The following is a 42,401-nucleotide window of genomic DNA, read 5'->3' as shown; positions in this document are numbered from 1 at the left end:
AGAAGGAATAATTTGAATTGGTTGACACACCAAGAAATAAGTGCAGATCAGCACTCTAGCAGAAAACAAAGGATAAATCCGAAGTAATTAGCAGAATCAGAAATTGACCCCCGTAAAAAGAAAAAGGTCACAGCACCCACTGGCCGTGCGCCACTAGCCGTGCACCATACCCAGATTCCCCGAAGGAGTTCTGCGAACACATAAACAACATTAACCCAAAAGTGGCTGTAGGGGAAGGATTCTTCCACAGGAATGCCTGCGGCAGAACCTACTCGGAGCAAATCAATGATCTGCTGGAAATACGATGAAAAGAGAGTGAATAACCAGAGTAGCCTTGCTCACAAACAATAAAATAGGTAGGAATTCACTCTAGCAGAAAACAAAAGATCAATGCGAAGCAATTAGCAGAGTCAGATACTGACCCCCTAAAAAGAAAAAGGTCACAGCTACCACTAGCCGTGCGCCACTTGCCGTGCGCCACTGGTCGTGCACCACTAGCCGTGCGCCCTACCACATCCAGATTCCCCGAAGGAGTTCTGCGAACAAATAAACAACATTAACCCAAAAATGGCTGTAGGGGAAGGATTCTTCCACAGGAATGCCTGCGACAGAACCTACACGGAGCAAATTAATGATCTTCTGGAATTACGATAAAAGAGAGTGAATAACCAGAGTTGGCTTGCTCAGAAACAATAAAACAGGTAGGAATCTACTCTAGCGGAAAACAATGAATCAATCCGAAGCAATTAGCAGAGTCAGATACTGCCCCCATAAAAGAAAAAGGTCGTGGCACCCACTGGCCGTGCGCCCTACCACATCCAGATTCTCCGCAGGAGTTCTGCGAACAAATAAACAACATTAACCCAAAAATGGCTGTAGGGGAAGGATTCTTCCTCAGGAATGCCTGCGGCAGAACCTACACGGAGCAAATCAATGATCTACTGGAAATACAATGAATAGAGAGTGAATAACGAGAGCAGGCTTGCTCACAAACAATATAATAGGCAGGAATGTACTCTAGCGGAAAACAATGAATCAATCCGAAGCAATTAGCAGAGTCAGATACTGCCCCCATAAAAAGAAAAAGGTCGTGGCACCCCTACCACGACCAGATTCAAATAAACAACATTAACCCAAAAATGGCTGTAGGGGAAGGATTCGAACCTCCACGGAGCGGTTAGTCCCGATGATTCACGATAAACTAATGACTTAAATTATCGTGAAAGAAACCGGGATTTATCCCTTATCTCCACCCCCGAGACAGGAGGGCATGTCTGCCAATTTCATCACCCTACAGTGTTTACACAAACATCTTTTGTGCGTTTTGTTGAGACAAAATTAACATACTCTGATATTTTTTAAAATTTTAATAAGACATTTAATTAATTTTTACAAATTAGAACAAAATCGAGTTAGCGATTTATGATATTCACAATCAACCTTACTTTAAAGAACTCATTTTGAATTTCATCTAATACCCCATTCACTAAATCAGATGAATATTTCGTTAATCAGCCCTATTTTGAAATTATAATCTCCGATACAATACATTTTCAGAACAGACAAACAAACTCAAACCACCAATACATGAATGCAAATAATTAGAACTAAATACCAAAACTCGACAGGCAACAACAAAATGCCACTATGAACCACGCACCACAGGCCTTGCGCTACTGGTCGTGCACCCTACCATACCCAGATTCTCCACACGAATCCTACGGACAAAATAAACAACATTAACCCAAAAATGGCTGTAAGGGAAGAATTCTTCCACAGGAAAGCCTGCGGCAGAACCTACACGGAATGTGTATGATTTACTTGAAATACGATGACGAGAGTGTGAATAACGAGAGCAGGCTTGCTCACAAACTATAAAGCAAACAGAAATAAACTTTAGCGGGAGTCAAAGGATCAACACGAAGCAATTAGCAGAGTCAGATTCTGACCCCCATAAAAAGAAAAAGGTCACAGCACCCCTACTGTGACCAAATTCAAAATAAACAACATTAACCCAAAAATGGCTGTAAGGGAAGGACTCGAACCTCCACGGAGCTGTTAGACCCGATGATTTACGATAAATCAACGTATTGATTTATCGTAAACGGCACCAGGCTTTATCCAAAGACCTCCACCCCCGAGACAGGAGGGCATGTCTGCCAATTTCATCACCTTACAGTATGACCGCAAAAGCATCTCTCTTGCGTTTTTGTTAAGACAAAGATAACAGGATACTTTCAAACAATTACAATTTTCACAGCCATTCATCTGTATTTTTCAACAATAAATTATTTCACCCTCATTACATTGTAATTTTCATAATTAATGCCGTTTTTATGACTCTAGATTAGATTTCATTTAATGAAAACTTAATTTCAACCATCAAAAATTCTTCAAAATAACCCTTTCAACAAATTTTTCTTGCCGAAAAATGAAAAACACGAAACACTAACACGCAAACATCATTTGAATTCTTTTGAGCTATACCCGATCGCCATTCACCACTAGCCGTGCGCCACTAGCCGTGCGCCACTTGTCGTGCACCCTACCACACCCAGACTCTCCACAGGAGTCCTGCGGACAACAAACAACATTAACCCAAAAATGATGGCTGTAGGGGAAGGATTCTTCCACATGAATGCCCGCGGCAGAACCTACACGGAGAATGAATGATACACTTGAATACTATAAAAGGGAGATAATAATTGGAGCTAAAGACTAGCTCACGAACGATAAAACAGGAAGGGTAGCGGCGATAAAGGACAGTTAGGGCAAAGCCCCCTAAAAAGGAAAAAGGTCGTGGGCACCCACTAGTCGTGCACCACTAGCCATGCGCCCCTCCCTCATCCTCATTCTCCACAGGAGTCCTTCGGATAACAAACAATATTAACCCAAAAATGATGGCTGTAGGGGAAGGGTTCTTCCTCAGGAATGCCTGCGGCAGACCCTACACGGAGAATGAATGATTTACTTAAACACTATAAAAGGGAGATAATAAAATAATTGGAGCTGATGACTAGCTCACGTACGATAAAACAGGAAGGGTTGCACTCAGGCGGCAATTAAGCACAGTTAGAGAAAGCCCCTAAAAAGAAAAAGGTCATGACACCCACTAGCCGTGCGCCACTAGTCGTGCACCACTAGTCGTGCACCACTAGCCGTGCGCCCCACCACATCCAGATTCTCTACAGAAGTCCTGCGGATAACAAACAACATTAATCCAAATATGATGGCTTTAAGGGAAGGGTTCTTCCGCAGGAATGCCTGCAGCAAAACCTACACGGAATTTGAATGATTTACTTAAACACTATTAAAGGGAGATAATAATTGGAGCTGATGACTAGCTCACGTACGATAAAACAGGAAGGATGACAATCAAATGACAGTTAGATCAAAGCACCCCTAAAAAAGAAAAAGGTGGTGGCACCCACTTGCCGTGCGCCCTACCATGACCAGATTCTTCACAAGAGTCCTGCGGACAATAAACAACATTAACCCAAAAATGATGGCTGTAGGGGAAGGATTCTTCCACATGAATGCCCGCGGCAGAACCTACACGGAATTTGAATGATTTACTTAAACACTTTAAAAGGGAGACAATAATTGAGCTAAAGAATAGCTCAGGAACGATAAAACAGGAAGGGTTGCACTCAGGCGGCAATCAAACGACAATTAGATCAAAGCACCCCTAAAAAAGAAAAAGGTCGTGGCACCCCTACCACGACCAGATTCAATAAACAACATTAACCCAAAAATGATGGCTGTAGGGGAAGGATTCGAACCTCCACGGAGTAGTTAGACCTGATGATTTACGATAAACCAAAAATTGATTTATCGTAAACGGCACCAGGCTTTATCCAAAGACCTCCACCCCCGAGACAGGAGGGCATGTCTGCCAGTTTCATCACCCTACAGTGTGTAGCGCAAGCATCTCTTACGCGTTTTGATACCTCAAAGATAACAGAGCCTATATTTCTTTAAAAATATTTTAATAAATTTGCTAAATATTTAGATGGTGTGTAAAATTGTATACAGAATATTGAATATATAGAAAACAGCATTAGAGAGATGAGTAAAAATTACGAAATTGACAACGTTGACCTCAAAATCCTCAATTTATTAATGGAGGATGCGAAAATTCCATACACGGAAGTCGCTAAAAAGGTATTTGTTTCTGGTGGTACAGTTCACGTCCGCATGAAGAAACTCGAAGAAATGGGTGTAGTTAGAGGTACTACCCTCCAAATGGATTATTCCAAACTTGGATACGATGTAACGTGCTTCATGGGGATCTATTTACAAAAGTCCTCCCTATATGACAGTGTGGTGGAGCAGCTCAAGACGATCCCGGAAATCGTAAAGGTGCATTACACCACAGGAAACTATAACATCTTCATCAAGATCCATTGCAGAGACACCAAACACCTCAAGGATGTACTGCACGACAAAATCCAAAAGGTAGAAGGTATAGAACGAACAGAGACATTTATATCTCTTGAAGAAAGCCTCAACAGGCATTTGAAGTTTTAATCCCGACAAAACAGACGAAAAGAATGAACCATTGGGCGGTTATTCGGATTCTTATTTAGATCTAATCCAAATAAGTGTTTACTTTGCAAAACCTACCGTCCAAACGATGGTTAAGGTAGTAAAGAGAATCGAATAGCCTCTATGAGTAAAGACGATCAAATATTAGAAGAATTTACCTCAAAGGAGTACGAACACGGCTGGTCTGTAGACTTTGAAGCTGATGAAGCTCCTTTAGGGATCAATGAAGACATCATCCGGTTTATCTCTGCTAAAAAAGAAGAGCCGGAATGGTTGCTGGAATGGAGGCTGAAGGCCTACAAACGATGGACGGAAATGACCGAACCTCGTTGGCCCAACGTCACCTACCCAGCAGTGGATTACCAGGGTATCAAATACTACTCTGCTCCCAAACAAGATAAAAAGCCAAAGAGTCTGGATGAGGTGGACCCAGAGCTACTCAAAACTTTTGAGCGCCTCGGCATTTCCCTTCAGGAGCAAAAGCGCCTTACAGGGGTAGCAGTAGATGCCGTCATTGACTCGGTGTCTGTAGCTACCACCTTCAAAGAGACACTTTCTGAACTAGGCATTATCTTCTGTTCATTTAGTGAAGCGGTACAGGAGCATCCCGAGTTGATCAAAAAGTATCTCGGATCTGTGGTACCTGCTAGCGACAATTATTTTGCCGCCCTCAATTCAGCAGTCTTTTCAGATGGCTCATTTTGCTATATCCCTAAAGGGGTGAGATGCCCAATGGAGCTGTCTACATATTTCCGTATCAATGCAGCCAATACCGGCCAATTTGAGCGTACGCTTATCGTAGCTGAAGAGAGCTCTTACGTGTCATACTTGGAAGGCTGTACAGCCCCAATGCGTGACGAAAATCAACTTCATGCGGCTGTTGTAGAAATCTATGCTGCTAAAGATGCGGAAGTAAAATACTCTACAGTGCAAAACTGGTATCCAGGAGATAAAAACGGCAAAGGAGGCATTTATAACTTCGTGACCAAACGTGGTATCTGTGCTGGAGACAACTCCAAAATCAGCTGGACTCAGGTAGAAACAGGTTCCGCTGTAACCTGGAAATACCCTTCATGTATACTTAAAGGTGACAACTCCCAAGGTGAGTTTTACTCAGTAGCGGTTACTAACAACTACCAACAAGCGGATACAGGCACCAAGATGATTCACATTGGTAAAAACACCAAATCGCGAATCGTTTCGAAAGGTATCTCAGCTGGCAAGTCTCAAAATAGCTACCGTGGCCAGGTGCACATCATGAAGCGAGCCGAAAATGCTCGTAATTTCTCCCAGTGTGACTCTCTCCTGATGGGTGACAAATGTGGTGCACACACTTTCCCTTATATAGATGTAGAAAATAGCTCCGCTCAAATAGAACACGAAGCTACTACCTCCAAGATTGGGGAAGACCAAATCTTCTACTGTCAGCAGCGTGGCATAGACGAAGAAAGCGCTGTGGCACTTATCGTAAATGGCTTTGCCAAAGAAGTAATGAGCAAACTTCCGATGGAATTTGCTGTAGAAGCTCAGAAACTGTTAGCCCTGACGCTAGAGGGCAGTGTAGGATAATAATCATCAATTTTAATGCTTAAGATAGAAAATCTGCATGCCTCTGTAGAAGGCAAGGAAATATTAAAAGGAATCAACCTGGAAGTAAAACCAGGCGAAGTGCATGCTATCATGGGGCCAAATGGCTCTGGTAAAAGTACACTAGCATCCGTACTGGCTGGTCGTGAAGAGTACGAAATCACAGATGGCAGTGTATCATATCTAAACGAAGATCTTCTTGAGCTTGACCCTGAAGAACGCGCTCATAAAGGTGTCTTTTTGGCATTTCAATATCCTGTAGAGATTCCTGGAGTGTCTACAACAAACTTCCTGAAAACAGCGGTAAATCAGGTAAGAGAAGCTCGAGGACTAAAAGCACTTGACGCGGTTTCTTTTCTAAAAGAAATGAAAGAAAAGATGAAAATCGTTGATATAGATCAGGCGCTACTCAGCAGATCGTTAAATGAAGGATTTTCAGGAGGAGAAAAGAAACGTAACGAAATCTTCCAAATGGCCATGCTGGAGCCTAAGCTTTCCATACTGGATGAAACTGACTCTGGTCTGGATATCGATGCTCTCAAAATAGTAGCAGACGGTGTAAATAAGCTCAAATCAGCTGAAACAGCGTCTATTGTGGTGACGCACTACCAGCGCCTTTTGGATTACATCGTACCAGATTTCGTACATGTATTATACAACGGTAAAATCGTTAAGTCTGGAGACAAATCCCTGGCACTAGAGCTGGAAGAAAAAGGCTACGATTGGATCAAGGAAGAAGCACCTGCCGTTTAAAATCAACCCTGATAGCACACTATGAGTGAAGTAATAAGTTTAGAAAATAGCATCACTTCTCGGTTTGACAGCTGGGTGAAACAGCACTTTGCTGAAGGTAGCGCATTGGCTGCGGCCAAAAAAGCTGGAGTTCAAAGCTTCCAATCACTGGGCCTACCGGGCAAGAAAAGTGAAGCCTACAAATACACTCCGGTTACGAAGCTGATCAGCAAAAATTTTGATTTCGATCAGGAAGCAGTGATTGCGACCTGGTCTAAAGATTCATGTCAGCAAGAGTTTTATCCGGTAGAAGATGCCAATCATTTGGTTTTTGTCAATGGACAATTCATTGAAGAGTATTCGGTAATCAAAAGCTCATCGCAAGAGCTTACTATCAAGCTGTTAGATGAGCAAGCTACCACAGAGCACCCCGAAATACTCGAGCACCTGGGAAAAACCAATGGGATCTCTCAAGACCCATTTGCTGCATTGAATCTCGGCTTTTTCAATCAGGGGTTGTTCTTGAAAAATGCGAAAAATTCAGATGCTCAGGATACGTTCATCTACCAATTCTTAGACGCTTCTAGCTCCTCTCCTATCGCGTACCCACGTATCCTTATTGTGGGAGAGTCTGGCAGTAGAATGAAAGTATATGAAAAAACTTTCATCAAAGGGGAAGCGAAAACACTGAATATTTCAGTTGTAGAAGCTGTCGTAAAATCCAACGCTGAAGTAAGGTTTACCAAACTTCAAAACTACACGAATGAAGCTTTTGCCGTAGAGGGCATATATGCATCACAAGAGAAGGATAGCAGGTTTTATACCAATACCTTCTCCTTTAAAGGAGCTATGGTGCGCAACAACATCTACATCAACATAGATGATGAAAACTGCGAAGGCCACATGAACGGGCTCTATCAGCTTAGTGGTAAATCGCATGTAGACAACAATACATCTGTAGATCATCGTATGCCTCATTCCTTTAGCAATGAGCTTTACAAGGGTATTTTGGACGAAAGTGCCAAAGGAGTGTTCAATGGTAAAATCTACGTGCGACCTGACGCTCAAAAGACCAACGCTTTTCAATCTAACAACAACATATTACTTTCAGACACTGCCACAGTAAACACCAAGCCACAGCTTGAAATCTGGGCAGATGATGTGCAGTGTTCGCATGGATGTACTACTGGGCAACTAGACGAAGAAGCGATCTTTTACCTGCGTGCCAGAGGCATCAAAGAAAAAAGAGCTAAAGCACTAATGCTCAACGCTTTTGCTAATGAAACTTTGCAAGAACTCAAAAACGACCTTGTAAAAGAAGAGATCGAAGATATAATCACGAACAAACTCGGATAAATGCAAGTAGCCACAGGCATTTCGGTAGCTGAAATCAGAAAGCAATTTCCGATTCTGCATCAGGAAGTAAATGGCAAACCGCTCATTTACTTTGACAATGCGGCCACATCACAAACACCTCAGTCTGTGATCGATGCCCTGGTGCACTACTACCAAAGAGATAATGCCAACATTCATCGGGGCATTCATACCCTTGCCGAACGGGCAACTACAGCGTTTGAAGCTACCCGAAAGGCAGCGCAGGGATTTATAAATGCCCGTGAAGTAGAAGAAATCGTCTTCACCAAGGGTACTAGCGAGGGCATCAATCTGGTAGCTCAGGCCTATGGTCGTAAGTTGATCTCCGAGGGAGACGAAATTATCATCACAGGAATGGAGCACCATTCCAATATCGTCCCCTGGCAGATGCTATGCCAGCAAACCGGAGCCAAACTCAAGGTTATTCCTGTAGCCGAAAATGGTGAAATCAAGCTGGAGGATTTCGAGGCATTGCTTACCGAAAAAACACGGTTTGTATCTGTGGTATATATCAGTAACTCGCTGGGTACAGTCAATCCTGTAGAAGAAATCATCAGCAAAGCACATGCCGTAGGTGCCAAAGTACTAATAGATGCAGCTCAGGCAGCACCTCATCATCCGCTAGACGTGCAAAAGCTCGATTGCGACTTTCTTGCATTGTCGGGTCACAAAATGTATGGTCCTACGGGAGTAGGCGTTCTCTACGGAAAACGCGAAGTTCTCGAGGCAATGGACCCCTATCAGGGTGGTGGAGAGATGATTCGTGATGTCAGCTTCGATGGCACCACCTATAACGACATTCCGTACAAATTTGAGGCTGGTACTCCAAACATAGCAGATGTCGTTGCATTCAAAGCGGCCATCGAATTTGTGGAAGGAATCGGCTATGATTTCCTTCACCAGCATGAAATGACCTTACTGGAACGTGGAAAGGAAAAGCTCTATGGTATTGATGGTTTTCAACCCATAGGAACAGCGGAAAACAAAGCCAGTGTGATCTCTTTTTTGGTAGATGGTGTCCACCCGTTCGATTTGGGTATGTGGCTAGATGCCAAAGGCATTGCAGTGCGAACTGGCCACCATTGCACTCAGCCGCTGATGGATCATTTCAATATTGACGGAACGGTCAGGGCCTCATTTGCTGTTTACAACACCGTAGAGGAAATAGATACCTTTGCGGAGGCATTAACAGAAATTGTAAAGAAATTCAGAAAATGAGCACCATAGCCGAAAAACAAAAAGAAATTGTAGAGGAGTTTTCCATGCTCGATGGAGATATGGAAATGACCATCAACTACATCATGGAGCTGGGTGAGCAACTTCCTGAAATGACTGAAGATCAGCGTTCTGAAGAAAACATCGTAAAAGGGTGTCAAAGTAAAGTTTGGCTCACTGCCGCTGATGAAGGCGGAAAGGTGAAATTTATCGCCGATAGTAATACGGCAATTACCAAAGGGCTGGTAAGCCTGCTGGTTCGAGTCCTTTCTGATGAACAGGCAGAGGATATTCTGAAAGAAGAAATCACCTTCCCTCAGCAAATAGGAATGAATCGATTCATTGGCACCCAAAGATCCAATGGATTTGCTGCGATGATCAAGCAAATGAAACTATACGCACTTGCATTGAGTTCTAAAACCGAAACAAGCGCATAATTATGGCTGAAGAGAAGAACACATCGAATGATCTGGAGCTGAAAGAGGCTGTAGTGAGAGCGATCAAAAACGTATATGATCCTGAGATTCCTGTAGACGTTTACGAACTGGGACTGATTTACGAAATCAACATATTCCCGGTAAACAACGTACACGTGCTGATGACCCTAACGTCTCCAGCATGCCCCTCTGCTGAGGAAATCCCTGGGGAAATAGAAAAGAACATCCGCGAGCTGAAGGAGGTAAATGACGTAACCGTAGAAGTGACCTTTGACCCTCCGTATGCTACCGACATGATGTCCGAATCAGCCAAGCTTGAGCTAGGTTTTATGTAAAAAAATCGATTACTGAAATAACTTTCAAATAGATATGTATCCAGAAGAATTAGTAGCCCCCATGCGATCAGAACTCACTCAGGTAGGATTTGAGGAGTTTAAATCAGCAGCGGACGTAGAAAACCACCTGAAAGATCACAAAGGTACTACCCTACTTGTGATCAACTCTGTATGTGGCTGTGCAGCAGGCACCTGCCGCCCAGGAGTGAGCAGCGCATTGAATCTAAGCAGCAAAAAGCCTGATCACCTCGCAACGGTATTTGCTGGTGTAGACAAGGAAGCTACTGCAAAAGCAAGAGAGTTTACTATGCCATTTCCTCCATCTTCCCCATCTATTGCATTGTTCAAAGATGGTGAACTGGTACACTTTGTAGAGCGTCACCACATTGAAGGAAGATCTGCAGAAATGATTGCTAACCACCTTGTAGAGGTGTTTAAGGAGTTTTGCTAGAAAACACCCGCTGAGCAATGCTCAGCGGGCCTTTTTATTTGCCGCTCACCGCAAAATATCTCATCGCCACATAAAAGCCCTGGAGTCTTTTCGCTGCATTCATTAGTTTCATCTCATGCGAAACATCTGTTTACTCCTGCTCATTTTACCTTCCTGCACACCAAGCTCAATTGAAGCCCCTCGAGTCTTGCAGCATAACCTTAACGGCCAATGGAAAGCAACAGCCTTTGACGGATTTTTGCATGAAACATGGCGAACTCTTCCCAATGGCCAATTGGAGCAGGAAGGATTCTACATAGCCAATGGAGACACGCTCTACAAAGCCGTTACCAGATTGTTTACGGTCAACCAGGAACTAATCTTATTAAGTGTAATCAAGGACAGTAGCCCTAAAGTTTTTAAGGCTACAAGCATAGCGAAAGACCGCATTGTATTCGAAAACACAGACTATCGTAACCCATCTAAAGTTATTTATACAATAGAATCTCCAACAAACTACCAACGGTCCATTTTAGGCATAGAACCTAATGGGGATAGTGCACATTATCAGTTCGACTTTGTGAAAATCAAGTAAAAAATGGTGCCTGTACATGTACTTCGGTACCTGCATCGGGCTCAGACCGTATATGCAAATCACCCTGTATTGAAGCTGCACGCTCTCGCATGTTACGCATACCCTGCCCCCCATAGCTCAGATGATCAGAGGCCATGCCTACGCCATTATCGCTAAATTTCAGTTCGACCATGCCTTCTGCAAACGTCACATCCACACACAGCTGGGTGGCCTGAGCATGCTTAATCACATTGTTGATCACCTCTTGTGAGATGCGATACAATACAAACTCTGTCTTCGGATTCAACTTTTGTACCTCCCCTTCTACATACAATTTTGTCTTGATAGCTCCAATGTTCTGGATAGTTTCCAAATCAATGGTCAAACTATTGATGAGGGAGAAATTAGAAATATTTTCTTCATTCAGCGAACTTGAGATATCGCGCAATTTATCTATAGCTTGCCCAAGCAATTCCATAGAACTTTTCACTTTCTCACTATCCTTGCTGGCATCTTTCAGTCCAAACGTAGATAAGTTTAACCTCGCCAAAAACAATGTTTGCCCTACGTCATCGTGTATTTCTTGAGATAAGGCATACAGTGCAGTTTTCTTCTTTTCTTCTGCCAACAGTATGTTCTTTTCTGCAAGCTTCTTGAAGGCCGTATTTTTCCCATTTTCAAACACCAATGCCACCACAAAAATGATCACCACCAACCCTACGAATGTATTAGCAATAAAGAAAGTCTCGTAGGATCGATCATACTCCATGGGCCACTCATACCCATTGGAGGTCATGATAGCCGCTACTATCAATATCAACGAATTCAGACTGGTCCATACAATACCTGAAGGTTTGCCAGCCATCAGCAATGCCACGATGGGTTGAGAAACCAGCCACACGATCACGGGCGAATAAAACCCTCCGGAGTAATAGGCACACCCCAATACACCAAAGGCCCCAATGGCTATGTAAAGGTTGGAAACCCAAATCAGAGGCATTTTCCACTTGATAGTAGGAAGCTGTAGAAGGTGTAAAAATCCGGTAATGGCCATGACTTTGACGCCAGGATCAAAGCCGATATTGGTAGATAGGCTGATATAGTTGAGATCAAACAGGCTGGTTACGAATACAAAGTAAACTACGATTTTATACTGCCGATGCTCTTCAGCATTTTCCTGTCTTTCTTCTGGTATAAAATAATTGACAAATCGCTTAATCATGTTCAACTGGTTTGGTTGGCTATAGGTATCTATGGTGTCCTAGCAATCGCAAAACCCAACTGACGGGAAGTGCATACCAGGGAATCCGTGGCTTTTTCCAGGGCAGCCCCCTTTTGTACCTTCTATGATCTATCCACTTGTAGTACAGCAGCCAGTTGGGCTCTTCCAGCTTCCAAAGTGAACAGGGGGCATCAGTGTGTCCGGCTACCTCTAGCAGGGCATTTACTGCCATACGAGCCGCTTCATTAGCCGCCTCCATGGTAGCCAGGTTGGTGTCAGTTTGTACATAATCTGACGCTAAAAACAGATTTGGAATGTCTGTATGGACAGCAGGTCTCAATGCCCAGGACCCAGGCTCATTTACTAGAAGAGGTTCTTCATTTTCCACAGCACTACTGGACCCTAGTTTGATCTTTTTGGCAAACCGCATATCATTGCACAGCTGATCACCTTTTAATATCCCTTCATCAAAAACCAAAGCCTCATCCACGTACACACCAAACACATTTTCGGCTTTAAGCAGCTCGTCCTGATGATTTACATTCTGGCAAAGCTGATACCACACCTCTTGAATCACTTCGCATTTAGTGCATTCTTTAGCTGGTTTTTTGATCAACCAGCCCGGTGTATCCCAGTCCGAAACATCAATGGAAATGACACCTCTCACTGATCCATCGCCATATTGTGGCCAGTTGAAGCCTGGCCAAAATTGGGCTTGAGATATGGCCGTGAGTGCCCAGGGAGAGTCAGACATGATTATGTGCCCTTCGTTAATTGGCACATCTTCATGCAGAAAAAACTGGATGCCGTTCATCCATGCTACGTGCCCCGCTAGTATGGACAAGTTATCAAACACAGGGTCAAGTTTGGCCAGCCCTGAAGTATTGGCAAGCACTGCTGCGCGCTCTACAGGTAAGGCACAGATATAATAATCTGCTGAGTGCAAAGTAGGATTACCCTGTTGCTCCACCACAACTTCTGAAATTTTATCTCCTTCCACTTTGAGCTCCACCACTTCGCTATCTTTCACATAAGTCACCCCTATGTTTTCCAGGTAATTGTACCAGGGAGCAAGCCACTTTTCATTGGTAGGGCCATCCAGTATTCGGTCATTTGGTTCATCCTTACGCGCTGCGCTAAAAAGCATCTGCAAAAGGATGTTGCCATTCGTAAACGTGTTGGCTTTCCGTGCTTTTGCAGCCACCAGCGTGCGTGTCAGTCCATCTACAAACAGTTTTTGATAATCTTCGCTTATAGGTCCGCTTCGCAGAAGTCCCACCAGCCTATATGCTCGTACTCACCAAAGCGGCGGGCACGTGATGAAGTCATCAGCTGCCATAGCTTACTTAGTATCACTTTGGACTCGCCCGGTTTAAGACCTGTATCTGTATTAAATATGGCGTCTATGATCAACCTGATATCTTCAGGTCCATCAGGAAATCCGGTAGGAAGCTGAATAGGCTCTTTTCCCACTCGGGTCAGCATCATTTTTGGGGCCTCTACCAGGTTATCTGCAGTGTTTTTCTTGTGATCAGCATCGTCTGTCATGGGTATACGCTCCATGGTGTCGATGATGTGCCTATAAAACCCGGGAAAAAACCGAAAGCCATGTTCGCCTGGCAAGTGCTTATGATTCGGACTTGTGAAGGCCTTTACTGGAATTGAGCGCGCCTTTCCGCCGGGCAGTTCTGGTTGCTTTTCGAATACGGTAACCTTGTATCCTCGTTCGGCGAGCTCATGAGCAGCACTCATTCCAGCTACACCACCTCCAAGGATGATTACTGAAGACTTCATATACCGTTGTACTGGTTAGTTGGTTGATGATTTACGAACTCAAAAAGGTAATATGAAATGGCTGATTTCACCGCATCAGCAATTGAAAATGTAGAGAATCTAACCTGAATTGGACATGTGCACTTAGTACGATCCTCCCTAAAAAACGAAACCCCTACTCCTGGGGAGTAAGGGCTCTCTCTGTTCACACTTCTCTATACATTTTTAGGTTTTACCAGGTCAGTTGGTCACTACGGTTTCTGTTCGTGTTGTCTGATCCACCGTCATAATTCTAATCTCTACTCGCCTATTGGCTGCTTTTTCGTCTTCCGTTTGAATAGCCGGTTGCTCTTCGCCGTAGGTGCTCGTCTCCATATCAGCTGTCATGCCCATTTGCTGGAGGTATTCCATTACCTTTTTGGCACGCTTTAGAGCAAGTTTTTGGTTGTAGCTTTTTTGTCCTACCAGATCAGTATGCCCGGCTATTGCAAGCTTGAATCCTGAGAATGCTTTTAATTTTTTAGCAAATGCTATCAGCGTATCTTTAGCATCTTCTTTCAACTGATAATCATCAAAGCCAAAGTATACTACTGGTGGCCGTATGTCTAAAACAGATGGTTTAGGTGATTCCTTCTTTTGCACTTTCACTACATCCTCATGGTGTACTTTCATCGTCAGCATCTCCATGTCATTTTCCGGACCCATAGAGCCGGGATCTGTTTGGTAGTCATTTTTCATCGCCACTGGGATTTCAGATGGAGGCATCACAGCATCATCACCTTCCAAATTGACTTTGAAGTGAAACACATTGTCAGTTTGATCTCGTAATAGCACTTTCACCTGTTGCTCATGACTAAAAATCTCCTTTCCCATGTAGGTTACAGTCAATCCAAACATTGTTTCGATAGGTAGTAGCAGATCATACCTCCCAAGCTGGTCCGTGACTACCGAATATTGTTCGTCTCCTACTGTTACGGTCAGTTTAGCCCCACTTAGCGCTTGAAGCGTCTCATCATCTACTACCTGCCCTACTACACGTACTTTATTAAAAAGAAAAATCCTGTAGATATCCATGTTGCCATAGCCTCCGGCTCTCCCTGATGAGATGTATGCCACCTTGCCAAATGCATTGAAATAGGTATCGTCTGAAGGCGAATTGATCGGGAAGCCAAGGTTTACAGGTTGCTTCCACTTTCCCGAAGCTTTATCGTATTGTGATTTGAATACATCATAGCCTCCCATGCTATTGTGTCCTTTAGAGCTAAAGTACAAGGTACCATCTCCTGCCATAAAGGGAGCGTCATCATTAAAAGGCGTATTGAGTTCTTTGAGCTCTTGAGGATCCATCCAATTACCATTCGGCCCCTTTGCTCTCATGTACAGGTCCAAATCTCCATTATCTGAAAAATAATTGGTAGCAAAAAAGACAGTGTCCATGGCGTCATTGAAAAAACAATGTGTTTCCGCACTACCTAGTGCGTTTACTTCCGTCACTGGTACTGGAGAGGACCATTTCCCGTCCTTTTGAGTGCTAATAAAAAGGTCTTCATCACGGTACGTGATCATTTTTGTATCATCAGCAAATAACTGAACCGTAGCATCATGATGTCGTCTTCCCGAATGGGTTCTAAATTTCTTAGGCGCCTGCCACTGACCTGCATCATCCATGGTAGTTTGGTAGACTTCTTCATAAGCCATGCCATCAGTAGCCAGTCCATCCGCTCCCTTGTGCCGAACAGTATAAACCACAGATTGCTGATCTTTGGTCATAATTCCACTGTACTCATGCCCCAGATCATTGATTTGAGGTCCTAGATTTTGTACGACTACTTCTTCCTGATTATCAAAAAAGCCATCAAATGAGGATAACTGGTTGTTCATCCTTGTGATTATTTCTTCTCTTAAGGCATCCTTTTTGAGTTTAGCCAGGGCTTCCACAGCTTTTTCATGTTGGTGATTCTCCAAGTATGCCAGTGAAAGATAATAGGGCGCTTCAGGGTCTACTCCGATGCCTGCGCTTTCCAGGCTTTGGAGGGCTTCTTCCTGCCGGTAAAGCTTGAGCAATGCTATCCCTTTGTAATACGAAAGCTCTGGACTTCCATCTCCATCTGCCTCCATAGCTTCAGCAAGCTCCAAGGCCTGGTCATAAAAACCTTTATCGATGTATTTTTTCACTTTGCCAGGAGAGCTGGCAAAGCTCGTGACTGTTGTCACCAAGATGAGGGCGAAACAGAATATTGATCGTTTCATAAAGTGGTGTTCTGATGGTGTGTGAAACAAAAATGACCGTAATAGTCTCAAAATCGACTTTTAATTAGTTGAAACGACCTATTTACAGGTTGAGAGCATGTATGGCATCTTTAAACAAACTGATGCGTGTTTGGTATTCCGGTTCAGACACCACAAGTTTGGGTCCATCAATTTTATATTATGCTATCTAAAATGATCATGATTGGCAGTGCTATTCTACTAGCACTCGCTGGAATATCACTCTCTTTTTTACCGCAGGAGATTTCCACCTATCTGTCTGGAAGCTCACACCCCGTATTTTCGTTAGCCCTGCAGCTACTCGGAGCCCTGTACTTAGGCATGGCCATGCTCAACTGGATGAATAAAAACAAACTACTTGGTGGCATCTATGGCCGCCCTATTACCATGGCCAATTTTATACACTTTCTGGTGGGAGGATTGTCTTTGGTGAAAGCGACCTCTGTGGCAAACCAACCTGCTTTTATAATAACAACAATAATATACAGCACATTTGCGGTGGGGTTTGGCTACTTATGGCTAAATACACCCAAGTCTGTCAAGTAACCGCATCATTTTTTCGTATTACCTCCATCTGAGGCATCGCATTATCGGAGTGCCTCATGGGGAGTTCTATGGTAAATTCTGTACCCTTACCCTCTTCAGTATGGACAGATATCTTTCCGTGGTGCTTAGAGATAATGCCATAAACGATGTATAAGCCAAGCCCCATGCCTTTGCCTACATCTTTGGTAGTAAAAAATGGATCGTAGAGTTTGGCCATGAGATCTAGAGGAATTCCCACACCGGTATCACGAATTTTCAGTATTACTTCCTGCCCTTCTGCATACGCGTCTATTCGGATAGTACCCTCCTCTGGAATGGCATCTATCGCATTGCTTATCAGATTGATAATCACCTGATTAATGCGTCCGGGCATGCATTCGATGATCAACTTTTCCGGATAGTTCTTTACAATTTCAATTCGACCCTTATATGCACTTCGTAGTATTTTTAGAGCATCCTCTATACAGTATATGCAGTTGTAGAGTTTAAAAGTACCACCATCTTCGTGTACGTAGTTTCTAAGCGACTGGATGATACTTGAAGTTTTCTCTACACCCACTTTTATTGTGTTTTCCAACTCCAGTATACTCGCTAGCTCCTCCTCCGAAAATTTGGAATCCTCCCTGGCTATCTGCTTGTCTACAAGGTCTGTAAGCAACCTGGTAGCACCTGCTATATAGTTTATGGGATTGTTGATTTCGTGGGCAATTCCCGCTGTAAAGACACCAATTGAAGCCATTTTCTCTGAGACTATCAGTTTATCTCTCGTTACATTCAGCTCCTCCACGATTTTTTCAAGCTCATTGCGTTGATTCATCAGCTTTTGGTTCGTCCCCTGGAGGATTTCATTGGAGTTTGCCAGCTCCTTATTTAGGTTTTCAATTTCTGAGGTACGCTCCTCTACCATGCGCTGAAGGAGTCTTCGCTTCCTGGAAAGGCTTTTGGTGCGGTACTGGTAAATGCCTACTAAAACTCCCAGTAGCATGATAGCCACACCTATCCTAAAGAGGATGTTGTCATACCAGGCAGGCAGTATTCGTATGTTTAGCTTTTGTACATTATCTCCCCACTCTCCAAAGCTATTGGACGCTTTCACATAAAAAGTGTATAACCCCGGGTCGAGATTGGTGTAAGTGGCGCGGCGCTCATTGCCTACATAGCGCCAGTTATCTTCCATACCAGCTAGTCTATAGGCGTAGTTTATCTTTCCTGGCGTGTGATAATTGATAGCTGCAAACTGGATGGAAAATGCTGACTCGTGTGGTTCCAGCACCACCTGTGTCCCCTGGCGAATTTTCTGATCCAGCAAGGGCACCCTGCTCATTTCCTGATCGTCCAATTGAAACCCTGTAATAACTACTGTAGGTGATGGCTCAGTATCAATGATTTTTTCCGGATCAAATAAATTGAACCCCTCAATACCACCAAAAAACAAGCGGCCGTCTTCGAGTTTCAGTGCTGTGTTGTAACTAAACTCGTCACCCTGTAACCCATCTCGGCTGTCAAAGTAGATATAGTTTTCTGTGGAGGGGTCAAAACGTAAAATTCCCTGATTAGTAGATATCCACAAATATCCCTGGTCATCTTCCAGCACATCATTGATGATGCCTGAAAAATATGGTCCCAGGTGATGGTACCGTTCAAAAGTGAACGTCTCGTAATCAAGCCTATTCAAGCCTCCACTAGTACCTACCCAAAGGTTTCCTTTTGAATCTTCGTAAATCTCACGAACGAAATTGTGCGATATAGAAGTGCTGTCTTCTGACTTGTGAACAAAGCGTTGAAAGGTACCTTCCTCTCTGTTCATCAGATTTAGTCCTCCACTCTCCTCTTCATTACCTACCCAAAAATTTCCACGACTGTCCTCAAAAATCACACTAATTAGATTCGACGCTATAGTACTAGTATCCAATGGTTTATGAATGAAATGGCGATAGCTGTTCGCCTTAGGATCAAATTGCACTAGCCCCCCTCTTAGTGTACCTACCCACAATTCATCATTGCTATCCCTGTAAAGATTCCAAATATGCGTAGACGACAGCTCTGCATTGGGAGGAATCACAGGGTAGTTTACATTGAGGCCGGCCTCCGGCTGGAAATAGTTTAGTCCTCCTGTATAGCAGCCAATCCATAAATTTCCATTCTCTGTCTCCAGAATAGATTTCACAATATTGCTACTTATGCTGTTGGGATTGTTAGGCTCATGCCTGTACACCGAAAACTGCCCCGTACCCAAATCAAAAAAGTTAACACCATCTGCATTGGTCCCTATCCATATGCCATTTCTATGCTTACTCAACACGGCTGATTTCACCCCTCCATAGCTAAGGCTATTGGCAAACGGGTCATGTGAATAGGTATGAAACAAACTTTTTCTGCGATGGTAATCGTGTACACCCCGCTCATAAGTCCCTATCCATAGAATATTACCTTTCGCTTCATAGAGCGTATAGATAGCATTGGAGGATAGTGATTTAGGGCTGTATATATTCTTTTTATTGGCCGTGAAACGGTCACCTTCCTGATCGTAGTGCAAGATCCCACCTCCGTCTGTGGCCACCCACAGGTCTCCAAAGCTATCTTCATAAACCTGCCTTACCACTTGTACACCCGGGCTATAGGCATTGGAGTAAAACCTCCGAACCTTATCAGAAGCCCAGTCATACCTGTTGAGTCCTGTTTCTGTAGCTATCCAATACTGGCCTTTACTGTCTTTATAAATATTCGTGACAAGCGGCCCCGTCAGCTCATCCTTGTGCAGTCCTTTGCGATGATGGTGAACAAATTCTCCCGTTCGCAGGCTGAGGATATTTACACCCTTATTGGTCCCTATCCACAGCAGGTCACCATCTTTCATCAGGCAATTGATATGATTATCCGAGAGGCTGTTGGGTCGTTTTTCATCATAAAAATACCTGGAAAGTGTGTGATAAGGAGGTGAGTTTTGTATCCTGTTGAGCCCCCATGCAGTAGCTACCCACAAATATTGACCATCTATCACCAGATCTTTGATTGTACCATTGCTCAAATAGCCAGGTTCGGTGGCACTCTGTGGAATATGTACAAAAGCATCGTTTAGCTTATTGTAAAGGTTTAGCCCACTGTGTGTAGCCACCCACAGCTCATCCTGAGACTTTACTACCAGCTTGGTAACAAAATCACCACTGATAGAGGTGGAATCATGCTCGTCTGATCGGAAGACCTTAAAGTCATATCCATTGTAAGCATTGAGTCCATTTGTGGTACCAAACCACATAATATCTTCTGGATCCTGTACGATGGAGTGTACCGTACCATGAGAAAGCCCATGGGGCACTGATAAGTGATCCAGGTTTCCATTGAGGCGTGGTTGGGCATATAGACATAATTGCCCTACACAGGCAAGTACAAAAAATAATAATCTCACCGCGGGTGTTGGTCTGGGTTGGTTGTTGGTTAGATAAAATCTCAAAAAATGCGTTGGTTAGTCGCATCATCCGAAATCCTATGAGCAATTAACAAGAAAAATGTCAATTATAAAATTCGTCTCTAACTTATTATCCCAGAAAATATCGCGGTAATTGGTGTAGCAAAAAACAGTAAAAACTAACGAAGCATGATGAGCTCCGGCCCAGCCTGACCGAACATACGCTCCACTCTGGAAATGAACCGGTCAATCACGTCTTCACCATGGGTGCCCCTTACAAATAGCATGGCTGGAACTGGCTTTTGATTTTTTTGGATTTCCCTTAGAAGCTTGAGCCCCTCTATCGGATGTTGGCAGGTGAGTGAAAAATCAGCAGTTACCATTACGTTTAGTGAATCATTCATAATTGGAATTTGGTTTAGTACAATTATGAAACGTGCACCTGCTGATTTTCCCTACCTCACCGCTAAAAATTATTTGAACACCTCAGCAACAGCCGCTTCATCCACGTACCATTGCAGCTTGCCATCGGTAGGCTTTATAAAGCTAGCAGGGTATGATTCCCAGCCACCTTTTTGGTGATAGATTTCGTCTATTTTCTCTTGTTTACCTGAGCCTGTCACCAAAAACACCACTTCAGAGGCTGCATTGATCACCGGTCCACTTAGCGTCACACGGATCTGACCAGACTCGGGATGTGTAGCCACATCACATACATTGCTTGACTGTAGCAGTTCTATCTCATGAGGAAAAATAGAAGCTGTATGGCCATCGCCACCCATTCCTAATATTACCATATCAAATACAGGCAAGCCGTTTACCACATTCATCTGCTGGGTAAGCAAACTACCATAGCGTACTGCTTCGTCTGCAGGATCCTCCTCGCCAAGTATCCTGTGGATATTTTCAGCAGGTACAGGCACCTTGTCAAACAACCGATCTTTGGTCATCTTATAGTTGCTATCACCATCTGTAGGTGGTACCATACGCTCATCCCCCCAGTAAAAATGCATCTTTTGCCACTGGGCAGCATCGGCATAGTTTTCAGCCAGGTAGTCAAAAAGTATTTTCGGCGTAGAGCCACCAGATAGCGCTACATGAAACTGCTCCTTTTTAGCTGCTTCGGCCATCAGGTAGTCTCCAAATGCTTCGGCAGTAGCCTGAGCGTCTTTAGAAATTATAAATTGATCTTTGGTCATAGTTCACAAAATATTCCATCATCGGCCAGGTTTTTACAAGGGTACCTCCAGGCCATATTTTTACCCTCTATTAGTTCATCTGCGTTCTCTGGTCCCCAGGTACCGGCAGGGTATCCATAGATCGGAATGCTCTGATCCTCTTTCCATGCTTTGAGTATAGGATCTATAAACTCCCACGCAGCTAAAACACTATCTCCCCGAGCGTAGAGCGTAGCATCTCCCTGCATGCAGTCCAGCAGCAGGCGCTCATAGGCATCCGGCACATAAGCATCCGTGAGGTCTGAGTAAGAAAAATCCATATTTACATTTTCCACCTCAAATCCCGCACCCGGCACTTTCATACCAAACTTGAGCAAGATGCCTTCATCAGGCTGAATGCGGATCACGAGCATGTTTTGCTTGTTGATCTCCTGATTGTTGCTAAAAATGTGGTGGTGATTGGGTTTGAAATGGATCACCACTTCGGATACCCGCGTAGGGAGCTTTTTCCCTGATCGGATGTAAAACGGCACTCCCGCCCAACGCCAGTTGTCAATAAAAAACTTGAGAGCCACATAAGTCTCTGTTCGTGAGTCTTTAGGTACACCTTCCTCCTCGCGGTATCCGATGACTTCTTCACCTTTGATTTTACTAGCCATGTACTGGCCACGGATCACATTTTTGCGAATCTCCTCGGGTGTCAGAGGCCTTAGCGACTGAAAGACCTTTAGCTTCTCATTGCGAATGCTAAAGGCATCCGACTTTACAGGTGGCTCCATGGCCACTAGGGCGATTAGTTGCAGCAGGTGGTTTTGCACCATATCGCGCATGGCACCAGACCCATCGTAGTAGCCACCACGCTTTTCAACACCCACAGACTCTGCTGAGGTGATTTCTACACGGTGGATATAGTTGCGGTTCCACAGGGGTTCAAAGATGCTGTTTGAAAAACGGGGGACGAGCAGGTTTTGCACCGTTTCCTTGCCCAGGTAATGATCTATGCGATAAATCTGATCTTCATTGTAATCTTCCAGCAACACCTTGTTGAGCTCCTGAGCAGACTGCAAATCATAGCCAAATGGCTTTTCAATGATCAGACGAGTCCAGCCAGTCTTTTCTTCATTAAGGCCAGCGCTAGCCAGGTGCTTGGGTATCACCCCGTAGAGACTTGGCGGTACTGACAGGTAAAAAATCACGTTGCAGTTGGTGCCAAACTCCTCGTCTATGGAATACAGACGCTTGGCGAGCCCTGGATAATCTTCCGCTTTGGAGGTATCTAAGGCATGGTAATGCACCAAACTGGCGAATTCCTCTTTAGAATCACCGTTCTCTTGTTTGAGGTGCTCGTTATCGTAAACTACCTTTTTTCTAAATTCTTCATCGTTGTACGCAGTACGACCCACCCCAACAATGGCATATTTCTCGGGTAGATAATTTTTCTTGTACAGGTTATGAATGGCAGGAATCAGTTTTCTGGCCGTAAGGTCTCCGGATGCTCCGAAGATGACCAGAATTTGGTTGTCATTTTTTATCATGATTTTTCGTCTAATCGCCGAGGAAAATGCTTCACAAGTATGCTTTCACCAAACAAAATGAGGCGAACAGCAGGATAATTCCACAAAAATCTATCATTTTTGATTGCAAAACGCAGATTTAAGCAAATTTTCTATGGATTTGATGCAAAAAAAGGAAAATCAGTGAAAAATCCATCATAAATTCGTGCTTTGATTAGCGCAATCGCAAAGAATTTTAGCAATTAATAAAAGAACATACAAAATGGCAGATCAACATGATTTTGGACTTGTAGGCCTGGGAGTGATGGGAAGAAACTTCATTCTGAACGTGGCAGACCATGGTTTTTCATCTATGGGACTAGACACTGACCCGGAAAAAGTCTCAGCACTCAAAGAGGAAGGCGCCAATGTACGTGTGGATGGCACCACCGATGCTGCGGCTTTTGTGGCAGCACTGGCTACTCCCCGCAAAATCATGCTGCTAGTACCTGCTGGCAAGCCTGTGGATGCGGTGATAGAGACCCTTCTCCCGCACCTGGAGCAAGGTGACATCCTGATAGATGGAGGCAACTCCTACTACGCAGATACTGAGCGTCGGATCACTTACCTGGAAGGCAAGGGTATCAACTTCTTCGGTGCAGGCGTATCAGGTGGAGCCAAAGGTGCCCGACGTGGACCTAGCATCATGCCTGGTGGAAGTAAAGACGCCTATGAGCACGTGCGTACCATCTTCGAGGCGGCATCAGCCAAAGTAAACGATGAGCCTTGTGTAGCTTACATGGGCCGCGGATCTGCCGGAAACTACGTGAAAATGGTCCACAATGGCATAGAATATGGCCTCATGCAGCTGATCTCAGAGATCTATGACGTAGCGAAAAAAGGCATTGGCTACAGCAACGAGAAACTGGCCGACCTCTTTACCGAATGGAACAAAGGCGAGCTGCAATCTTTTCTTGTAGAAATCACGGCGGAGATCTTTCAAAAGAAAGATGACCTTACAGGCAAGCACCTGGTAGATGTGATCCTCGACAAAGCCAAGCAAAAAGGAACGGGCAAATGGACCTCTCAGAATGCCATGGATCTGGGCATCCCCGTACCTACCATTGATTCGGCGGTGACTATGCGTGAGATCTCTGCACTCAAAGATCAGCGGGTGGCAGCTGACAAACTCTACCATACCCCAAGCATCGGCAATGACAAACCTGACGCCAAAACCCTGGGCCATGCCTTGTTCTTTGCCTACATCGTATCCTATGCGCAGGGCATGTCACAGCTGGCTGCAGCTGACGAAGAGTATAACTACGGCCTGGATATGGAAACCATAGCGAAAATCTGGCGTGGTGGCTGTATCATCAGAGCTTCGTTGCTAGAAGACATCCGCAAGGCTTACGACAAGAATCCAAAGCTTAGCAACCTACTGCTAGACGAAGACTTTATCAAAACCCTCAAAACGATAGAGGGTGATGCACGTATCGTGGTGCAGTTTGCTGTGGCTAGCGGCATCCCTGTAGCCGGCCTTTCTTCAGCCATTGCTTACTTTGATGCATTCCGTAGTGGCAACCTACCGCTCAACCTCATCCAGGCGCAGCGTGACCACTTTGGGTCGCACACCTATGAGCGCACAGACAGAGAAGGCATTTTCCACACGGAGTGGTAAATAGCTAAAAAACTAGCAGAGGCTGCCCCAGCTGACAATAGACTGGAGCAGCCTCTTTTTATTTCTTTTTCACCTCATTACGTAAGGAATCACTTGTCTGGGAAATCAACTCAGGAAGTTCCTTATGCACAGCCCAGTACATAGCAGGGCGCACCCACTCGATCAAAGGCTTGTAATAAAGCCCCTCTCCCATTCCTTTGCTGAGGACTACCTCATGATAGATGGAGCCCGCTGCCAGGGGTAAAAACAACTCTCTACACGAACCACAGGAGTCTGCCACGTCGAAAATGGACAAAAACCTCCCATAAATCTCCCCTCGCAGGGTTTGATAACGAATGAGCACCTTCGGATCACACAACCCCATAAACACATAGCTCACACTGGGTTCCTTCACGATTTGTGCTACCTCCACCGCAATCTCCGCTCCCATACCGGCTCCAATTACACTGATTTTGCTATCCGGCACTTCATTTTGAAGGAGTGTAAGTATTTGATTGGCCGTGCGCCGTGCATAGCCCGATACCGTGGTGCCCTTATCTCGTGGCTGGCTGATCACATGAAAGCCATTAGATGCAAAAGTGTGTAAGATTTTCATGTACTCATACGTACCGTGCTCATCGCTCACCGCACTCACTCCCTGCTCCTGTAGGATACGGTCATGCAGGTAAAACAAATAGTGCTCCGCAGTATCTATGCGCTCTGGCAGGTTGGCCGTCACCAGCTGTGCTACTCCGCTGAGCGCCATCCCACACATACATATAAACAACCAACTTCTCATGACTCAATAAGATAAACAATACAACCTAAAAACACCCCCATGCCCTAGTCGAGCTTTGCCTAAATGCAAATTCCCATGTATATTCCCCTCCGCTCATGACAGACCACCTGCTTTTTGTAGATACCGAAACCTCGGGAATGCCCGAAAACTTACAGGCTCCTCCTTCGGATACGGCCTCCTGGCCCTTTATCCTGCAGATAGCCTGGAAAGTCTATGACACCAGTGGCGAGCTATTAAAAACGGAAAACCACTACATCTACGAAGAGGAAATATCCATAGAGCAACAATCTATAGCTGTTCACGGCATCACCCTAGACAAGCTAAAGCCAGCAGGTAAACCCAGAAAAACCGTAATGCAACTGCTCACGGCAGACCTCAGGAAATTCCGACCAATGATTATTGGCCACTTTGTCGAGTTTGACAGCAAAATGATACAGGTAGCGCTCCACCGCTCCGGGATGAAAAACATCATAAAAGCCTATCCGCACTTCTGTACCATGCGAGCCACCACAGACTATGCCCTGATGACCAATAGCATGTACCCCAAACTAGACGAGCTGTACCTGCGGCTGTTTAATGAAAAGCTCACGGACCAGCACGATGCCCTGGCAGATGCTACGGCTACTGCCAAAAGTTATTTTGCGCTGCGCCAAAACGGCGACATCACTGACGACACCATCACAAATCAAACTTTATTTGTAAAATTGGGGAAAGCTCCACAGCAGCGATCCGGCTGTGGGTTGCCCATACTAGTTATCACCCTATCCGCATTGATCCTATGGCTGCTAAACTAGAAAAACGTACGTTTCTAAAACAGGTAGCTCCTTTCAAAGACCTGCCTGACGAGCAAATGGAGCTGGTAGTCACTGACCTTAAAGAGGTCAGGTTTGACAAGTCAGAAGTCATGTTTCTCCAGCACAAAACTCGCGTAGAAGGGCTCGACATCCTGGTAGAAGGCGGCTATGAGACTTTCTTTTACACCAGCGCAGGCCAAAAGCAAGCCTACAACAAGCTGAAGCCTGGCGAAACCTACGGTGCTTTTTCCATCTTGCTCAACAAGCACAAATCGATCTGCTCAGTAGCCACCCAAAAAAATACACGGATCTATCGGCTCAGCAGCGAACTCTTCCGCACGCTTTGCAAGCAGCAAGACGATTTTTACCAGTACTTCCTATCCTCATTTGGTAAGCAAATGCTAGACGACAAGTTTGCCAACTATGTGGCCAACCCACCACTGGATGTGGAGTCGCTATCTTTTGACCGGTATTTTGTCCGACGGATGGACTCTGTAAACCCGCGGCCTATCGTGAGCTGCCCGGCAGATGCACCCGCCCATGAACTGGCCAAAATGATGGAAGAGCACAAGCTCAGCTGCATCTTTGTAGAGGAAGGTGATGACCTGACCGGCTATGTCACGGACATTATCCTGCGCAACAAGATCATCGCAGAGCAGCGACCGGTGAGCACACCAGCACGAGATATCATGGAAGGCCCCATCTACCAGATAGATACCGGCGCTTATATCTATGAAGCCGTGCTGCTGATGTTTCAGCACAAAATCCGCTACATCATCGTAACGCAGGGTAGTGAACGCCTCGGGGTGGTCAACCGCAGCAAGCTGCTATCGGACCAGGCACAGTCTCCTTTTGTTTTTATTCAATCTGTACGGCAGGCGCTCACGGTAGACGAACTGCGCCAAAAGTGGCTGCAAGTACCCGAAGTGGTGCATCAGCTACTCTCTCGGGGAGTCAAATCGGAGCTCGTCAACCAGGTGATCACGAATGTATCTGACTCCATCGCTCAGAAGGTGATCGAAGGGGTGATTGCCGAAATAGGTGAGCCTCCCGCACGCTTTGCTTTTATGTCGCTGGGTAGCGAGGGCCGCAAAGAGCAAACACTAAAAACCGACCAGGACAATGCCATCATCTACGAAGACAAAGCCAACGAATTTCGTGAAAAAACTCGCAAATACTTCCTGTACTTTGCCGAGCTGGTATCCGAAAGGCTCAACACCATCGGATTTTCGTTTTGTACAGGAGGGCTCATGGCCAAAAACCCCAAGTGGACCCACTCCCTCTCCCACTGGAAGCGCAACTACAACCAATGGATCGAAAACCCGGATCCTCAGTCGGTGATGAACTTTTCCACTTTTTTCGACTGCAGGCTGCTCTATGGCGAGGAGAAGCTGATAGAAGAGCTTCAAGCCCACATCGTGGAAAAGCTCAGCGATCCCGGTGATCTGTTTTTTAGCCTACTGGCCAATAACGCCCTACAATACGAACCTCCGCTCACCTTCTTTCGTGGTATACGCACCATCAGTAAGGACAACCAGCAGGTATTTAACATCAAGCGGGCCATGACGCCCATCGTAGACCTGGTACGGGTATATGCTCTGAAACATAAAATCCTGAAAACCAATACCGGAGAACGACTGGAAGCCCTTCGCCTACACAAGGTGCTTTCGCATAGTGACTACCACGAGCTCATGCAGAGCTACTACTACCTCATGGGCATGCGCCTAAAATACCAGGCGGAAAACATCATCGACAACCATGAAGATCCGCACAACTATGTGAACCCCAAATCGCTCACCAAAATAGAGGTAGTCACACTCAAAGAAATTTTTAAAGTGATTGCCAACTTTCAGCAGCGCATCAAAATGGTGTTTACCAGAAATTTGTTCGGATGAAGCCCCTATGGGGCCCAATATAATGCCACAGTGGAATATCATTTTCTGAAGGAGGATCTGAAGGAACCCTATAATTCAGACAAAGCTTGGTGTCACCCTATTACAACCATATCCTCAGAAGCATTGCTCGATCCTCCAACTAAACTCTGCCCTGTGTAACACAAGTCACCAAACATAAGGTGGCTTATCGGTATCTTCATGGCTATACTAAAACCTATAGTTATGAAATCAAATATGGGAACAACGGATAAGGTCATCCGCACATCATTGGCGGTGTTTATCGCCGTGCTCTATTACACAGATGTAATCGCCGGCACATTGGGCATCGTTTTACTCGTGCTTGCAGGCATTTTTGTACTCACCAGCTTTGTGAGCTTTTGCCCGCTATATGCCCCTTTTGGTATTAAAAGCTGCAAAACGAGTTCCTCAAAGTAGTTTTTGGCTACAAAAACACATCCAAAATCAATACCCCAATCAAGCCCACCACGGACACGATGGTTTCCATCACAGACCAGCTTTTGATGGTGTCTTTCACACTGAGGTTAAAATACTCTTTGTACATCCAAAAGCCTGAATCGTTGACATGAGAAAACAGCAGGCTCCCCGCCCCTACGCTGAGGACCATCAGATTGGGGTCTGCACCTACATCCTGCATCACTGGGGCCAGAATGCCTGCAGCGGTGAGCCCCGCCACGGTAGCTGAGCCAATACATACACGGATAATGCCAGCGATAAGCCATCCCAGCACCAGCGGATGAATGTTCCAGTTTTGGAGGCCTGCTACCAGCTCGGTACTTACGCCACTCACCACAAACACCTGCTTGAGTGCACCCGCCCCAGCTACAATCAACAGTATGGGTGAAATGTCTTTGATCGCTTCTGCGTAATGATTCATTACTGTCTTCATTTTTTTGCCCTGCCCTATACCTATAGAAAACGTAGCATAAATCAGCGCGATGATCATCACTACAGATGGGTTACCTACGAAAGCCAGCACCTCACCAGCAGCACCTTTGGGAGTACCGAGCAGCTGCCATACGGCTACTACCACGAGCAAGAGCACAGGCAATAGCGCTGAAAAAAAGCTATTAAACCCTCCCGGAAGCTGATCTTCGGGCATGGGCTCAGCCTGAAAGGTGCTCAGTGGGCGGGATTCCATTTGGCGAATAGCCCGCGAATAAACAGGACCTGCCAGTATGATGGCGGGAATCGCCAGGCAAAAGCCATAAATAAGCGTAAGGCCCATGTCGGCATTGAGCTGACCCACGAGGGCCGTGGGTGAAGGATGTGGCGGCAAAAAGCCATGCGTTACAGACAGGGCTGCGAGCATGGGCAGCCCAATGTAAACGGCTTTGAGCTTATACTGATAGGCCACAGAAAAAATGAGCGGCACCAGGAGCACAAAGCCTACATTGTAAAAAAGTGGGATCCCTACTACAAAACCGGTAGTCATCAGTGCCCATTGGATTTTACGCGTGCCAAATAGCCTCATGAGTACGTTGGTAATGGACTGTGCAGCACCCGACTCGGCCACCAGCTTGCCCAGCATAGCTCCCAGCACGATCACTATGACGAGCCCGCCAAGCATGCCTCCTATGCCGTTTTCCACCACAGTGGTCACCTCCGAAAGCGGTACGCCCAGCATGATGCCAGTAAGCAAGGAAACAATAATAAAGGCTAAAAAGGGGTTGACTTTGCCCCATGTGATCAGCAGGACGAGCACCACAATACAAAAAAGAATTGTCAATAATGACATAATGAAGGTAAGGTTTGGTAGGCCACTAATATAGCAGGATCAGCCTAGTCTGGAAGATGTATGAACAAAGCATCCGGTAAAAAAGAAAAATTTAAACCTTTTCAATCCCGAACGGTTAGGTACTAATACGGTTGGTTAAACTTAGTATAAAGAGGTAAGCTTAAGAGCGGCGCTCCAAACAGGGCGCCGCTCACTTTTTATAGCCTGGCCACAACACCTTCCTACGGCCCTGCGTATCCAAGAAAATGAGTCATACGATCTATGTAAAAAACATGGTGTGTCCGCGCTGCATCCAGGCCGTCACACAGACGTTTGCTGAGCTGCACGAGCCCCCACTCACTGTAGCTTTGGGAGAGGTATCGGTACAAAACCTGCCCAGTGAAGCGGTAAACACGCAGCTAAATACCGCACTAAACCAACTTGGTTTTGAGCTCCTTTCGCCAGGCAAAACGGCCCTCATAGCGCAAATAAAATCGCTGATCATAGACCAGGTACACTACCAGACTGCCCCGCTGCGGATCAACCTCTCTACCTACCTGGCCGAGCAGCTACATCAGGACTATAGCCATCTGAGCAGGCTCTTTTCCAGTACGGAGGGCATCACGATAGAAAAATACCTCACCGCCCAAAAGATAGAGCGCGTAAAAGAGCTCCTCACCTATGAGGAGCAGACGCTATCGGAGATCGCCCACCAGCTCAACTACAGTAGTATAGCACACCTCTCGGCGCAGTTTAAGAAAGAAACAGGTATGACTCCAACGGCTTTTCGCAAGCAAAAAAAGCATGACCGGAAAACATTGGATCAGGTGGGGAATACATGAAACCATTTGGTGCCGCACCGCGTTACACTCCTCAGAAACCCGGGAGTCTTCCCGGTCAAGTGTATGCGGCAATTACCAAATCCAAAGTAAAAGTCGCGTTGCAAGCGGTCTAGCCATCTGGTTAGACTTTTTTTATTTGGGGGTGTGCTTCTCATAAATCAAATCCTACCCTCAAAATAAAGTCGCGCAGTTAATTGTGCACGTGAATGTTTCGTCATTTTCGAATGATATGGCTGAATTCCACGCTATCATACTCCTTCCAAATTTCACCGTTTAATTCAAGCCTCTTAGTTGTTGAGTTTTCAATAATTAAGGATATCGTATCAGTATCCTCATTGGAAAGTTTGAGATAAAAATGTCTCATTCCATCTGTCGACAGCATATCTACCATATTAGCATTGACATCAATTATATAATCACCAGAATCCGAAGCAGTTAGTAGTACCCTTCTGATCTCTATGCTAAGTTCCCTGTTTCGATTGTCTATCCTTGTACTCAGTGAAATACCCGAGTGATCGATATGATTTGCACTTTTAGGGTCCAGTAAGTCCGCACCATTATCGCCCAAAATTTTAATTCTGGGAAATTCCGCTATGTGGTCACAACATGCTAATTCCTCTTTGCAACTCATTGCACTTAGAAGAATTAGTAATAGAAATAGTCTTTTCATCTCACTTTTGATTTAAGGGTGCACGCTTTCCAAGCGGGAAACCTAGTTAAGGTAATTTAGAAAGAAACCTTGGAGGGTTCGGGTTACGTATCTCCAATTGATCTTCATTAAAAACCTTGGAGGTTTTGAAAACCTCCAAGGTTTGAAGACGCAAAGGTTTGAAGTAGCGTTTAGATTCAATAATCAATAAATAGTGAGGTATCTGGCAGTTTTACTTCTAGTTTATGGGCTTCTTTGTACGCTAAAGGGGTTCTATACTTACTAGAAATTCAATATTGACACAGGTTCTAAAAGTCTTGATCGTTTTCCTCCTAAATAGGTTATTCCAATTTCCACATCTAAAAAAGCAATTGTAGGTATCAGGGGTTATTTCAGATAATTGCTCTTCGTAAAGAAACCTTGGAGGTTTTGAAAACCTCCAAGGTTTAGACCGGAATTAGTAGTCAATAAACAGTGAGGTATCCGGTAGTTTCACTTCCTGTTTATGGGCTTCTTCGTACGCCTTAGGAGTACTGTACCAGCTACGTACTTCATGGCGCTTAAGTCTGGTCGTTTTGGTTCCGAACATAGCGTCATAAGAGCTATGAGGCCAATCGCCTAAACGGTTTCTAAAGCCATGATGCACGGGATTGCGATGTATGTAGGTCACAATGACGGAAAGGTGATTAGGATTAATGATTTCTTTATGCTTGAAATTGGAAAGAAAGAGGCTCCCGCGGCGGTTATACATTTTATTGAATGCCTTCGCATAGCTGTTGAAGCAGTTAGAAAATGGCTGTTTGATGAGTTGTGATACCGAGACCTCTCGTGATCCAAATTCATTTTGGAGTGATTCAATGGTCGCTAAGTCATGGGTTTTGATCAAAAAATGAAAGTGGTTAGGCAACAAGCAGTAAGCATATGTGCCAGCCACCAGCTCAATGTATTTGGCCCATAAGTTCAAAAAGTAATGATAGTTTTCGTCACACCTGAAAAGGTTGTCTTCTCCGTTGGCATGGTTGTACACATGATAGTAGGTGTTGGGTCTCATTGATGCTAAAAATTCTTCGTTAAGAAACCTTGGAGGGTTCGGGTTACGTATCTCCAATTACTCTTCGTTAAGAAACCTTGGAGGTTTTGAAAACCTCCAAGGTTTGCGTTTTGCTGAGATAAAAACCTGTCAAGTAATGATAGGACGGGTCCCTGCGGGGTTTTTACCCTTCCTGCGCCACATTTAGTAAATCCTGCGCATACCCTTTTACATCCTGCGGAATTTTATTCTGTCCTGCGCAAACTTGACAGATCCCTGCGATATAATATTTGGTCCTGCGTGATTTTATGTGTTTCCTGCGGCGCAGGAAACACTTGAGTCGCCTTTATCTCATTCGAAAGTAATGGCTCTTATACCCCTTCAGTCTTTCCGGGTCTTTCCAGAAGGCATACTTGCCGGCCTGGCGGATTTCATCCACGGTTTCTTTGAGGAGCGTATAGGCCTTATCGCGCAAGATTTTGCCACTACTGTTTTCAAGTCGCTCACCATTCATGGCGGCCAGCACTTTGCTGAGCCCTTCGCTAATGGAGGCTGAGTCATCCAGCTTTTCGGTGTTGAAGTTGATGGACTGCAGCAGACCTTCATTGGCTTTGCCCAGCACGGAGAGGTCGCTGAGGTCCTGTACCAGGTCCGCATGACCAGTGCCGTCCTCTATCTCGTGCACCTTGGTGAGCAGGTCTGGGTGCTTGCGAAAGGCAAAACGAAAGGCATGCTCCAGCTCATTTTTGAGGTCTATCGCCTCGCTGCTCTGTGCTTCCCACTGGCGGGTGGCCTCCTCTTTGGAGTTGCGCTCACGGGCCCATTCGCTCTGTGCATAGCGCAGGGCGCCAGTTCGTACAGACAGTGCTTCTACGGTGCCTTCAGATATGCCCACCGCTGTGAGTTTGGGCAGGTCCTCTTGCATCCAGACCTCCAGGTCTGAGGCTTCCTGCAGGTACGTGTCGATCGGCATGTTAGGCTGTTTGATGCGGCTGGATTCCATAGCTTCTAGCTGCGGCAGCAGCTGTTCATAATGAGTCTTACTCATGATAAAATTGGTTTAAGTTAGAAAGCACCTAAACTACACGCTAACGTTATTTGTCGCAATACCATATTTTGGGGATATTTGGAAAAAGTGCTTAGGTGTGAGATAAGATTAGGAATTCATTTAATAAACCTTGGAGGTTTTTCAAAACCTCCAAGGTTTGAGTTTAGGAGTTAAAAAATTGATGCGACTGTCGGACAAACCTGGTGACTTCTTTATCAGAAAAGTGCGTATCAAGGTATTCAATGATCTGAGCATAACCTTTTTCAGCTTGCTTAGTCCAAACGATATTTAAAGCCACTTTTTGTATTTTTTCATGACTTCTTCATGAGCTATCATCTGACCATTTTCAGATTGCAACATTCCTTCCTTGATATCCGCTCTTTCTTCTGCACTAATTTCATCCCACCAGTCGGCTTCTGTATCCTTCTTCAATGTGATGAGCTCCTGCAGCGTGTTGGGGTCATTAAGTCCTGCGAGCCATTCGATCAACCGTAATTTCTCTGCCTGAATGTCCATATGTTTTGACTTTCTACAAAGCAACGCTTTCTTTCCAATTTTCCGTTCATTTCAAAGTAGTGTATTAGTATTCAGGTTAGGAGGTTTTGAAACCACCCTTGTCATACTGATCGGCATCCCATAACTTTCACGCTCCAAAGGCGCAAGCTAAAATCATCCTGGAGGTCAATTGAGGCCGCGTGCCTGGCGTTTTTAGCTCAGGCATAAGGGTGTACTTTTCTTATCATTAAAGATGCTACTTACCTGCCCTGCTGCGGTGAATTAAGAATCATATTTAGGCTGAATACAATGCTCATCGGTATCATTACATTCACTACTGCCACCACCTTCGCTCACGCATTGACAGATAACATTCTTTTTGCAACAAGCGTAATACCCTCGGCCGCACGTGACTGAGCAGGATTGTTCTATTGGTCCAAAATTTTCGGTAATGGAACAGCTTGTAGAGCCCTTTCCGCCAGATTGACACTTAGCCCCACCCCGGAGATTGGCGTTAGATGGAAACAAGAACTCAAAGGCAGAATCAATATTTAGTTCTTCTGTCAGGATTGATTTGATTGAATTGCCATAGAATTTACTCAGCCCATAACCTACATATGAGTTTTGGTCGTTGATTTCATAGCCAAGAGTATCCTTCAGGGTATAAAACACACCTGAGACATCTTCGGAATTATTTATTAGGTTGATATACCCTTCACGCTTCGATCGAATAATCACAAGATCGCGCAATAAGAGTACACTCGATTTCCCTAGATCAAATGCTAGATGCTTCCTCTTATCTCCTACATTAGCAAGCACAATATGGGTTGAGTTTCTATCAGATTTTGGAGTGATTTTCACCAACACCTCATTATTCGATGTTTCCTTAATACAAACATCCCCAATGAGCACTTCCCCTTCAAATTGTTGAGCAAATGACTCCAGATCATACTCTATTTTCGAAGGGTCGTCATGATTAGAACATCCAACTAACAAAAGAACCCACAGCAAGAGTAAGAAATAACTCTTCATTTTATTTTGATTAACGTAAGTAGGTAAGTTAAATATAATGCCATATAAAATCAACGTCCTAAAATGTGGAATCTGAGTCCTACATGAAAAACCCTGGAGGTTTTGAAAACCTCCAGGGTTTGGAGCAACATCTATCAAATAATCTTAGAACTGGTCCCTCTGTGCGATTGCAGCTACGATAAGAGACATGTGGCGTGGATGTGATGAGATTCTTTCAAAGCAAAGCGTGAAGGTAATTCGCAGCATCTATTAACCCCCTTTTCCTAAACACATCCAAAACCTGATACTCGTCCAAATCGGGGTTTCTTCTATTCAGCACAAGTCTACGAAAAGCAACTAATGCCTGCGCGGGGTTCAAGTCAATGGTATCAGTAATAAAATCATCAGCGCTTTTTGCAGCCAATCCAAACTTAGCCAGATATTCGTTGGGGAAGTCTTTCAAATTATTGGTAACGATAATGTTGGCATTGGTTTTAATAGCAGCCGCCAGTACGTGGTTATCTTTTTCATCTGGCAAATCAAGCCCTTGGATTAGTGGCTCATAATTTTCAACCAACGCGTCTGGAAACGCCTGATTGGCCAAATTTGTGCGCTTTAATATTTCAGATTCTGGCAAGCCCTTTCGTCGCATGACATCTGCCCATTCATCAAAAATGTGTTTACTCCATTTGGGGGTATAGAGGTCATATCGAGCAAACCAAAACAACAGATCTCGCACATCGATTGGATAGATGGCATTGGTATCCAGCACACAGATAAAACGTATGCTATGAATCATAAAGACCTAACTCTTCATCAGACTTCATTATTTCACCTATCAAGCGATCTTGATTGGCCTTCATTTTCTTTTTGTATTCCACCATGTCTTCATACATCACCCTCCTATGTTTACCTACTTTGGTAAAACGTATTTCTCCTTGCTCCAAAAGTTTCACCAGGTGTGGTCGCGAGCACCCCAATAGTTCGGCAGCTGCCTGAGTGGTCATTTCAGTTGCAATGGGAACAATAGATATTGGCTTGCCCTGCCCTGTTGCCTTCAGTATTTTGGCTAAGAGTTTCAAAGCATTCAACGGAATCGTAATTCGAACTTTTGTTTCCTCAATCTCTATCTCAGGATTTGCAGAAGTGAGTTCATCCAGCGCTGTAGCAAGTGCATCATAAGATTTCATAGCTGCCTCTTGCTCTTCCTTGGTTGGCTTCCTGATGTCTTCAAAAGTTTCCATTGGGCTTAATTGTTAGTGTGTTAAACAATAAACGAAATAAACGAAACAATGTTAGAACACCAAATAATGGACACGGAAGACAATACCAATTAACCTGGGGTAATCGAAGTTATTTCGATCTTCTAGCATACCCCCGTCAAAATCATATAAACATTCATCAACAGGCTGTAACACCTAAACCAGCATACCTTCCGATCTTTGCCGTATGGAAACTCAAGAAAAAACGTACCCCATCACGGGCATGACCTGTGGCAGCTGTGTAGCCAAAGTCACCGATGCACTCACGAGCCACTCGAAAATCGAGAAAGCTGAGGTTTCCCTGTCGCCACCACAGGCGAAGCTCAGGCTAAAGGCCCCGCTCACAGATGATGAGCTTAAGTCTATCTTGCAGTCGGCAGGAAACTACGACCTGGGCTCTGGCAATGCCTCCCAACAGCCTGCGCCGCTCCCGTCTATCGGCAAAAAGAAGGAAAGCATAGACTTGCCTTCCATATCCTTGAGCACCTACAAGCCATTGCTGCTGATCGTGGGGTTCATCGCCGGGGTAAGTACTCTCGTGCAGTATCCGTTTGCAGACTTTTCAGGCATGCTGTGGATGCGTCACTTCATGGCGGGCTTCTTTCTGGTATTTTCGTTTTTCAAACTGCTCAACATCCAGGGGTTTGCCAGCAGCTACCGTATGTATGACCTGATAGCTGCCCGCTGGCACATGTGGGGCTACATCTACCCTTTTGTAGAGCTGGCGCTGGGCATCGCTTACCTCATCAATTTTGAGCCGTTTTACACCAACCTCACCACCGCCATCGTGCTGGGCATCAGCAGCATTGGGGTGATCGAGAGCAACCTCAACAAACGTAAGATCAAGTGTGCCTGTCTGGGCGATGTGTTTAACCTGCCCATGAGTACAGTGACCATCATCGAGGACCTCACCATGGTGGCCATGGCCGTATGGATGCTTTTTACACAATGAGCTACATGAAGTTTTACACCCGTATACCTCATCACCTGCAGCTTCCTTACCGCCGGGAGCTGGCACAGTATCGCCGGTTTTTTGCCAAAAGAGAATGGCCCACGGCCTGGCACCACCTGGAGCGCGCCCACATCATAGGTCAGCGCTATCCACTGGCGCACAGCTACGTGCACTGGCTGATGCTCCGCTTTGGCATACGCCTCAAAAACACCCGCGAAGTACTGGGTCAAATCCCACGCCTCCTCGTGGGCGGAGTGAAGTCTTTTGTAGGCAAAGTACCCGTAGGCAACACCGGTGGTGCCAATGTACCGCCGCTGCAACCCATGCCGATACCCGCAGATTTGAAAAGGGTTTTGGATGATTCCGGAGATTTTTAGCCAACAATTCCGAAGGGTTATTGGTAGGAATAGTGACCAATAACCCAACACATGGCTATAGACACCTACACTTCCCCTGCAGACTATATCAAGAAAACGACCAGGCTGTTTCAGGACCGTGAAACCGCCGGCGGACTGGCTTTAATTGCCGCCACCATCATCGCGCTGCTACTGGGCAACTCCCAGTGGGCGCATACCTACCACCATTTTCTGGAAGACGAACTGCTTTTTGAGTTTGGTGATCACTTTGGCTTTGGCCTAAAGGCAGAAAAATGGATCAACGATGGACTGATGGCCATATTCTTTTTGGTGGCAGGCCTGGAGCTAAAGCGCGAAATCATGGTGGGTGAGCTATCCACGCTCAAGAAAGCATCGATGCCCCTGATGGGAGCCCTGGGCGGCATGGTGGTGCCCGCACTCATCTTTGTGGCCCTCAATATAGGGGAGAAAAGCATCAGCGGCTGGGGCGTGCCCATGGCTACAGACATAGCCTACTCGCTAGGTATCATTGGCCTGCTGGGCAAGCGCATCCCCTCACAGCTAAAGATCTTTCTCGTGGCCCTGGCCATAGCCGACGATCTGGGTGCCATACTGGTGATCGCATTTTTCTACAGCCATGGCATCAGCTGGCTATACCTGGGAGCAGCCGCAGGCATTTTTGTGATCCTGCTACTCTGCAACCGGCTGGGCGCCAAAAGCATGTGGTGGTATGTACCGCTAGGCATTGGCCTGTGGTTCTGCTTCCTCCACTCTGGCGTGCATGCTACTATAGCGGGTGTATTATTTGCCCTCACCATACCGGTAAAGCCCAAACTGGATAGTGCCGCCTATAAGGAGCGTATGACGGATAACCTGAAAGCTCTCGAACATGCAAAAACCCACGAACAAAGTCCTTTGGAAAATCCGAAGCACCGCAAGCTGCTCCGTGCGATCAAGCGAGACACCAATGCCTCTCGTCCGCCACTGCTCAAGCTGGAAAACCGGCTTGTAGGTTTCAATGCGTTTTTTATCATCCCCGTGTTTGCTCTGGCCAACGCTGGCGTAAAACTGGACGTAGGCCTGGTAGAGGTGCTCACCCAATCACTGGGGCTCGGGATCATTCTGGGACTGGCTGTGGGCAAAGTACTGGGTATCGGCCTGTTTGCCTATGCAGGTGAGCGCCTGGGATTTGCCGAGCGTCACCCTTCACTCAGCTATCAGCACATCATCGGTATGGGTTTCATTGCGGGCATTGGGTTTACTATGTCGCTGTTTATCACCAACCTGGCCTTTACAGACGCAGCGCTGGTAAAAGTGGCCAAGATCAGCATACTCCTGGCCTCTTTGGCGGCAGCCGTGGCAGGCATTGTAGTATTGATGCTAGCAGGCAAAAAATCCACTGGGGAAGATTAGCGCTTCCTCAAGACGGCATAGATAAAGTTTTGGCTGGTGCCAAAAGGAGTCTCATGGGTGTTTTCAAAAGCCTGCACCACCTCGAAGTGCTCCCCAAAAAAGGCCTCCAGACCAGGTGTATCATACTGACAGATCTCCAGCCCACTGCACTTTTCGGGGCCTGACGTAGCAAAGGTGGCCAGCACCAAATATCCGCCGGGTTTAATGGCACGCTGTACTAGCTCCAGATAGCTTTTTTGGTCTGCCTCATCGGTCAAAAAATGAAAAGTAGCCCGATCGTGCCATACATCGAAGGTCTGGTCTGGAACATAGGAAGTCACATCAGCTACTTCCCACACTACATTACTTGCACGGGTTCCTAGCTTTTGCCTGGTGCGCTCCAGTGCTGCTGCAGAGATGTCCAGCACCGTAAGCTGCTGATACCCGCGCAGCAGCAGCTCCCCTACCAGGTTGCTATTGCCTCCTCCCACATCTATGATATGGGCATCAGGGCCCGCCAGCTCAGTGATGAGCCCCAGAGACTGCACTGGCACCTCTTCGTACCAGCTCACCTCCTGATCGCTCTTTTTAGTGTAGACGTTTTCCCAGTGGTCTTTGCGTGATGGGGTCATAGGTATTTGCTGTTTGTTGATCTGAAATACAAAGAGAATAAATAGTGGTGAATTCGTAAGTAACCAGGGTCACATCAAAATGCGAAAAAATTCCCTTGAGAAACCTAAACTGGGGAGCTACACCCAAAGAGCTGCCAGCAGCAGCACAGTAGCCATACAAGCTACCACTGGCACGCGTCTATTAGGTAGGGTGTAAAAATAGAACACCTGATGTAAGCGTATTGTAACTCAGGTTACAAACCACTTCGCCCGGTTATTGATTACTAATCATGTACTAAACCAAAAACAAGACACATTATGAGCTATTATTTTTCTAAAACTGTAGGTACCGATTTTGATAAGGCACTGGAAGATGCTACCGAAGCACTAAAAGCTGAAGGATTTGGCATCCTCACCATGATAGACGTGCGGGCCACGTTAAAAGAAAAATTGGATGCGGACTTTCGACCCTACCGCATACTGGGGGCCTGCAATCCGCCAGTAGCACACAAAGCACTGCTGGCAGATGACAAAATAGGCACCATGCTTCCCTGCAATGTGATCGTGCAGCAGCACGAAAACAAAGAGGTGGAAGTGGCCGCTATAGACCCGGTGGCTTCTATGGAGGCGGTGACCAACAACCAGCTGGAAAGCATTGCTCACGAAATCCGTGAAAAACTAAAAAAAGCAATTGAAACCCTCTGATTGGCAGGTAGTTTAAACAATTTTTGATAGCGTAAGTATCCATGATATGGAACACTTTCTCTCCCAGTGGGCCATGGCAGCCCATACCACGCTTGGTTTTTTCTGGATGGCCCTTTGGGCCTTTATCCTGGGCTATGCAGTGAGTAGCCTCATTCAGATCTTCGTGACCGAGGAAAAAATGCAGCAAACCATGGGTGATGCTTCAGCACGGAGCATCTCCCTTGGAGCATTTTTTGGGTTTATGAGCAGCTCATGCAGCTTTTCGGCATTGGCCACCACCAAGTCGCTCTTCCAAAAGGGCGCCAGCTTTGTGGCTTCTATTGCCTTTTTGCTGGCATCTACCAATCTGGTAGTGGAGCTCGGCATTATCATTTCCATTTTTCTGGGCTGGCAGTTTGTAGTAGGCGAATATGTAGGCGGCATTCTGCTCATCTTATGTAGCTGGGCGCTGATCCGTATCATTCGCCCTCATAAACTCGTGGAAAAAGCCCGCAAGCAACTAAAGCAACCCAGGGAAATGGAAGACGAAGACACGGCTCTATCTGCCAAACTACAGTCACGTACCCACTGGGCCAAAGTAGGCCAACAGTACGCAATGGAATGGAAAATGGTCTGGAAAGATGTGACGGTAGGCTTTACCATAGCGGGCATAGTGGCTGCCTTTGTTCCCGACAGCTTTTTTGAGGCACTCTTTATCCATAGCGGAAAAAGTACCCAGGACTATTCCTTTTGGGAGCTGCTACAGCACATCGTCGTAGGCCCGGTTGCAGCGTTTATGACCTTCATAGGCTCTATGGGCAATATTCCGCTGGCGGCCCTGCTCTTTGGCAAAGGGGTGAGCTTCGCCGGAGTGATGGCGTTTATCTTTAGTGACCTGGTGGTGTTTCCTGTGCTGCGCATCAATGCAAAGTACTACGGCTGGAAAATGTCATTCTTCATCCTGTTTCTGCTTTTCACCTCACTGATAGCCGCCACGCTGGTCCTACACTATGGCTTTGACTGGGCCGGAATGCTACCAGACCCTACTGCGGCTAAAAGCCTTACGGAAAAGTCACATTTTCAGATCGACTATACCTTTTTCTTGAATCTCTCTTTTCTGGTGGTATCCGGCATCCTGATATATCTAGGGTTTGTAAAAGGCAAAGAGGTGATGCACCACAAAGAAATGGCTCCCAAAAGCCGAGTACTGGAAAATACTCTGAAGTGGCTGGCCCTGGGCTGCTACCTCTGGCTGGCAGGTGGTATGGTCGTTTATCTTCTTAGGTAACACAATCTATCTCCAATCCAACCAAATGCAGAGACGATCACTATAACATGTACGCCCGTTGCACGTTTTTTCAGTAGATGTAAAACACAAAAAACAAGCATTATGAGAAGTTGGAAGAATAATTGGAAGCATATAATGATGGTTGGAGCACTCCTTTTGGCACTGTCTGCATGCACCATGAGCCCTTACCAGGTGATCACAGACTATGACAAGGATGCCACCTTTGATCACTATCAGACCTACTACTGGTCAGATGAGTTTCAAAACAACCAGAACGAAAGCGCTGACCCGCTGTTTTATAACTCCCTGACCAAAAAACGGCTAAAAAAGGCAATCCAAAAAGAGCTGGAAGGCCGAGGGTATGTATTGGATGCCAACGATCCGGACTTGCTGGTGGATGCACGTGTGATCGTGGAGCAAACCAATGAAAGAAGCACGATCTATCAACCCTACTACTATGGATACTACCCCTACAGTATGCCTGTAAACAATGCTGAGCGCAAGGCGGGCAGTGTGGTGATAGACCTGATAGACAAAGAGCGCCGCCAGCTGATCTGGCAGGGCTATGCCCCTGAGGTGGTAGAAATGGACACCAAAGACAAGCAAGCAGAAATCCGCAGTGCCGTGGCAATGATATTTGCCGAATATGAGCATCGTGGAGATTCTTAAAACCTAAGGCAAGAAAAAGAAAAGGGGGTGTCTCAAAAGGGCATCCTCTTTTTTGTGTTGAAAAAAAATCAAGGCCGAGATCTCAAGAAGTTCTCGGCCTTTTTAATTGCGACT

Annotated in this window: 39 protein-coding genes and 2 tRNA genes; 21 read left to right on the top strand and 20 right to left on the bottom strand. The window is 45.5% G+C overall.

Annotated features, from left to right (window positions below; genetic code table 11):
• Positions 1-2,021 precede the first annotated feature (2,021 nt).
• Both C7460_RS23800 and C7460_RS23795 read right to left on the bottom strand, forming a co-directional pair.
• Positions 2,022-2,178: transfer RNA gene (locus C7460_RS23800), tRNA-Asp, on the bottom strand.
• A gap of 1,580 nt (positions 2,179-3,758) precedes the next feature.
• A tRNA-Asp gene (locus tag C7460_RS23795) sits at positions 3,759-3,914 on the bottom strand.
• Positions 3,915-4,068: 154 nt separating this feature from the next.
• On the opposite strand from C7460_RS23795, the gene C7460_RS13975 reads away from it, so the two are divergent.
• The 9 genes from C7460_RS13975 to C7460_RS13935 all read left to right on the top strand — a co-directional run bounded on the left by C7460_RS13975 (position 4,069) and on the right by C7460_RS13935 (position 11,253).
• Positions 4,069-4,530: an Lrp/AsnC ligand binding domain-containing protein gene (locus tag C7460_RS13975; RefSeq protein ID WP_115868738.1), complete on the top strand. Its 462-nt coding sequence runs from the start codon at positions 4,069-4,071 to the stop codon at positions 4,528-4,530.
• Positions 4,531-4,671: 141 nt separating this feature from the next.
• Entirely contained in the window at positions 4,672-6,117 is a 1,446-nt protein-coding gene (gene sufB / locus C7460_RS13970) for a Fe-S cluster assembly protein SufB (RefSeq protein ID WP_115868737.1), read from the top strand.
• A gap of 15 nt (positions 6,118-6,132) precedes the next feature.
• Positions 6,133-6,888, top strand: coding sequence for a Fe-S cluster assembly ATPase SufC (sufC, locus tag C7460_RS13965; protein WP_115868736.1), 756 nt, complete (start codon positions 6,133-6,135; stop codon positions 6,886-6,888).
• A 21-nt stretch (positions 6,889-6,909) separates the two neighbouring features.
• Positions 6,910-8,223: a Fe-S cluster assembly protein SufD gene (gene sufD, locus C7460_RS13960; protein ID WP_115868735.1), complete on the top strand. Its 1,314-nt coding sequence runs from the start codon at positions 6,910-6,912 to the stop codon at positions 8,221-8,223.
• Positions 8,224-9,459, top strand: coding sequence for an aminotransferase class V-fold PLP-dependent enzyme (locus C7460_RS13955; protein WP_115868734.1), 1,236 nt, complete (start codon positions 8,224-8,226; stop codon positions 9,457-9,459).
• Complete coding sequence (locus C7460_RS13950) at positions 9,456-9,893, top strand: SufE family protein (protein ID WP_115868733.1); 438 nt, start codon at positions 9,456-9,458, stop codon at positions 9,891-9,893. Before C7460_RS13955 ends, C7460_RS13950 begins: the two co-directional genes overlap by 4 nt.
• Positions 9,894-9,895: 2 nt before the next feature.
• Positions 9,896-10,228, top strand: a complete 333-nt coding sequence (locus C7460_RS13945; RefSeq protein ID WP_115868732.1) for an iron-sulfur cluster assembly protein — start codon at positions 9,896-9,898, stop codon at positions 10,226-10,228.
• Between the two features lie 34 nt (positions 10,229-10,262).
• Entirely contained in the window at positions 10,263-10,679 is a 417-nt protein-coding gene (locus tag C7460_RS13940) for a BrxA/BrxB family bacilliredoxin (RefSeq protein WP_115868731.1), read from the top strand.
• A gap of 187 nt (positions 10,680-10,866) precedes the next feature.
• The gene (locus tag C7460_RS13935; RefSeq protein WP_147302956.1) at positions 10,867-11,253 is read left to right on the top strand and encodes a hypothetical protein; all 387 of its coding nucleotides are present in this window, start codon (positions 10,867-10,869) and stop codon (positions 11,251-11,253) included.
• Here the strand turns inward: C7460_RS13935 and C7460_RS13930 are convergent.
• The 4 genes from C7460_RS13930 to C7460_RS13915 form a co-directional block, all read right to left on the bottom strand.
• Positions 11,246-12,454, bottom strand: coding sequence for a sensor histidine kinase (locus C7460_RS13930; protein ID WP_115868729.1), 1,209 nt, complete (start codon positions 12,452-12,454; stop codon positions 11,246-11,248). The two genes, C7460_RS13935 and C7460_RS13930, sit on opposite strands and share 8 nt — an antisense overlap.
• Before the next feature lie 19 nt (positions 12,455-12,473).
• Entirely contained in the window at positions 12,474-13,733 is a 1,260-nt protein-coding gene (locus tag C7460_RS13925; protein WP_115868728.1) for an oleate hydratase, read from the bottom strand.
• Complete coding sequence (locus C7460_RS13920) at positions 13,706-14,248, bottom strand: FAD-dependent oxidoreductase (protein ID WP_115868727.1); 543 nt, start codon at positions 14,246-14,248, stop codon at positions 13,706-13,708. Before C7460_RS13920 ends, C7460_RS13925 begins: the two co-directional genes overlap by 28 nt.
• A 219-nt stretch (positions 14,249-14,467) precedes the next feature.
• Positions 14,468-16,477 carry an OmpA family protein gene (locus tag C7460_RS13915; protein WP_115868726.1) on the bottom strand — a complete coding sequence of 670 codons (2,010 nt, stop codon included), beginning with the start codon at positions 16,475-16,477 and terminating at the stop codon, positions 14,468-14,470.
• A 180-nt stretch (positions 16,478-16,657) separates the two neighbouring features.
• Between C7460_RS13915 and C7460_RS13910 the strand changes: the two genes are divergently transcribed.
• A complete protein-coding gene (locus C7460_RS13910) occupies positions 16,658-17,041 on the top strand; it encodes a hypothetical protein (RefSeq protein ID WP_245986360.1) in 384 nt (127 codons plus the stop codon).
• On the opposite strand, the gene C7460_RS13905 is transcribed toward C7460_RS13910, so the two are convergent.
• The 4 genes from C7460_RS13905 to zwf form a co-directional block, all read right to left on the bottom strand.
• Complete coding sequence (locus C7460_RS13905; RefSeq protein WP_170148016.1) at positions 17,034-20,447, bottom strand: ligand-binding sensor domain-containing protein; 3,414 nt, start codon at positions 20,445-20,447, stop codon at positions 17,034-17,036. The genes C7460_RS13910 and C7460_RS13905 overlap by 8 nt on opposite strands.
• A 179-nt stretch (positions 20,448-20,626) precedes the next feature.
• A complete protein-coding gene (locus tag C7460_RS13900; RefSeq protein ID WP_115868724.1) occupies positions 20,627-20,851 on the bottom strand; it encodes a hypothetical protein in 225 nt (74 codons plus the stop codon).
• A gap of 69 nt (positions 20,852-20,920) precedes the next feature.
• Positions 20,921-21,646, bottom strand: coding sequence for a 6-phosphogluconolactonase (gene pgl / locus C7460_RS13895; protein ID WP_115868723.1), 726 nt, complete (start codon positions 21,644-21,646; stop codon positions 20,921-20,923).
• The gene (gene zwf, locus C7460_RS13890) at positions 21,643-23,160 is read right to left on the bottom strand and encodes a glucose-6-phosphate dehydrogenase (protein WP_115868722.1); all 1,518 of its coding nucleotides are present in this window, start codon (positions 23,158-23,160) and stop codon (positions 21,643-21,645) included. The genes pgl and zwf overlap by 4 nt, the downstream gene beginning before the upstream one ends.
• Positions 23,161-23,401: 241 nt before the next feature.
• Here zwf and gndA point away from each other — a divergent pair, with 241 nt between their 5' ends.
• Positions 23,402-24,796 (top strand): NADP-dependent phosphogluconate dehydrogenase, encoded by a 1,395-nt coding sequence (gene gndA, locus C7460_RS13885; RefSeq protein ID WP_115868721.1) that lies wholly within the window; start codon positions 23,402-23,404, stop codon positions 24,794-24,796.
• 58 nt (positions 24,797-24,854) lie between these two features.
• Here gndA and C7460_RS13880 read toward each other — a convergent pair whose 3' ends face one another.
• A complete protein-coding gene (locus C7460_RS13880; RefSeq protein ID WP_147302955.1) occupies positions 24,855-25,574 on the bottom strand; it encodes a hypothetical protein in 720 nt (239 codons plus the stop codon).
• Between the two features lie 95 nt (positions 25,575-25,669).
• On the opposite strand from C7460_RS13880, the gene C7460_RS13875 reads away from it, so the two are divergent.
• The 3 genes from C7460_RS13875 (at position 25,670) to C7460_RS13865 (ending at position 28,698) form a co-directional block, all read left to right on the top strand.
• Positions 25,670-26,368 carry a 3'-5' exonuclease gene (locus tag C7460_RS13875; protein ID WP_115868719.1) on the top strand — a complete coding sequence of 233 codons (699 nt, stop codon included), beginning with the start codon at positions 25,670-25,672 and terminating at the stop codon, positions 26,366-26,368.
• Complete coding sequence (locus tag C7460_RS13870; RefSeq protein WP_115868718.1) at positions 26,353-28,263, top strand: DUF294 nucleotidyltransferase-like domain-containing protein; 1,911 nt, start codon at positions 26,353-26,355, stop codon at positions 28,261-28,263. Before C7460_RS13875 ends, C7460_RS13870 begins: the two co-directional genes overlap by 16 nt.
• A gap of 222 nt (positions 28,264-28,485) precedes the next feature.
• Positions 28,486-28,698, top strand: a complete 213-nt coding sequence (locus C7460_RS13865; protein WP_115868717.1) for a YgaP family membrane protein — start codon at positions 28,486-28,488, stop codon at positions 28,696-28,698.
• A gap of 7 nt (positions 28,699-28,705) precedes the next feature.
• On the opposite strand, the gene C7460_RS13860 is transcribed toward C7460_RS13865, so the two are convergent.
• Positions 28,706-30,019, bottom strand: coding sequence for a gluconate:H+ symporter (locus C7460_RS13860; protein ID WP_115868716.1), 1,314 nt, complete (start codon positions 30,017-30,019; stop codon positions 28,706-28,708).
• A 245-nt stretch (positions 30,020-30,264) separates the two neighbouring features.
• Here C7460_RS13860 and C7460_RS13855 point away from each other — a divergent pair, with 245 nt between their 5' ends.
• A complete protein-coding gene (locus tag C7460_RS13855) occupies positions 30,265-30,840 on the top strand; it encodes a helix-turn-helix domain-containing protein (protein WP_115868715.1) in 576 nt (191 codons plus the stop codon).
• A gap of 214 nt (positions 30,841-31,054) precedes the next feature.
• On the opposite strand, the gene C7460_RS13850 is transcribed toward C7460_RS13855, so the two are convergent.
• The 7 genes from C7460_RS13850 to C7460_RS13820 form a co-directional block, all read right to left on the bottom strand.
• Positions 31,055-31,510: a hypothetical protein gene (locus C7460_RS13850; protein ID WP_115868714.1), complete on the bottom strand. Its 456-nt coding sequence runs from the start codon at positions 31,508-31,510 to the stop codon at positions 31,055-31,057.
• A 436-nt stretch (positions 31,511-31,946) separates the two neighbouring features.
• Positions 31,947-32,540: a hypothetical protein gene (locus C7460_RS13845; RefSeq protein WP_115868713.1), complete on the bottom strand. Its 594-nt coding sequence runs from the start codon at positions 32,538-32,540 to the stop codon at positions 31,947-31,949.
• A 325-nt stretch (positions 32,541-32,865) separates the two neighbouring features.
• The gene (locus C7460_RS13840) at positions 32,866-33,567 is read right to left on the bottom strand and encodes a hypothetical protein (RefSeq protein WP_115868712.1); all 702 of its coding nucleotides are present in this window, start codon (positions 33,565-33,567) and stop codon (positions 32,866-32,868) included.
• Positions 33,568-33,855: 288 nt separating this feature from the next.
• On the bottom strand, positions 33,856-34,083 hold the full coding sequence (locus C7460_RS13835) for a hypothetical protein (RefSeq protein ID WP_115868711.1): 228 nt from the start codon (positions 34,081-34,083) through the stop codon (positions 33,856-33,858).
• 261 nt (positions 34,084-34,344) lie between these two features.
• Positions 34,345-35,094: a hypothetical protein gene (locus C7460_RS13830; RefSeq protein WP_115868710.1), complete on the bottom strand. Its 750-nt coding sequence runs from the start codon at positions 35,092-35,094 to the stop codon at positions 34,345-34,347.
• Positions 35,095-35,308: 214 nt separating this feature from the next.
• Positions 35,309-35,872, bottom strand: a complete 564-nt coding sequence (locus C7460_RS13825) for a PIN domain-containing protein (RefSeq protein WP_115868709.1) — start codon at positions 35,870-35,872, stop codon at positions 35,309-35,311.
• Positions 35,862-36,317 (bottom strand): helix-turn-helix domain-containing protein, encoded by a 456-nt coding sequence (locus C7460_RS13820; protein ID WP_115868708.1) that lies wholly within the window; start codon positions 36,315-36,317, stop codon positions 35,862-35,864. The genes C7460_RS13825 and C7460_RS13820 overlap by 11 nt, the downstream gene beginning before the upstream one ends.
• A 205-nt stretch (positions 36,318-36,522) precedes the next feature.
• Between C7460_RS13820 and C7460_RS13815 the strand changes: the two genes are divergently transcribed.
• Genes C7460_RS13815 through nhaA form a run of 3 tightly spaced genes read left to right on the top strand, consistent with a single transcriptional unit; the run spans position 36,523 to position 39,056 of the window.
• Positions 36,523-37,287 (top strand): heavy-metal-associated domain-containing protein, encoded by a 765-nt coding sequence (locus tag C7460_RS13815; protein WP_115868707.1) that lies wholly within the window; start codon positions 36,523-36,525, stop codon positions 37,285-37,287.
• Between the two features lie 5 nt (positions 37,288-37,292).
• Positions 37,293-37,664 carry a DUF3703 domain-containing protein gene (locus tag C7460_RS13810; protein ID WP_115868830.1) on the top strand — a complete coding sequence of 124 codons (372 nt, stop codon included), beginning with the start codon at positions 37,293-37,295 and terminating at the stop codon, positions 37,662-37,664.
• Positions 37,665-37,715: 51 nt separating this feature from the next.
• Positions 37,716-39,056: a Na+/H+ antiporter NhaA gene (gene nhaA, locus C7460_RS13805; protein ID WP_115868706.1), complete on the top strand. Its 1,341-nt coding sequence runs from the start codon at positions 37,716-37,718 to the stop codon at positions 39,054-39,056.
• Here nhaA and C7460_RS13800 read toward each other — a convergent pair.
• Complete coding sequence (locus tag C7460_RS13800; RefSeq protein WP_115868705.1) at positions 39,053-39,667, bottom strand: class I SAM-dependent methyltransferase; 615 nt, start codon at positions 39,665-39,667, stop codon at positions 39,053-39,055. The genes nhaA and C7460_RS13800 overlap by 4 nt on opposite strands.
• 297 nt (positions 39,668-39,964) lie before the next feature.
• On the opposite strand from C7460_RS13800, the gene C7460_RS13795 reads away from it, so the two are divergent.
• From C7460_RS13795 to C7460_RS13785, 3 genes are all read left to right on the top strand, one after another.
• On the top strand, positions 39,965-40,351 hold the full coding sequence (locus C7460_RS13795; RefSeq protein ID WP_115868704.1) for a DUF302 domain-containing protein: 387 nt from the start codon (positions 39,965-39,967) through the stop codon (positions 40,349-40,351).
• A gap of 46 nt (positions 40,352-40,397) precedes the next feature.
• The gene (locus C7460_RS13790) at positions 40,398-41,618 is read left to right on the top strand and encodes a permease (protein WP_115868703.1); all 1,221 of its coding nucleotides are present in this window, start codon (positions 40,398-40,400) and stop codon (positions 41,616-41,618) included.
• A 102-nt stretch (positions 41,619-41,720) separates the two neighbouring features.
• Complete coding sequence (locus C7460_RS13785) at positions 41,721-42,287, top strand: DUF4136 domain-containing protein (RefSeq protein WP_221409529.1); 567 nt, start codon at positions 41,721-41,723, stop codon at positions 42,285-42,287.
• Positions 42,288-42,401: the final 114 nt, after the last annotated feature.

Origin of the sequence: Marinoscillum furvescens DSM 4134 (assembly GCF_003386095.1) — a bacterium.
Lineage (GTDB): Bacteria > Bacteroidota > Bacteroidia > Cytophagales > Cyclobacteriaceae > Marinoscillum > Marinoscillum furvescens.
Note: the sequence above shows the minus strand (reverse complement) of the source record. Positions and strands in the feature narration are given on the sequence as shown.

Coding starts and splice junctions, on each gene's coding strand:
- C7460_RS13975 (WP_115868738.1), top strand. CDS start 4,069: ATGAGTAAAAATTACGAAATTGACAACGTTGACCTCAAAATCCTCAAT.
- sufB (WP_115868737.1), top strand. CDS start 4,672: ATGAGTAAAGACGATCAAATATTAGAAGAATTTACCTCAAAGGAGTAC.
- sufC (WP_115868736.1), top strand. CDS start 6,133: ATGCTTAAGATAGAAAATCTGCATGCCTCTGTAGAAGGCAAGGAAATA.
- sufD (WP_115868735.1), top strand. CDS start 6,910: ATGAGTGAAGTAATAAGTTTAGAAAATAGCATCACTTCTCGGTTTGAC.
- C7460_RS13955 (WP_115868734.1), top strand. CDS start 8,224: ATGCAAGTAGCCACAGGCATTTCGGTAGCTGAAATCAGAAAGCAATTT.
- C7460_RS13950 (WP_115868733.1), top strand. CDS start 9,456: ATGAGCACCATAGCCGAAAAACAAAAAGAAATTGTAGAGGAGTTTTCC.
- C7460_RS13945 (WP_115868732.1), top strand. CDS start 9,896: ATGGCTGAAGAGAAGAACACATCGAATGATCTGGAGCTGAAAGAGGCT.
- C7460_RS13940 (WP_115868731.1), top strand. CDS start 10,263: ATGTATCCAGAAGAATTAGTAGCCCCCATGCGATCAGAACTCACTCAG.
- C7460_RS13930 (WP_115868729.1), bottom strand. CDS start 12,454: ATGATTAAGCGATTTGTCAATTATTTTATACCAGAAGAAAGACAGGAA.
- C7460_RS13920 (WP_115868727.1), bottom strand. CDS start 14,248: ATGAAGTCTTCAGTAATCATCCTTGGAGGTGGTGTAGCTGGAATGAGT.
- C7460_RS13915 (WP_115868726.1), bottom strand. CDS start 16,477: ATGAAACGATCAATATTCTGTTTCGCCCTCATCTTGGTGACAACAGTC.
- C7460_RS13910 (WP_245986360.1), top strand. CDS start 16,658: ATGCTATCTAAAATGATCATGATTGGCAGTGCTATTCTACTAGCACTC.
- C7460_RS13900 (WP_115868724.1), bottom strand. CDS start 20,851: ATGAATGATTCACTAAACGTAATGGTAACTGCTGATTTTTCACTCACC.
- pgl (WP_115868723.1), bottom strand. CDS start 21,646: ATGACCAAAGATCAATTTATAATTTCTAAAGACGCTCAGGCTACTGCC.
- zwf (WP_115868722.1), bottom strand. CDS start 23,160: ATGATAAAAAATGACAACCAAATTCTGGTCATCTTCGGAGCATCCGGA.
- gndA (WP_115868721.1), top strand. CDS start 23,402: ATGGCAGATCAACATGATTTTGGACTTGTAGGCCTGGGAGTGATGGGA.
- C7460_RS13880 (WP_147302955.1), bottom strand. CDS start 25,574: ATGAGAAGTTGGTTGTTTATATGTATGTGTGGGATGGCGCTCAGCGGA.
- C7460_RS13875 (WP_115868719.1), top strand. CDS start 25,670: ATGACAGACCACCTGCTTTTTGTAGATACCGAAACCTCGGGAATGCCC.
- C7460_RS13870 (WP_115868718.1), top strand. CDS start 26,353: ATGGCTGCTAAACTAGAAAAACGTACGTTTCTAAAACAGGTAGCTCCT.
- C7460_RS13865 (WP_115868717.1), top strand. CDS start 28,486: ATGAAATCAAATATGGGAACAACGGATAAGGTCATCCGCACATCATTG.
- C7460_RS13860 (WP_115868716.1), bottom strand. CDS start 30,019: ATGTCATTATTGACAATTCTTTTTTGTATTGTGGTGCTCGTCCTGCTG.
- C7460_RS13855 (WP_115868715.1), top strand. CDS start 30,265: ATGAGTCATACGATCTATGTAAAAAACATGGTGTGTCCGCGCTGCATC.
- C7460_RS13850 (WP_115868714.1), bottom strand. CDS start 31,510: ATGAAAAGACTATTTCTATTACTAATTCTTCTAAGTGCAATGAGTTGC.
- C7460_RS13845 (WP_115868713.1), bottom strand. CDS start 32,540: ATGAGACCCAACACCTACTATCATGTGTACAACCATGCCAACGGAGAA.
- C7460_RS13840 (WP_115868712.1), bottom strand. CDS start 33,567: ATGAGTAAGACTCATTATGAACAGCTGCTGCCGCAGCTAGAAGCTATG.
- C7460_RS13835 (WP_115868711.1), bottom strand. CDS start 34,083: ATGGACATTCAGGCAGAGAAATTACGGTTGATCGAATGGCTCGCAGGA.
- C7460_RS13830 (WP_115868710.1), bottom strand. CDS start 35,094: ATGAAGAGTTATTTCTTACTCTTGCTGTGGGTTCTTTTGTTAGTTGGA.
- C7460_RS13825 (WP_115868709.1), bottom strand. CDS start 35,872: ATGATTCATAGCATACGTTTTATCTGTGTGCTGGATACCAATGCCATC.
- C7460_RS13820 (WP_115868708.1), bottom strand. CDS start 36,317: ATGGAAACTTTTGAAGACATCAGGAAGCCAACCAAGGAAGAGCAAGAG.
- C7460_RS13815 (WP_115868707.1), top strand. CDS start 36,523: ATGGAAACTCAAGAAAAAACGTACCCCATCACGGGCATGACCTGTGGC.
- C7460_RS13810 (WP_115868830.1), top strand. CDS start 37,293: ATGAAGTTTTACACCCGTATACCTCATCACCTGCAGCTTCCTTACCGC.
- nhaA (WP_115868706.1), top strand. CDS start 37,716: ATGGCTATAGACACCTACACTTCCCCTGCAGACTATATCAAGAAAACG.
- C7460_RS13800 (WP_115868705.1), bottom strand. CDS start 39,667: ATGACCCCATCACGCAAAGACCACTGGGAAAACGTCTACACTAAAAAG.
- C7460_RS13795 (WP_115868704.1), top strand. CDS start 39,965: ATGAGCTATTATTTTTCTAAAACTGTAGGTACCGATTTTGATAAGGCA.
- C7460_RS13790 (WP_115868703.1), top strand. CDS start 40,398: ATGGAACACTTTCTCTCCCAGTGGGCCATGGCAGCCCATACCACGCTT.
- C7460_RS13785 (WP_221409529.1), top strand. CDS start 41,721: ATGAGAAGTTGGAAGAATAATTGGAAGCATATAATGATGGTTGGAGCA.